We start from the raw sequence: 49,554 nt of genomic DNA on the forward strand, positions 1-49,554 counted from the left end.
TGATCAAGGGTGACCTCAGGTCAGCAGTCCGCGCTGTGGGGGGAACCTCAGATCGTGTCAGCGCTGCCGGGCAGCGGGACCGCGGCGCTGCTCTGCGTCGAGCGCGACCCGGAGGCATGTCACCGCTCGTTGATCGCCCAGCGGCTGACCGAACAACACCACGTCACGATCGAGCACCTGCGCCCGTTGTGACGCGTGAGTCCTCGGGGTAGCGGCAGCTGTGATCACTGACGCCCTGGTCAGCCGGCGAGACTTCTCCCCCCACGTTGCGTGAGAAGCAGTAGACGGCGCGGACGGCTGTCGGGCAGCGGCGGCGTAGCAATGCGTCGCCGCCGCCCCGGCAGCCTGCTGAGCAGGGCGGATACCTCACTGAGAACGACCTCAAGCCGATTCGGCTGAGACGGACCGCCAACCTAGCCGCCAGACGGATCAGGTTGTGTCTGGCCCTGGCTCCGCCGCAGACTGCGATCAGCCGCCGCCGGTCCGGCGACGGCAGCGTCACGATCGCGGCGTCTGGCACCACCAGGTTTCGGCGACGCTCGAGCTCTGGGACTTTTAAGTGGTCTGTCTTTTGGGATGCGGTCTTTGTTGGTGATGTCTGGCCGCTGGAAAGATTGAGAGTTTGATTATTGGTTATATTTGTGGACTGGTTGGACTGGCGCTTGTTCAGGTGGCACGGATGTTGGTTATGGTAGCGCTGTTCCCTTTCTCTACCTTCCTGGCGAGTGGCTGAAAGAGAGAGCGGCCCGGATGGATTAGGGGAATCAACTGTGCGTGGGGGCGTGTGGCCGGTACGGGAGGATCAGGTTCGCTTGGAGGCGGATCGACGTCCTGTCGGTCGCTTCTGCTCCTGCCTCTGGCGCTCGATGGCGGCGTGCAGGCGGTCGCGTGCCTCGGTGCGTGACACGGTCGGCAGGGGATTGGGCAGGCAGTCTGCGAGCGCGGGCGGTGCGTCGACCAGACCCTCGTCGTCGATCGTGACCTGATCGCCCGTCCAGCCGCCGAGAATGATCGCTGAGACCCCACCGGGGTGCCGAGTGAGGAGCTCCTCGATCCGGTCCGTCTCGTCCTCGCAGTCGGCCACCAGGAGGAGGCGCCGTGCGTGTGTGATGCCGGTGTTGTGGCGGATGGCCAGTTCTGTTTCGAGGTACGCCAGGGCGGCGTCGAGATTTCCGGGGATGAAGAGCCCGGCAGCGGACTCGTCGAGGAGTTCGTCCTCGTCGAGTCCGAACAGGGTCGTGGCATCCGCCCGTGGAATCACTGTGAGAGAGGTGTCGCCGTGCTCGTTGAGTGCTGCCAGTGCCAGTAGCCGCGCGGTGGCGATGGCGCCAGGGCCCGAGAGCCCCAACGCCGGACTCGCGAAAGGGTCGAGGGTGGAGCGGTACGTCAGGGGAGGGGCCTGTTCGTCGGGTGTGGTGCCCCCTGAGGGAAGTGGGGAGGTGCGCATCCCTACGGCTGCGGCGGCAAGACGGTGTCTGAATGGATAGCAGAAGGCCGCTGCGACCGGAAGAAGGAGACTCAACAGCAGAATCGGCTGTAGCGAGCGGGACCGCGGCTGATCCGCATCGGCTTGCTCGTGGCCAGGCGTAGGCGTAGGCGTAGGCGTAGGCGTGGGGGTCGTCTCGAGCGCCGGCGACGGGGCGGTGCTGGTGGGGTCCGAAGGTGCGACTGGTCGCATCTTTCGCTTACCTCGTGACGTGGACACCGGAGCCCGATTCTTTGGTTTCGGCGCTTGCTTCCTCTCCGGTCGACCAGCCCGCCAGGCGGAGCCTGGTCCGTGGCCGCGCGACTTCTTTCCGGACTTCTCATACATTGCCAGCCATGTCTCCCTACACATACGTGCGGTGTACCAGTCGGTGATGCTTGCTGGATGGCGGCAGATGATGGGTATGGACCGCCGCGGCTCCGGGTCGGCCAGCGGGGACGCGCCCGCTGGGGCGGCGGCGCCGAAGGAGATGGCGCCGGCCACCGCCGTACAACCCAGGACTCCGCACGCGCACCGGAGGAGGTCGCCGATCATGCTGGCGAGTCTGGGATCTGCCAGGAAACGGTTCATCTTCGCCCCGGGGATCGCGTTGGTCACCGTCAGAATGCCGATCGTAGTCAATTTGGCTACGTAGCGTTGAACATTGGTGACAGTTGATCTGTGCGATCACTCGCACCCGACTCCGTCGCCGTCCCGGTCGAGATGGGGTGCGTAGCCCGGGTCGTCCTGGTGTATGGGGGCTTTGCCTGCGGCGCGGGCGGCCGCGCAGTTCCGATAGTAGACGGGCTCCTGCGCGGGCGGCTTACAGACTTGTCGCTTGGTGGGACGTGGCTTTGGCTTGCGGGCCACCACTGGGCGCTTCGTCCTTCTAGAAGGACGAGTGATGGCCTTCGAGGGGAGGGGCGTTGTCCCGGCATCGGTCTCGCTCGGTGTTGCCTGCTTGGCTGCCGTGCTCGGAGAGGCCGAGTCGGAGGAGGACGTGGTCGCGGAGTCTCCGGTGTCCAGGATGGCGAAGCAGCCTCCGAGAATCAGGAGGCAGAGGACGAGGCCGCACCCGCAGCCCGCGAGATTTCGTCCGGCGTTCGACTTCGAGCCTCGCGGGGATGGAGAGCCTGATGCATACATGTGCGCCTCCCAACACGGTTTAGGGAGAAGACGCGCAAATTCGTGAAACGGGTTACGTTTGGTGATTCCGGGGTGCGGGTGGTGCTGGATTCCTGTGGAACGAGTAATGCTGGGAGAGATCTGCGGTCGGTGTCGCAGCAGGTCAGACGGTTCTGAATGAAACAGATCCACTCGGCGCAGGTGCTGAGGTGTGGCGGTTTAGTGATGCCAACTGAGTTGGATCTCGACGCCTTCGATCCTTTGGACGGGCAAGGCTGCCTGGGGATCACCCTGTGCAAGGTGACCAGGCACGATCGCGTGCTGCCCTACTGTGCGCCGTCTCTACCTCATGCGCGCACCCGCGGCCGTAGATCGTCGGTTTCGCCGCCCCGAAGCGGTTCGCGACCGCCTCCATGAACAGTTGCTCGTACCCGACCTCGGTCAGCAGGAACGGTGTCGCGTCGAGAATGGGCAGGTCACGAGTTTTGTCACACGGGCGCCCCATGGCCGGCGGCCTGTCCGGTTCGCCGGCTTGCGAGCCACTCGATGTGCTTGCCACGCCGACCGCCCACTTTCGCTACGTTGCGTAACGCAAATGATTCGGGTCGGCGGAAGGGCAAACCGGGCCCGCCTTCTGGATCAACCTCGATCGAGGAAGCCGGCTCTACGCGCCTACGGTCGAGGTGCGGGACTGTGGACATCTAGTGAGGGTGGCCGTGCAGGCTGACGGCGGCCTTCTCCTAGTTGATCATTTTCCGGCTGTACAACCCTGCGCCGTGAGTTGTGGGTGGTCTAGCGGACGATGGCCTGGCGGGCCGTGTGGGTGGAGGGCGGCGAGGGGCGGGCCTCTTCACGGTGTCTTGTTGAAGGATTCGGTGCTGGCGTCGTCCGTGCCGCGTGACCGGTCGCGCCTCACTCGGCGCGGGCGACGGTTGGGTTGGCCGCGTGGCGGTGCGTGCCGTTGGCTGCCGGTGAGGGGGCTGCTGTGGGCGTCGTCGGTGACATCGGCTGCCTGGGCGCCGGGGCGAGTGGGGAGCGTGCGTTCGGGGGATGTCAGGCGGCTCTGGGGAGTGGGATGTCGGCGGGGGAGCTCAGGATGTCGCGGATGCTCAGGGGGAGAGCGTCGCCCCAGAGCCAGTCGTTGACGGTTCCGTCGAAATCGTGGGGTGGGTGGACGGACAGTAGGCGTGCGGTGATGGGGGTCAGACGCGCTTCGAAAATGATCGGTGGTGAGAGGTGTTCGCGCCGGCTGGAGCCCCAGAATTCGTTGAAGTCGCCTTGGGTGAGGCGGCGAACGGCGCTGATCGTGCGTGTGCGGGAGACGGGGCCGGTGGCCAGCCAGGACCAGTGGTCGGTCAGGAGATGGCGCGCGGTGGTGCGCAGGACGTTGAGGGCGGCCAGGTCATGGGGGCAGGCGACGTCGGTGATCTGGAGTTCGGGCAGGCCGAATCGGCGGAGGCCGTGCGTGCGGAGGCGGACACAGGAGCAGCCGTTGACGCCTTCGGGGTCGCGGTCGGGGTCGGCGGCCGTACAGCGGCCGTTGGCGCGGAACGGGGGGAGGGCGTCGCCGAGCCAGTTGTCGGCCAGCACGAAGCTCGTCCGTTCGGCGGTGGGCTGCGGTAGGACATCGCCGATGATGAGGTCGGCGACGACGCCGTCGGTGGCGGCGGCGATGGCATAGGCGGCGGCGCGGGCGACCTGGACGCCCCGTGGCTGGTCGGTGATCGGAGCGGTCGAGGTGACAACGGCGAACTGCGTCGCGCTGCCGAAGGCCTGTTGGTCTCGCCGCTGGCCGGGATGGACCGCCTTGATCTGCGCTGGGTCCCAGCGGAGGTCGCCGAGGTCCTCGCGGCGGAGGTCCAGCGGGGGTGAGCCGAGCCGTCCGGTGATGTGAGGCTCGAAGGCGTGGGGGCCTCTCAGAAGCGCTGCGAGGTCGTGCGGGATGTGATCGGCGGCTACGGCGAACCTGGACGTCGTCGTCGAGGGGACGGGAAAGGTGACGGTCATTGCGTGTTCCTTCCGTGACGGGGCGCAACAAACAGCATGCGACCCCGCCATCGCGGAAGGAAGGCGAACGGCCTCCTGTGGATAACTCAGTCGGCACGCGGGTCCAGGATGATGCGGGTCCCGGGTTCGGCCGCGACCTGGAGGGTGCGCAGCCGCAGGAGCGTCGGGTGCTCTTCGAGGACGCGTGCGGCGTTGGCGAGCGTCCGCAGTGAAGCGGCCTCAGCGCGGGCGCGCTCAAGGTCCGCGCGGCCGCGCTCACGGGCGAGGATCGTGTCCTGGGTCGCGCGGCGGAGTTCACCGGGGAGCATGAGATCGCGGGCGCGGGTCTCAGTGACGGTGACACCGACCGTGGACGTGCGTTCGGAGACGGGCGCGGCAAGGTCGGAGAGGCGCGCGCGGTCGGCGAGCAGTTCGTCGAAGGTCGTGGCGGCCACCGCTTCCCTGATCGCCTCCTGGACGGCCCCGTGCAGGACGGCCTGCGCCGACTCCGCGCCGGTGGTGAACCGTACCGGGTCGGTGACCGACCAGGTGACCGCCACGCTGACGCGGAGGGAGAGCCCGTCCCTGGTGATGAGCTCCTGGCCGGAGACGATGAGCACGCGCGGCCGCATCTCGACCGGCACCAGAGCGGCGTGCTTGGCCCGGTAGCGGTGCCTTCCCGGCTCCAGGACGCGGTCGAGCCGGCCGTTGACGAACAGCAGGACGCGCTGCCACTCCATCACGGTCACTGTTGCCATGCCCTCACCTCCGGAGGGGCGGTCCTCGCCGGGGACGGGGAGCACGGCGGGGGCGTCCCCGGTCATCGCCGGGAGCCCGCAGGGCCGTGCGATCGTCTTGCCGGAGAGGGCCGCTGACGAGGAGTCGAACCTCGGGGCCGGAGCCACCAAAGTCGGATGCCGCCGATGTGCAGGACGCCGACCGGCGATGCCGGGGCGCTGCCGCGTGACTTCCGCGAGATCAACGGTAGGGCGGCTCGGTCTGTGGCCGCCAACGGTTTTCGGTCGTGCGGTGCCGTGGTGGTTGGAGGCCCGGGGTGGCGGAGTTGTTGGGGGAGCGTGTTGGCATGGCGTGATGCTCGCGGTAACCCTGTGGACAGTGCGGGTGGGGGAGTGGCAAGACTGAAGCCATGAAGATCAAAGGCGAGCGAGTCGTTCTGCGTGCGGTGACCGAGGAGGACGTCGAAGTCCTGCGGGAAATCGTCCGGGAGCCGGAGGTTGCGGCGTGGTGGGCGCCGCCTGAGGATTTCGACGGGATGCTTGCGATCGTCTTGGCAGACGGGTCCGTGGTGGGCGCGATCCAGTACGACGAGGAACTGGACGAGGACTACCGGCACGCGAGCATCGATGTCTTCCTCGGTGCACGTCACCAGGGTGGTGGGCTCGGGACGGACGCCGTACGGACGCTGGCACGGTGGCTGGTCCAAGAACGGGGGCATCATCGGATCACCGTCGACCCCGCGGCCGCCAACACCGCGGCGATCCGGTGCTACGGGAAGGTCGGATTCAAACCCGTCGGGACGATGCGCGAGTACGAGCGCGACCCGACCTCGGGTCGGTGGCGGGACGGCTTGCTCATGGATCTTCTTGCCCGGGAGTTGGTCGGTTGATCCACGGGGCGCCCAGCGCCAGGTGGGCCGCCGGTGCGGGCCGTCCGTGATCTCGCTTGGTGCCCTGCTGACGGCCCTTCTGGGGGGCCTGTCCAGGTCCGACACGCCGTTGACCATGGAAAAGACCAGCTTCGGCCGAATTCGCGGGGATTCGCGCGGCATCGACTGCGTAATCGGGGGGAATGTGTACGTTGGGTAGATCAATACAGCTGTGAGCTGCGGGGACGGTCCCGCCGCCCAGCTCGGAACAGGAGGTCCTCCGTGACCCGAACGCTGTCGAGGGGCACCCGCGTCACCGGTGCCGAACGTACTCGGCTCGCCGCGGAACTCGCCCCGCGCTATGCGGCCGGCGAGAGCATCCGCGATCTGGCCGCAGAGACGGGCCGCTCGTACGGATTCATCTACAACGTCCTGAAGGAAGCGGGAGTTCCGCTGCGCGGGCGGGGTGGCAACACCCGCCGCAAGAAGGACTGACCCGCTCCCCGAGAGAAAGAGAAGCAAGCGCATGACCGGACGTCCCCCTCGCCCCCCGGGGGGACCCCGTGCCCTACGAGCGGCGGAAGGCTTCGGTGACCTCGGAGCGTCCGTTCAGGCTGGCGAGGTCGGCGGCTGCACGTCCCGCGACCCAGCCCTCGTAGTTGGAGACCGAACCCGCCCGGCTCTTGGCCAGGTTCGGAAACATCTTGTCGACGGCCAGTTCGACGGCCTGGTCGCGCGCGGCCAGCACGGGAAGCAGATCCTTCCCTTCCGCGCCCGCGGCCGCCTGTTTCGTCGCCTCAGAGGCCACATCACGCAGCCGCTCCCCGATGCGGGCCGCGTAGGCGTTGAGGAACGCGTGACGGAACGAACGGGTTCGAGACCGTCCGTGTGCGTCCCGCTTGGGACCCGCGTGGACCATCGCGGCGGTCGCCTGTACGAGCAGTGAGGTAAACAGCATCTCCACTGCGGCCAGATCGGCGGGAAACCCCAGCACAGTCGAGAACCCCAGCTCCCTATGCCAGACCGCACGGCATCGGTTTGCGTCTGCCACGACGGTCAGGAGGACGGCCTTGGGTGTGTCGTACGGATTGTCCACCGCGATACGCCGTCCGGCGGGCCCGCCCAGGTCGCCGGTTTCCGCGGCAAGCAGAGCGTGGTCAATGCTGTGGCGCGCTATGAGTTCCTGAGCGCGCGCGCTCAGCGCCTCCGCCTCCTCCGGGAACTCCGTCGACTCCGCCTTGGCCAATAGTGCCCGAACCTTCGCCAGCATCCGCTGGTCGACCTCGCGGACGCGGTTGTGAGAAGGGGTCTCTCTACAAGGCGTCCCAGGTGGTGAGCCGATCTTCGCTAGCCGGGGCAGACCCTCCAGTAGGTGGACGAGTTCGACGCTGCAGGCGACGAGGTCCGCACGGTCCACGCCCTCGCGGTCACACCATTCGTATGGATGGTCGGCATCGTGCGCCCACCAGACCTCCGCGCCGAGGACGGCGAGCTGCTCGCGCCACTGGTCGCTGACCGTCGCGGCGGCATAGGTCCGCATTTCGGCGGCGATCGCGTCAATGGCGAGGCGGCCGTGCCTCGCCGTGTGGCGACGACCCGTGAACCGCACCACGTCGGCGGGTTGCCAGCCCCGTTCCCAGGCCAGGGTGACCGAACGCCTAAGGCGGGCGGCCAAGCAGCGGTCGGCGGTGCGTGCCCAGTCCGGTACGTCCGGGCGCCCGGACAGGACGGCCACGCAGTGGCGGAACGTGGGCTCATCGTTGAGTGAGAGTGCTCGCACGGCCTCGGCCGTCAGCGCTCCGGCCTCTTCTGTGAAGGAGGGCGTGGCGACCGTGGGGTCCGCCGCGTCTCCCGACCGTGGCCGCCACCACGCCTTCCGCACCCGAAACTCCCGTCGTCCCATGGCTCCGTAACCTGGCCAGGACGATCCTGCCACGCACAGGTCCGGCGCCGGGCGAGGACCGGCGCCGGGACTCGGGATTCACTTGATGGGCAGCTGTCCAGCTGTAGGCGGATGCGCCAGATATGTTCGGCTTTGCCTACCTAGATTGCTGCTCGGCAGTGTGCTTTCTGTGTCCGTTGGGATAGGGAGTGCTGGCCACGGCTGCGAGGAGAGGGAGAAACCCCCGACCAGGCCGGGCTGCCGGTCGACGGAGACCTCCTGCTGCGGTTCTAACCTGAGCCGGGCGAGTCTCTCCGCATCTCCTCGACGACCACGCTCTGGTAGGCGCGGGACGTGTCCGGGACGTAGCTGAGCCGTGCCAGGGCTTTGCCGTCGTGGTCCCGGATTTCGAAGTGGTAGCCCTCTCCTGCGTCGCCGACGTGTGCGACGGCCTGGTCGTGGCGGAGACGGCACATGGTGTCGACCTTCTCCAGTGCCACCTTGAGGCTGCCCGCGTCGCTGATGAGCCGCGCCGGCTCACTCGTCTCCCAGATCTCGAACATCGTCATGTCCTGTCGGCGGTTGGTCGGTCGGAAGGAACGGGCGGGGGCATTCCAGACGTCGGGGACAGCCTGCGCCGATTTGGTGGATCTTTCAATCAGCACAGGTATCGGATTGATCACTATTTGAAGTTAAGTGCGTCCGTAGCGTCATCTCACCGGCGACGAACACGGACACCCTCCCAGATCACGGACCGTCTGGCCAGGATCGATACTTGAATCTGAATATCGTTCGGATAGAAGGTGGGTGCCGCTCAGGCGCCGTCCTTGAGATTCTCGCGCGGATTCTAGGCGTCCGCGACGGTCACCACAGTGTCCTTGGCGTCCGGTTCGGTGAAGCGGGCCAGGGCCTCGCCTTCGGTGGTGAGGGCGTCGATGGCGGCCGCAGAGAGCGGGGTGAACGGGCGGAGGGTCAGCGTGGCCACCTTGCGCTTGTATGCCAGTTCCCAGATGCCGCGTGCGAAGCCGTCCCAGAGGAACACGGCCCGCACGCGAAGATTTCTTGTCGTCAGGGACGGCCGGTCCTCATCTGAGATGACTCGCCTGCGATCGGCGTGCGCGAGCACCAGGCTGTCGAACTCGGGCAGGAAACGCGCGGGGGCCGGGGCTTGTTCGTCGGGACGCGGGGCGTCGGGAAGGTCGAACAGTTCCCGGCCCTTGTCGTCGGCGAAGACACGGAGCCCCGGGCGCAGCCGTTCGAACACCTCGCCCAGCGCCGACAGGCCGGACCATGCCTGCGCATCGGCCACCGAGGCGGGGCCGAACGCCGCCAGATAGCGGAGCATCAACTCGTCCGGCGCGGGGACGGTGGCGGGCGAATTCCGCAGCCACGTGTCGGCCAGGGTGAACTCGGCCGTGCGGGGAAAGGCCCATCGGTCCTGTGTCGGAACCATGATCAGCGGCACGCACATCCGGACGGCGTAGCCGAGGGCGCGGTCGTTGACGTCCGGGAACTCCTCTTGCAGGAGCGCGCGAACATCATTGAAGGTGCGGGGTCGATCGCCCAGGAGTTCCCTGGCCGCCGGGACGACCTGCCCCAGATCGAGTCCCTTGGCGCGGTCGCCCAGCACGCGCATTGCGCCGTCGAGCATCGGCTGCATCGTCGTACGGAACGCGGTGTAGTCGGCGGCCGTCACGATGTGCAGCGTGGCGCGCATCATCGTCGCTCGGACGAGGGACCGGTCCTGCATCGCGGCGTGCAGGTCGGACACCTGGAAGCCCTCCACTCGCGTCCACAGGCCGAGAAAGGCAGGCTTCGGCTCCTGCGCCTGCATGCCGCAGAGCCGTGCCACCGCGTCCGTGACCGGAACGGGCTGCCGGTCGAGCAAGAGCTGCCGTGCCAGCGTGGCCCGGTTCAGCGCCCGGACGCTGAGGGTTTCCGCCATCGTGACCGCCCTCTCGCGGGCCCGGACGTCGCCGGGGCCTTCCAGGTAGATCGACACTACCCATGCCGACGACCTTCAGAGACAGGAGTAGAGCGCCTCGACGAGTGCCCGGTTGCGGGGGTTCTGCCAGCGCGGACTCATGTCGTTCATGACGTAGCCGAAGGCGGTGCGCGCGTCCGGATCGCAGAACCCGAGTGATCCGCCCGCGCCGAAATGTCCGAACGGACGGGGCCCCGGCCCGAGCGGGCGCTCGGGCTGGGTGAGCTGGAAACCGAGCCCGAACCGCGACGGACGCCCAAGGACCAGGTCATGACCCTGGACCTGCTCGGCCGATGCCACGGCGAGGGTGTCCGCACCGGTGACGCGGTAGCCCGCCAGGGTTCCGCCGGTGGCCGGCGCCGTGTAGACGCGTGCGACGCCGCGGGCCGTGCCGTGCCCGTTGGTGGACGGCAGCTCCGCCTCCCGCCACGCCCGCGTGTTGAGGACGCCGAGGCCCGAAAGGCCGCCGGGGTTGTAGTAGGCGTTGTAGGTCATGAGCGGCCGGCCATCCAGGTCCGCCGAGCGGTCGTCCTCGGGAGGGGCCTCGTCCCCGTCGAACTCGGCGACCCGGTGATGTTCGCTCGGTGGCAGGCCGATGTGGACGTCCGCTCCCAGCGGCCCGGCGATCTCCTCGCGGAGCAGCTCACCCACCGTGCGTCTGGTGGCGCGGCGTACGACCTCGCCGATGAGGTAACCGAACGTGTTGACGTGGTAGCCGTGCGCCTCACCAGGACACCACCAAGGCTCCTGTTCGGCCAGCGCCTTCGCCATCACCGACTGATCGAGCATCGCGCCCGGCGGCATACGGACACGCAGGGCCGGGACCCCCGCCTGGTGGGTGAGGAGGTGCCGGACGGTCACCTCGTCCTTGCCGGCCTTGCCGAACTCCGGCCAGTAGCGCGTGACGGGGGCGTCGACGTCGAGACGTCCACCGTCCATCAATCGGGCTACGAGGAGCGCGGTGAGGCCTTTGCCGACGGAGAAGAAGTTCACCAAGGTGTCGCGTGTCCACGGCCGGCCTGCGCCCGCCCGTCCGCCCCACAGGTCCACCACGATGCGCCCGTCGATCGTGACGCATACCGCGGCGCCGCGCTCACCGCGGGTGGCGAAGTTCTCGGCGAACGCCTCCCGCACCAGCGCGAATCGGGGGTCACAGGTTCCGTCGATCATCGCGCGCCATCCGTCCCGAATGTCGTTCTAATAAGACGGTAGTCGATCCCCGCCGCCGGCCGCCGCCGACACGCCCCGGGCGTGCCTCGACCGATGTCTTTCGGGCGCGAGGAAGACGCCTCAGCCGCCTCCTCCGAGGGGTTCGTGAAGGTTGTGCGCGCGCTCGAACTCCCCGCCGAGCCAGGGGTCCGCCTACGTGGTGGGAGAGGCACGCACCGTGCAGGCCGTCCGCGCTCACCTCGTGGGCGACCGGGGCTGGCCGCGCAGATCCGTGCTGGTCAAACCGTTCTGGACGCCCGGCAAGCGCGGGTTGGAGTGATCGGGAACGATCGTCGGCGATGGTCGTCCGGGACGATACTTCGTGAAAATGCACGTGCATCAGCTCTTGCACCTGCACGCTATCCCTAGCAGGATTACCCATCGGACCCCCGCACGTGAACTCCCCGGAGATCGCGATGACCGCACACTTGAGCGACAGTGACCGACAGGCGCTGCGGCTGGCCCAGGATCTCCGTGAGGAGATGCGGGCCGCACTTCCGCAGCAGGCCACCGCACCTTCGGTCTCCCCCTTCGTCGACCAGACCGGGACGCCCAGCGTCCTGCTCCGGATGGACGCCGACACCGCCCGCGCGCTCATGGCCGTCCTGGCCGAGCGGCGCGTGGACCGTGCCGCCGCGCCACCCGCCGAGCCGCGTCGCGCCGACGGCTCGCACGTGCCGCCGACGGCACAGCCGCCACCCACGCCGCAGGCCGCAGGGGCGGCAGGGCCGATCGCGGCCGCGGTCTCGCCGTTCGGTGAGCCAGCGTACGCGGAGCCCGCATATGCGGAGCCGCCGTACGCCGAGCCGCCGCCCGGCATGCCGATCTTCGCCGAGCCGCCCACGGGCGCGCCCGCGTTCGGCGGGACGGGCCCGACACCGCTGGTGCCGTCGGTCTACCCGACGCACTGACCGCGCCCGGGCGCCGCTACTCGTAGGGGTTGCGCGGCTTGGCGACCCGCCGCACCGCGCTGCCGAGCAGCTCGTGCACGCCCGTCGCGGACCTGCCCGGGGCCGGCGCCGCCCATGTCCCGTCGACCTGCACCCACGCGTCGGCGGGGGGTTGCGGCAGGCCGCGGACGATCACGGGGAACGGGATGGCGTCGCCCGCGCAGCAGGCCATCTTCAGGCGGGTCACCTGCCAGCCACCGTTCTTTCGGGGCGTCACGAAGCCGGTGAGGCGCACGGGAACGCCGGCCAAGGACGCGGGCGCGCCCGTCTGGGCCTCGTAGGACCGTCCGATGAACTCGCCCATGGTCATGGGGATAGGGGCGCCGCCGCGAGGCAGGGCCCCGAAACCCTGGGCGGGCGGGGCCGGCGGTGGCGCCGGACGGCCGGCGTCGCGCGACGCCGTGAACGAACCGAGCGCCGGGGGTGCGATCACGAAGATCGCGAGCACCGGCAGACAGAGCAACCACGCCACCCGGGGCCCGTGCGAATGATCGTGCCCGGTCGGGTGACCTGAATGATCATCCAGACCACCCCGTCTCTCCTGGGCAACGCCCTCGTGGACCATGCTGTTCCCGGTGTCGCGCCACTCGCGCCGCAGCCCGGCCATCCCCAGCAGGACGAGAGCGCCCCCGGCGGGGACCAGCAGGTAGCGAAAGCCCGGCTTGACGTAGTTGACGTACTCGCCGCTGGCCAAGGTGATCCACAGCACCGCGCCGCCGACCAGGACGAGCAACAGGTTCTGGGCGGACCGCGTCACAGCAGCACCCCTCCGACGATCATGCTGATCCCGACCGCGAGGACGAAGGTCAGCGGGATGAAGCGAATGGCGAAACGGCGTCCGAAGAAGCCGGTCTGCAACGCGATCAGCTTCAGGTCCACCATGGGGCCGACGACGAGGAACGCCAGCCGCGCGGTGGGGGAGAACTGGGTGAGGCTGGCCGCGACGAAGGCGTCCGCCTCCGAGCAGATCGACATCAGCACGGCCAGGACCGCCAGCACCAGCACCGACACCCAGGGGATGCCGGCGACACCGTCCACCCACGCCGAGGGCACCGTCACGTTGATCGTGGCCGCGGCGAGGCCGCCGACCACCAGGAAGCCGCCCGCGTGCATGATGTCGTGCCGCATGGCCTGCCGGAACGCGTCCCAGTGGGCCCCCTCCCCGCCATGCGGGCGCGGCGGGACGCGGATCCACTCGCCCTTGCCGAGCAGCGCCCATGTCCAGCCCGCCAGCACCGCGACCAGCAGGGACGCGGCGAACCGCCCGGCGACCATCTCCGGCGCACTGGGGAAGGCGACGGCGGTGGCGACCAGGACGACCGGGTTCACCGCGGGGGCGGCCAGCAGGAACGTCAGGGCGGCGGCGGGGGCCACGCCGCGGGCCATCAGCCCGCCGGCGACGGGCACCGACGCGCACTCGCAGCCGGGCAGCACCGCGCCCAGCGCGCCCGCGACGGGAACGGCCGCCACCGGACGGCCGGGCAGGGCCCGCCGCCAGAACGACGGTGGGACGAACGCGGTGATCGCGGCCGACAGCGCCACCCCGAACACCAGGAACGGCAGGGCCTGAACGCAGATCGCCACGAAGACCGTCGTCCAGGCGTCCAGCGCGCGGCCGTCGATCAGAGGCGCGGCCCAGGCGCGGCCGAGAACGAGCGCGGCGGCCAGCGCGGCGAAGGCCCACGCGGCCCTGGCACTGGGGGACGGAGCGCGTCCGCGGGCCCAGTCGGCGGGCGGGAGGAGATCATCGTCGGCCGTCCGGAGGCCGGCGGGCTCGGTCATGCGCGTCATCGTGCCATACCTAGGAGCCCGTCGTAACGCCCAATCCCCCGACGGGAAAGGCGATCCAGGGCAGTCCGGGTTAAACGATCTACCTTTCCCAAGGTAAAGAAATCGCCCGTTTGGCGAAATCCCGGCAATGCCGTATATAGTCGACGCCAGGTCAGGGTCATGAACCGTTGACCTGGCCAATCACATAACCGTCGCTTCCCGCCCGCCAGGCGGGATCCCTTGCCGAATCGCGGCCGAACCATGCACGGCCGCAACCGCATTGGGCTTTTGAGCCCCCGGTCGGCGTCCTAACCCGCTTCATCGAAGCCCGCGTCATCGCGCACGCCCAAAGACGGCCGTGCGCCATCGAGTGCGGGCGCGGCTCGCCATGCCCGCGAGCCGTCACGCAGGTACGCCCTGCGGCGGGATCTTTTCGCGGCGGTATCTCCCGAGTCCCGAGTCTCGGATCCGTTCCTCTGCCCGGATATGCCCCTGTGCTCCGGCGCGGACGCCCTTCGGCGCGGAACGGCAGCCCTGTACCCCGAACGAAGGAAACCTATGCAGCAGCGAGCGATCAATGTCGTCCTGACCGGTGTCACCGGTGCGGCCCTGGCCGGAATGCTGGTCGCCGGAGTGGCGGCCGCCAGCGACGACTCCGCTCCCAGCGAGCAGAAGCTCCTGTCTCAGCAGGCCATGGCCACGCAGGAGCACAAGACCCTCCACAAGGACGCGAAGAAGGATTCCGACGAGTCCGGCTCCAAGTCCAAGGACACCAAGCGTGCCAAGAAGGCATCCGGAGTGATCCTCTCCGGCAGGACCACCGCGTCCTACTTCTGGGACGACGGTTCCGGTGTGAACGGCGACACCGGCGCTCCCGCCGGCGGCAGGCCGATGCAGAAGGGCTTGTTCGCCAGCCCGAGCTGGCCTCTGCACACCAAGGTCCGGGTGTCCTACGACGGTCGCAGCATCACCGGTTTCGTCGGTGACCGCGGCCCCGGCCGCCCGTCCCACAATGGCGTCATGCTGGACCTCGACACCTACACCTTCCGGTATCTGCTGGACGGCGGGAAGCCCAAGAGCAAGTACAACGCCGGTGGTGGCGAAGGCCACATCAAGGGTGTCAAGTGGGAAGTCCTCAAGTGGGGCTCTGGCGCGGGCAAGCGCGGCGCCCCGAAGCCCCTCGGCTGATCGACCGAGTCGCCTCACTGCCATTCTGTGAGGCCGCTCACAATGCCTTCGGGCACTCCGGCAGGGCTGCCGGACGCAGGGAAATGGGGATGCCCCGGCGATCATGAGATCACCGGGGCATCCCCATTTCATGATCCATTCAAGGGACCATTCGCACAACCTCCGCGCCGTCCCCGCACGTGTTCACAGGCGCGGCAGCAGGGGGAAGGGGCCCGTCGCCGGCTCACGCGCCAGCTCCCGCGACAGCCCCATCGCCGCCGTCCGCACGGCGGGGGCGAGCCGGTCCAGGTCGAGGCGGCAGACGTTACCGGTGATGGAGATCGCGGCGATCACGCGGCGGCGGTGGTCGAGAACGGGCGCGGCCACGGCCGACACTCCGGCCTCCGACTCCTCGCGGTTGACGGCGTAACCACGGCTGGCGGTACGGGCCAGCTCCCGCTGGAGCAGGCCCGGCATGACGATCGTGTGCGGCGTGTAGTGGACGAGCCCGGCGTCCAGCACACGCTCCAGCCGCTGGGGCGGTCCGAGCGCGAGGAACAGCTTCCCGGTGGCGGTGCAGTAGGCCGGCAGCCGCCCGCCCACCCGGGACACGATAGGCATGGACCGGCGCCCGGTCACCTTCTCCAGGAACAGGGTGTCATTCCCGTCCAGGACGGCCAGATGGATGTTCTCGTGGGTGGCCTCGTACAGATCCTCCAGGTAGGGGAGGGCCGCCTCGCGGAGCCCGCGCGGCCGTGGCGCGCGCTGCCCGAGGACGAACAAGCGCATGCTCAGCCGGTAGCCGGACGAAGTCCGTTCCACGCCGCCCCACCGGACCAGCTCGCCGAGCAACCGGTGGGCGGTCGGCTTGGGGAGCCCGGTTCGCGTCGCCAGCTCGGTGAGGTTGAGCTCGGTATCGGCGGAGCCGAAGGCGTCAAGGAGGCTGAGACCGCGTGCCAGCACCGACCTCGGCGGCTCCTCGTCCGGGGTCTGTGTGTCCATCCCCCGATGGTTCCCGTGATCGGGTCTGCCCGCAAGTGCGGGGAACCGGGCGGCGGCCCTGCTCATCGGCTGTGCCCGGTGATCGGTGCCTCGATGAGCAGCGGGCCGGTGAGGTCCTTCACCGAGGCCACCGCGTCCCGCAACTCGGCGGCCGACCCGGCCCGCAGCGCATCCATGCCGAACACGCGGGCGGCGCTCTGCCAGTCCAGCGCCGGGGGCGAGAGGTCCATGCCGACGTAGCGGCCGTGCTCCGCCGAGGCGCCCTTGCCCTCGTCGAGGGTGTTCTTGAGGGTGCGGTACTCCCCGTTGTTCATGACGACGAACGCGACCGGGACCTGGTAGCGGGACGCGCTCCACAGGCCTTGGAGGCCGAACATCGCGCACCCGTCGCCGAGCACCGCGACCACCGGGCGGCTGGGGTCCGCCAGGCGGGTGCCGATCGCCGCGCCGATGCCCCAGCCGAGGCCGCCGCCGACGGCGTGCACGTAGGAACCCGGCCTGTCCTGCCGCAGGACGGCCCGCAACGCCAGCCCCGCGGTGATCGCCTCCTCCACGACGACCGCGTCCTCGGGGAGCCCGTCGGCGACGGCGTGCGCCGCGGCGCGCGGGTCCATCGGGGCGGGACCGTAGGCGGCACGAGCCGCGGCCTCCGCCTCGGCCTTGGTCCGGGCCGTGATCGCGCCGATCCGCTCGATGCGCTCGCGTGCGGACGGCACTCGCCCGTCCAACTCGTCGGCGAGGGCCAGGAGTGTTCCCCTCAGATCGCCTGTGAGCCCGTGCCGGACCGCGAAGTTACGGCCGATCTCCGCCGGGTCCTCGTCCACCTGGACGATGTCCAGCCCGTCGGGGACGGCCGACCCCGGCGTGTAGTGGTGCGGCATGAACGCGTGGCAGCCGACGATGAGCGCGACGTCGTGCGCCGCCAGCTTCTCGCGGATCACGGCGTTGCGGGGCAGGAGCATGCCCGCGTACAGGGGATGCCCGCCGGGGAAGTCGACGCCGTCGTTCATCGGCTGGTGGTAGACGGTCGCGCCGAGACGCTCGGCCACCGCGACCAGCGGCTGTACCGCGCCCGTCCGGCCCACCGCGTCGCCCGCGATCACCACGGGCCGCTCCGCGGACGCCAGCAACGCCGCGGCGTCCGCGGCGCCGGCCACGGCCGCGCCGGGGCCCGACACCGGGGAGCGCGCGGGTACCGTCACGTCCGTGTCCTCCTCCAGGAGGTCCATCGGGACCGACACCAGCACCGGCCCGGCCGGGGGCCGCGTGGCGAGCGCGAACGCGCGCCGCAGGACGATCGGGAGGTCGTGGGCGTGCTGGACCTCGATGGCCGACTTGGTCGCCGCCGACGCCAGCCCGACGAGGTCTCCCGACAGCATCGGGTCCTGGATGAGGTGGCGGCGGTCCTGCTGGCCCGCAACGATCACCAGCGGAGTGCGTGAGCGCAGCGCGTTCAGCATCCCGATCAACCCGTTGGCGACACCCGCCGCCACGTGCAGGCTGACGAAGGCCGGGCGGCGCGACGCGCGCGCGTACCCGTCGGCCATGGCGACGACGGACCCTTCCTGGAGCCCGAGGACGTACTCCAGGTCCGGCGCCTCCACCAGCGCGTCCATCAGCGGGAGCTCGGTCGTGCCGGGGTTGCCGAAGATCCGGGTCACGCCCTCGTCCCGGATGATCTCCAGCAGCGCCTCGATCGGCCTCATGTTCTCGTCTTCCTGCCCTTCAGTGCTTGGCGGATCCGCCGTCGACGTTGATCGTCTGGCCGGTGAGGAAGCCGCTGCCCTCGTCGCACACGTACAGCAACGTGGACACGAGGTCGGCCGGCTCCTCGACGTGGGGGACGACCTGGAGGTCGCGGACCCGTTCGAACCCGCCGTCCGCGCCGGTGGTGCGCGCGGCGGTCTCGGTCCGGGTCAGGCCGGGCGAGATCGCGTTCACGGTGATCCCGTAACCGCCGACCGCGCTCGCCAGCGCGCGGGTGAACCCGACCAGCCCCGCCTTGGACGTGGTGTAGGCGACGAGGTCGGGCGGCCCGAGGAACACCACCGCCGAGGCGATGTTCACCACCCTTCCCCAGCCCGCGGCCTTCATGTGGGGGAGAGCGGCCCGCGCGACGAGGAACGGGCCGTCCAGGTTCACCCGCATGATCCGGCGCCAGTCCTCCAGCGTCGTCTTCTCGAAGGGCATCGGCGGGTAGATCCCGGCATTGTTGACCACGATGTGCAGCCCCCCGAAGCGGCCGGCGGCCTCCTCTACGGCGGCCTCCACCTCGTCCGGGTCGGTCACGTCGGCGCGCAGCGGGTGGAACCGGCCACCGCCGATCCGCTCTGCTGTATCCGACATGTCGGCCAGGTCGAGCCCCGCGACCCAGTGCCCGCGCGCGGCCAGGGCGATCGCGAACTCGCGCCCCAGCCCTCCCGCGGCACCGGTGACGAGGGCGACCCTCTGCGCTCCGTTCCCCGACGGCGTCTCGCTCATGGAGGTCAGAGTGGGGCCGGGCACGCCATAGCGACAAGGCACCGTTTTCACTCACTGGAACGGGTCCCTTGTCGGGACATGGCGTGCGTCACATGCTCGCCGCATGTCCGCTCCCCAGTCGTCCGCCGCACCGGGCACAGCGCACGACAAGGAGGGGTCCTCCGTGTCGCGCCGGGTGCGGTGCCGCGAGGTCACCGTGAGGCTCGGGGAGTCCGCTTGCGAGGCCATCCCCTCGGCCGCCGCCCCGCCCCGCCCCGGCGGGGCGGCGGCCTCCCGCACCGGGTCATGCTGTGTCGCCTTCATCCGGGCCATGCCATCGTGTGCCGGCCTACCGGCGCGGCCGCATCGTCGACACCCGTGCGGGCGAGCGCATCACCGAGCCGAAGCATAGCCTGGCCATGAACGCCGGCTTCGCCGCCGGCTGAAGCGCGCCGTCCCGCTGGTTGGACGCGTCCGGCGGGACGGCGCGGCCCCTCGGTAGCCCGTCAGCGGCCCGTCAGCAGATCGACGACCGGGGCGAACAGCTCCATGTGCGTGTCCGAGACGAGGTAGTAGCTGAAGCCGTACCGCTCGCGGCGCGCGGTCATCTGCTCGGCCATGTGCTCGGGCGGGCCGACGAACTGGGACGGCATGTCCAGGACGAGCTCCGCCGAGGACGTGCCCCAGCCGCGCAGCACCGCCGTCCGCGCCGCCGCGGCCCGGGGGTCGGGGCCGAACACCGGCGACACCAGCATGCTCAGCTCGACGTCGCGCCCGGCGGCGGCCTCACGGACCCAGCCGACCTTGCGGGCGATGGTGTCGGGTAGCCGTTCGGAGATCTCCTCGGAGATCGTCCCCTCGGGGAGCGCGCGGGGCAGGATGCCGACGGTGTCGGCGAGCCGCCCGCCGATGCCGAGCATGCGCCTGCTGCCGGCGCCGACGAGGAGCGGGAGGCGCCGCCCAGGGCGGGGGAACACCGTCAGGCCGTCGATCCGGTAGTGCTCTCCGGCGAAGGTGGTCTTCACACCGGCCAGCAGGCTCCCCAGGACGCGGAGAGACTCCTCCAGCCGCCCTACCCTCGTCCCTGGCGCATCGAACGACATCCCGGCCAGCTCGTACTCCTCGCGCAGCCAGCCCGCGCCGAGACCCAGCTCGAACCGGCCCCCCGACACGTGATCGAGGGTCGCGGCCTCCTTGGCGAGCATCACCGGGTGCCGGAAGTCGTTGGACAGGACCATCGTGCCCAGCCGCAGCGTGCTCGTCGCGCCCGCCGCCGCCGTCAGCGCGATCAGCGGCGCGAGCTGGTCGCCGAAGGGCTCGGTCACATAGTGGTCCCGCAGCGTCAGCGTCGCGTACCCGAGGTGCTCGGCACGCCGCGCGGTCGTGACCAGCTCGTCCACCGAGCGGATCGATTCGCCCACGACGCCGAAGCGGAAGGAGCGCCTGTGTTCGTCCATGGGACGAGCCTGCCGCCTGGGTGCACCTTCCCGCTGGCAGGAATCCGACGCCGGGTTCGGGGCCGCGAACCGAAACGCGGAGAGAGGCTGGCCTCCGCCGGGGACAGATCGCAAACTTGCCGGGGGCTCAGTCGCCCTGGCCGTTCGTTCCCCGGCCCTGGAGGTCACACGTGAGTGAATCGTCCCCTGCCCGCACGCCCTCGGTGAGGAAGATCGCGGCCGGTGCGCTGCTGGTCGTCCCGTTCGCCGTCTACCTGGCCGTGCCGAGCTATGCCAAGGAGGGCCCGCGTCTCGCGGGCTTCCCCTTCTTCTACTGGTGGCAGCTCCTGTGGGTGGTGCTGACCGCTTTCTGCATCGGTGGCGCCCACCTGCTCACCCGCAAGCGGGGTGACACCAAGTGAAGGACGTCAATGGCGTCGAGCTCACCATCTTCGTCTTCTTCTTCGCCGTCGTGACCGTGGTCGGCTTCGCGGCGGCCCGCTGGCGGCGCGGCCAGACGCTGATGCACCTGGACGAATGGGGTCTCGGCGGGCGGAGCTTCGGCACGTTCGTCACCTGGTTCCTGCTGGGCGGTGACCTCTACAGCGCCTACACCTTCATCGCCGTTCCGTCCGCCGTGTTCGCGGGCGGCGCGATGGGCTTCTGGGCCGTGCCGTACGGGGCCATCGCCTATCCGATCGTCTTCTTGATCGGCCCGCGCCTGTGGTCGGTGGCGCACCGGCACAGGTACGTGACCGCCGCCGACTTCGTCCGCGGGCGCTACGGGTCGAAGTCGCTCGGGCTCGCCGTGGCGCTCACCGGGATCTTGGCGATGATGCCCTACATCGCGCTGCAGCTCGTCGGCATTCAGGCGGTCCTCACCGTCATGGGCGTGGCCGGCTCGGGCTGGACCAAGGACCTACCGCTGTTCATCGCGTTCGGGCTGCTGGCCGCCTACACCTACACCTCGGGGCTGCGGGCACCCGCGCTCATCTCGTTCGTCAAGGACGCGATGATCTACCTGGTGATCATCGTCGCGATCGTCTACATCCCGACGAGACTCGGCGGATGGGACAGCATCTTCGACGAGGCCGGAACGGCGCTGGCCAAACCGAATCCGGCGACCGGCAAGCCCGCCGGCTCGCTGTTCACCACCGACATGACGCACTGGGCGTACGGGACGCTGGCGCTCGGTTCGTCGCTGGCCCTGTTCATCTATCCGCACAGCGTGACCGGCGCGCTCGCCGCCGGACGCCGCGACGTGATCAGGCGGAACGCCGCCCTGCTGCCCGCCTACTCCCTGCTGCTCGGACTTCTCGCGCTCCTCGGTTACATGGCCCTGGCCCACCCCGGCACCGCGACCGCGGTGCAGCGGGCGGGCAACCCGCAACTCGCGGTGCCCGAGCTGTTCGACCAGATCTTCCCCAGCTGGTTCGCCGGGATCGCGTTCGCCGCGATCGGCGTCGGCGCGCTGGTGCCCGCGGCGATCATGTCGATCGCCGCGTCCAACCTGTTCACCCGCAACGTCTACGGCGCGTTCCTTCGCCCGGCGGCGGGGCCCGAGGAGGAGACGCGGGTGTCGCAACTGGCGTCGTTGCTGGTCAAGGTGGGGGCGCTGGTGTTCGTCCTCGGTTTCGACAAGTCGCTGGCGATCAACCTGCAGTTGCTCGGCGGGATCTGGGTCGTGCAGACGTTCCCGTCCATCGGCGTCGGCCTGTACACGCGGTGGCTGCACCGGTGGGGGCTGCTGGCGGGCTGGGCGGTCGGGATGGCCTACGGGACGATCACCGCCTACACCACGTCCTCGCCCACACAAGAGCATTTCGGCTCGCCCCTCGCCGACATCCCGTTCGTCGGCCACACCGGCTATATCGCGCTGACCGCGTTCGTGTTGAACATGCTCGTCGCCGTGGCGGTCACCGCGGTGCTCCGGGCGTTCGACGTCCCCGCCGGGGCGGACGAGACGAGCGAGGACGATTACACCGCCGACGCGGACGGCGCGCTCACCACTCCGGAGGACCCCGGCCGTCCGCTCACTGGCCGTACGGTCTGACGCCCGGACGTTGTCGACCGGCGGACCGGGGCGAGCGGCTCGGTCGCCGTCCGTGCGGCGTAAGGGCGTCACCGTCTACCCCGGTTCCACCGGTCACCTTCAAGGCTGCGCTCCGGCGCCCGGATCCGCAAGGCCCCAGGCGCCGGGTGCGGGCCGGGACGCCGAGCCACGGGTCAGGGGGCGGCGCCGACCCGCTGTGAGAGCAACCGCCCCGGCCATTCCCCGACCGTGAACTCCAGAACAGGCTCGAAGCCGTTGCGGCGGTAGTACTCGACCAGCCGCCCGTCCCCGCCGCCGTAGCAGTCGACGCGGACCAGGTCGACGCCCCGCCCGCGCGCCTCGTCCCGCGCCTTGCCGATCAGCGCGCCACCTACCCCGTACCCGGTGAACGCGCGATCGGTGACCAGCAGCGTGATGTACAACTCCGGCTCGTCGATGGCGTCGACGTAGTACGGCGGCTCCGGCGACACGGCCATGATCCCTGCGGATCGACCGCCGACCTCCGCCACCCAGATCTCGTCGGACCGGGTGATGCCGGTGATCCGCTCCACCCGCTGTGGGCTGGACGACCAGGGCTCGGTGCCCCACTGGCCCGCGCGCCCGTTCGCCACGAGCCAGGCCACCGCACCGTCCAGCATCGCCAAGATCATCGGCACGTCCTCCGTGCAGCCCCTGCGGATCTCCATCGCACCTCCTCGTGCACTTCGATCTTCGCAGAGTCGCCCGCGCCCGGGCCCGCGTTCACCGGCCTCACGAGGCGGTGAGGTCCCGGGCGCGGCGCAGGAGGTCGAGGGTGATGCCGTGGAGGAGGTCACCGGTCTCCTTCGGCGCCCTCCCGGCGCACGCGCGGGCGTGGGTGCCCTCCAAGACGATGCCGAGCTTGAAGCACGCCAGTACCGCGTACCAGGTGATGGACGAGAGATCGCGACCGGCCACGGCGTCCGCCCGTCCGGCGTAGGCGGCGATGAGCTCGTCCGGAATGGGCAGACCGCCGGCGGCGCCCAGGGGGCCGGCGAGGGCGGCGCCGGCGCCGTCGTCGTCGGGCCAGGTGGCCAGCAGCCAGCCTAGGTCGAGCAGCGGGTCGCCGATCGTGCACATTTCCCAGTCGACGATCGCGGCGACCTCCGGGCCGCCGAAGGAGTACATCAGGTTCGCCAGGTGATAGTCACCGTGCATGATGCCGGGGCGCCACATCGCGGGACGGTGCGCGTCCAGCCAGGCGGCGACCTCGTCCAGGCCGGGGATCTCGGGTCCCGCGTACCCGTCAAGCGCGCCGTAGGACTCGAGCTCCGCTGTCCAGCGGTCTACCTGCCGCTCCAGGAATCCCTCCGGCCGCCCGAAATCGGCGAGGCCCACGGCCTCGTGGTCCACCGCCGCGAGGGCTGACAGAGCACGTGCGGCGTTCAGGCCCATCTCGCGGCGGATGGAAGAGTCGCCCAGGTGCAGGTCTGGCAGGGTGACCGACCCGTTGAAGCCGTTGACCGGTGTCATCAGGTAGAAGACCGCACCACCCATCACGTCTTCGTCCGGACACGCGGCGATCAGGCGCGGCGCCGGGACGTCGGTGCCGTCCAGGGCCGCCAGCACGCGGGCCTCGCGGCGCAGGACGTCGTTCGTCCTGGCGCGCAGGTGCCGGGGGCCGCGCCGGAGCACGTAGTCGCGGCCGCCCCTGCGGAAGCGGATCAGGGTGTTCTGCGTTCCGCCGGTCAGCGGCGCGACGTCCTCGAACGGACCGCCGGGAAGGCCCTGCGTGTCCATCCAATCGGCCAGCACGGCGAAATCCACGAGCGCGGTGTCGATCTGCTCAGGCTGCACGGCGGGTTCCTTCCACGGAGAAACACCGGAGAGTAGTGGTGCGTGCTGCCCTTACCTACCCAGGAAAGAAGGCCCGCGAGCAGACCACTGTCCATCGGCACGAGTCTTCGCGCGCGGCCGTGCCTCGCGCGCCGGGACGAGGTCACATTCGTCCAAGACGATGGTGTTCCGGGAACGGCAGCCTGGGCATGTCAACCAGGATGACCAGGGAGGACGACATGACCAGCGAGATCCGCCGGACCTTCTACCCGCTGATCAATTGCGCCGATCCCGCCACGGCCATGGAGTGGCTGGAAAAGGCGTTCGGCTTCACCCCGTACGGTGTGCACAAGGACGACTCGGGGAAGATCGTGCACGCCGAGATGCTCTACGACACCGGGATCTTCATGTTCGGCATCGGCGCGCCCGGCACGTCGGCGATCTACGTCGCCGTCGATGACCCCGATGCTCATCACGACCGGGCCAAGGCGGCGGGGGCCGAGATCTTCCGGGAGCTCACCGACCAGGACTACGGCTCCCGTGACTACGCCGCCCACGACCAGGACGGCAACGAGTGGTACTTCGGCACCTACCGCCCCTGAACCGGCGATATTGAGGGGCTTCCAGCCGGTTGCCGGTGCTACGGTGCCGGAGCCGGCCGCGGGACTTCGGTGCGACTTCCGGAACCCGCCTTTTCAGCGATGATTCGCCGCTCGTGCCCTCATTCCCCGGCCGGCCCCCCGACCCCTTCCGGCCGACCACGGGAAGCCCATGAGCGAGACGTTCGCCGACCTGATCGCGTGCGAGGACGCGCTGATGTTCGTCAACGCGGCGATCACCTCCACCGGGCAGCGGGAGTTCCGGCACGACGAAGGCGAGCAGCGGCTCTCCCTCGACTTCCTTCACCGGTACATGCTGGCGAACTACCGGGAACTGTACGCGGCGTCGCTCGCGCTGCGGATCAACGACCACAACGCCGCGCTGATCGTCCGGAACCTGCTGGCGCACGCGAGCGACGTCGGGGTGGAGCGCCGCCGGCACGAGGGGCGGCTGATCGCCCGGCGGCTCGAACTGCTGCCGCAGCAGCGCGTGTACCGGCTGTTCCGCGATCTGCGCGGGCTCGGCGTCAACAACCGGCGCACCCGCGCCATCCTCCGCGACTGGCTGGCCGGGCGCCGTGACCCGGCGTTCGACGCGGTCAAGTACCGCAGCGCCCTCAAGTCGGCGGTGCGGCACGCTCACCTTCCGCTGGACGGCGAGCTGGGCCCGTTCCTGTTCGCACCGCGCGGCGTGAAGTCGTTCCGGACGCCGATCTTCGAGCAGTGGCGCCGCGCGCACTACGAGCAGGCCGCCCTGTACGAACTGCCCTACACGGTCGCGGAGGGGTTCGCGGCGAAGCACGAGATCCCCCGGAAGGTCTTCCTGGAGCGCATCGAGCCGCGGATGACGCGCCTGGAGCGCCTGCGCCTCCAGGAGAGCGCCCGAAAGGCCAACGTGGACGGCGTCGCCACGGACCTGGGTGCGATGCCCCTGACGCGGCTCGCCTCGTACGTGCTGTCCCTACCGCTGGAGGACCGGGCCGCGCGCCGCGCCGAGCTGACCGCCGCCCTGCGCGCCGCCGCGCGGCGAGTGGCGGGCGCGGCCCGCGGTTCGTGGGGGAAGGTCACCGCCGTCCTGGACGACAGCTACTCCGCCACCGGGTCCGGGCAGAAGCGGCGCCGGCCCCTCGCGGTCGCGCTCGCCTCGTCCTACCTGCTGGAGGCCCTCGCCGCCACGTACACGCCGCTGTGGACGTCCGGGCGCACCGACGAGCTGCTGCTCTATCCCTACGGCCCGACGCCGCTCGGCGAGCGGATCCTGGACGCGCTCGACACCGCACCGGAGCGCCTGGTCATCATCTCCGACGGCTGGGACAACGCCCCGCCCGGCCTCGCGGCGGACGTCCTGCGGATCTGGCGGACACGGCTCGACCCCGCGCACCGGGTGATGATCGCGCACCTCAACCCGGTGTACGACGCCGACGACTTCGACGTACGGCGGCTGGCGCCGACCGTGCCGACCGCCGGGATCCGCGACGCCGAGGACCTCTTCACGCTGATCGAGCTGGCCCGGTTCGCCGAGGGGCGGCTGGGGCTGGAGGCGCTGCGGGCTCACCTGGACGACCGGACGGCCCGCTTCCTGGAGGTGACGACGTGATGTTCCGCCCCGACGGGCTGAGGACCGGGCCCTCGCAGGTATGGGCCTCGATCCGCCTCGTCCCGCTCCTGCGCGACGAGCCCGTCCCTGACCTACGGCTGCACCGCAGGCTCTACGAGCAGCCGATCTCCGTGGTCGAAGTAGGGGACGGCACCGTCTACACCGCCTATGTGCCGCACGCCTTCGTCGCGACGTGGAGCGACGCCGATGAGCTTCCGGCGGCCTCGTACGGGACCCGCCTGCTGGAGAAGGACACCAGGTCCGCGCCGCCGAGGATGGCCGTCCGGACGACGCGGCGCATGGCGCGCAAGGCGGGCAGGGACAGACTCCGCTTCCTGCCGCTGCACCTTGCGGTGGAGGGCTATCTCGCGCTGCATTTCGGAGGCCCGGAGATCGCCTGGGAGGAGTGGTCGCGGCGGGCGGTCGCACAGGGCCTGTCCCCGCGGTGCGAGGAGACCTACCTCGGTCTGGAGGTGCGCGGTCTGGAAGACGCGCTGCGGATCTTCGAGATCCATCCCGGGCAGTGCGGCGTGCTGGTCTATGTCGCCGACGCCCTGGCCAGCGTGTTCGTGACGCCGCACCCGGACGATTACCGGACGCTGCACCCGACCCTGGTCGAGGACCTCTTCGGAGAGCTGATCTACATGTACGGGACGCTGGGGGTGCCCGCGGGCGACGTGTCGGCGGGCATCGACGGTACCGGGATCGGTTCCCTCGCGGACCTGCGCGCCGCCACCGCACGGGCTCGGGACGAATGGGCCGACTTCCACGACGAGTTCATGGCCGGAGGACTTCGCGATCCCGACGGGTCCCGCCAGGTCGTCCAATACCTGAACGGGTTCGAGCTCGAACGCTTCCTGCCGTCGTTCGGGCTGCGCCGGGAGAACCACATCGGCGAGGCCATCGTCGACCCGGCCGGCCGCCTCGCCTACATGAAGACCTTCCGGCTGTCCGATGGCCAGGTCAAGCGCGGCTACCTGCTGAAGCAACTCGCCCAGCACGGCTGGCGGCTGGCGGACGCGGCCGCGTCCCTCGGCATCAGCGAGGGCAACCTGGCGCTGCGTCTCGAACGCTCGGGATTCGCCTATCTGCTGCGTCAGGACGTCCTGGACCACTACCAGGCGCAGGCCCGGCGCGCAGGGGTCACCTGAGGCCGGAGAAGAGGTCGTCCTCCTTGGCGGGCACCTCGACACGGGTCCGCTGCCGGACAAACGACTCGGTAGAAAAAGCCATGAATTGGACCTCCTCCGGAAGTCGCAGCAGGAAAATGTTCTCTCCCTGGCTCGCATGCGCCCGAAGGGCCTTCACCTTGGCCTCGACGTACGAGGACACGTCCACGCGGCTGGTGATCAGCTCGTCGGGGGTGCCGAAGTCCTCGGGCGGGTCGAAGTCGATCTCGATGCCGGCCTCGGTGATGTACTCGGACATCTGCTTGATGCCGGAGCGGGGCATTGCCGTGTAGTACAGCTTGTCTGGAATGTCGGTACTGTCGGCGGCGGCCACGGCGATGCGGTGGGCCTGGACGTGGTCAGGGTGCCCATAGCCGCCGTCTTCGTCGTAGGTGACGACGACCTGCGGCCGGTACCGCTCCATGAGCGCGGCCAGCTTCCCGGCGGACTCCTCCAGCGGGACGTTCGCGAACGCCTCCGGCGCCTCGTTCGCGTCCCAGCCGACCATGCCGGAATCCTGGTAGCCCAGCAGCTCCACCACGTCGATGCCGAGGTGGGCGGCCGACTCGTGCAACTCGGCGATGCGCCGCCGCGCCACCACCGCCGCGTCATGGCCGGGCTCTCCGGGCTTCACGCCCCCGGCGTCGTCGCCCTGCTCACCGTTGGTACAGGTCACCAGGACGGTGCGGACGCCCTCGGCGGCGCAGCGCGCGAGCAGCCCGCCCGTGCCGAGAACCTCGTCGTCGGGGTGGGCGTGGACCGCCATCAGGGTGAGTTCGTGCTCCATTGCTCCGGGACTCCTCGGGGCGCTCGTCCGGCCGTCCACTCTACGTGCTCGCGGCCGAAGCCGATCAAGGTCGGAGATGCCGATCGGTTCCGGAGAGCCGGTCAGGTCTGGGACGAGGACTCGGTCGCCGACAGGTCCGCCGGTGTGAGCGGGTGCGCCGGCTCGTCGAAGGGGAACAGCGACGTCGCGGTCAGGCCGTCCACGAGCAGGAGCTCACCCGGGGCGAGGAGCCGCCACCCGGGATCGTCGTCCATGCGCTCGCTGGCCACGACGCAGGCGGGCGTCGGCTCCCGGTGTGCCCTGACCTTCAGCCGGCCGGGCTCACGGCCAGAGGCCAGATGCCGGTCGGTGTCCGGCCGGCAGAAGGTGAGGGCCGGCTCGGAAGCGAGCGCCCACAGTTCGTGGGTCGCCGGATAGCGCAGCGCCCACAGCCTTCCTGACTCGGCCAGCACGACGTTGAGGGCGAACAGCGGCAGCTCGGCGGCGATGCGCCGGACGGCCGAGACGAGCCCCTCGGTGGTGTCGCCCCGCCTGCTAATCTCCGCGGTGACATATGCGCAGACGAGCTCGGAGTCGGTCTGCCCCTCGACCGGTGCGCGGTCCACGTCGGTGAGCCACGAGCCGAGTGTGTCCAGGCCCCGTACCACGCCGTTGTGGGCGAAGAGCCGGTCGTCCATGACGAACGGGTGGGAGTTGTGGACGTCGGGCGCGCCCGTCGAGGCGTACCGGACGTGGGAGACGAACGTGTGCGACGCGATGTGCCGGGCCTCGGAGTTGAAGTCGGCGTCCTGGAACGCGGCGATGGGCGCACGGTCACGGACCGGCTCCTCGCCCAGCGAGAACCAGCCGAGGCCCGTGCCGTCCGGCATCCGGCGGCTCTGGTCGCGGAGGCTGTCCGGGGCGTCCAGCAGCCAGAACGTGGCGTGCATGCGCGGGCCGCCGGTGGTCATCCCGAAGAGTCGACACATACCTGCACGATGCCCCCTGGTGGCCTGGTCACCCCCCGAGATCGGCCCTGGTCTTCCACGGTGGCCCGCCGATGGCGTACGGTCCGGATATGGGGTCGCCGCTGGTTCTCCTTGACGTGGACGGGGTTCTCAATCCCTTCGAAAGACCTCATCGCGGGTATCGCAGGCACCGTTGCTCGCCGAACGGGATCACGTTCAACCTGTGGCTCGACCCCGCGCACGGGCCGTCCCTGCTGGAACTGGCCGAGTCCACCGGTGCGGAACTGGCCTGGGCGAGCTACTGGTGCCACAACGCCAACGAGTGGATCGCCCCGAGGATCGGCCTGCCGGAACTGCCGTTCGTCCCGATTCCGCAGTTTCCCGGCATCGAGGCGGGGCGCTCGCTCGGCTCCTGGAAGGCCCGGCACGTGGCGGCCTGGGCGGAGGGCCGCCCGTTCGTGTGGTTCGAGGACGAGCCGGACGCCACCGACTGCATCGCCGGTGAGCCCGAGGTGGCCGACCACCTGCTGGTGAAGATCGACCCGCTGATCGGTCTCACCGGCCGTCACCTCGAACTCGCCGCGAGCTGGCTGAACGCCCGAACCCGCTGACCGCCACGCACCGGACCGGGAGATCAGCAGGTGCCGAGCAGCCCGTTCAGGGCCGTCTTCTCCGCCGAGTCGACCGTCAGGCCGTACCGGTACTTCACGTCGATCCACGACCGTGCGTACACGCAGCGGAACGAGGACAGCGGTGGCGTCCACTCGGCCGGGTCCTTGTCGCCCTTGGCCTGGTTGACGTTGTCGGTGACCGCCCACAGTTGCGAACTGCTCAGGTCGTTGGCGAACGCCTGGCGGCGCGAGGTCGTCCAGGACGAGGCGCCCGAGCGCCATGCCTCGGCGAGCGGGACCATGTGGTCGATGTCGATGTCGGACGCCTGCGTCCAGGTGGCGCCGTCGTAGGGGCTGTGCCACGTCCCGGAGACCGCGGCGCAGGCCGCGTCCGTCTGCACGTTGGTGCCGTCCCGCTTGAGGACGACTTCACGGGTGTTGCACGTTCCGGACTGGGTGATCCAGTGCGGGAACTTGTCGCGGCTGTAGCCGGTGGACGAGCCCTCGGCCGCGACGGTCAGGGCGGCGAGGTGCTGTGCGGCCTCGCTCGCGCCGGGGGGTGGTGGCGGAGCGGCGGTGGCGGCCGGGCCGAGCAGGGCCGCGACCGTGGTGGCCGCGGCGGCGGTGAACGCGGTGACGGCGATCCCCGTGCGTTTCACGGGAGCTCCTTCTCGCTAGGAAGTATGAACCGCCGTAAGTCTCGAATAGTTGGATAAACCGAAAATGTCTATTTGGTTAGCAAGGGTCACGATCAGGTCACGACGTTCCTCGGGGGGAGGTGTCATTCGTCCAAGACGTCCGGGAACCGGCCGCCTAGCGTCGCCGGGGAGAGAAGGGAGCGGACGATGGCGAGATCACCGCTGATGGACATGGCCTTCGGGTACATGCCGGCGCAGATGGTGCATATGGCCGCCGAACTGCGGCTCGCCGACGCCCTCGCGGGCGAGCCGCGGACGAGCGGGGAACTGGCGAAGGAAACCGGCGCCCACGCGCCGTCCCTCTACCGCCTGCTGCGGGCGCTCACGTGCATGGGCGTCGTGGAGCAGCGAGAACGGGACCTGTTCGCCCTGACCGACGAGGGGTCACGGCTGTGCTCGGACGCGCCGGACTCGATCCGCTCGCTGGTGCTGCTGTTCTGCGGCCCGGACGTCTGGCGGACGTGGGGCGACATGGCCGAGACCCTCCGGACCGGCGAGTACGCCTGGCGCCGGGTGACCGGGAAGACGCCGTTCGAGTTCTTCGCCGACAACGAGGAACTGTCGGTCACGTTCAACGAGGCGATGGCCGAGCACACCCGCTCCGTCGCGCCGGTCCTGATCGAGGCACACGATTTCACCCGTTATGAGATGTTGGCGGACCTCGGCGGCGGCGACGGTACGCTCCTCGCCGCGATCCTCCGGGCCGCCCCGAAGCTGCGCGGCATCCTCTACGACCTGCCCACCGGGCTGGAGGCCGCCGCCGGCTCGCTGGCCGACGTCGCCGAACGCTGCGAAGTCGTCACGGGAGACTTCTTCGAGTCCGTGCCGGAAGGCGTCGACGCCTACGTCCTCAAGAGCGTGATCCACGACTGGGACGACGAGAAGGCCGCCGCGATCTTGCGGACGGTCCGCGCGGGGATGCGTCCGGACTCGCGGGTGCTCCTGGTGGAACAGGTCGTCCCGGAGATGGTGGGACCGGACACCATGGGCGTCCTGATGAACGACCTCAACATGCTCGTCGCGACCGGCGGGCGCGAGCGGACCGCGGGGGAGTACCGCGACCTCCTCGCCACGGCCGACCTCACGATGGTCGCCGACACCGGCCCGGTGCCGCCGTCGAACTACCACATCATCGAGGCGACGCCGGCGGGTTAGTCTCTGCCGGGCACCGAAAGGCACGTTCCAGGGGTACCGGTTCTACTGGCGGGTCCAGTCCGGCTGGACGAAGTCGGCGACCCTGGTGTCCGGTCGCCCGAGGAGGACGACCTCGCGGAACTGCCACAGCATCGCGCCGGTGGGAGCGTGCACAGACCAGTCCGGCCCGAGCCGCATCTGGAGCAGACTCCCGCCAGCGGCCTGCGGAACCCACCGCGGCGTGTCGTCGTCGGCGAGCGTCCGCAGGCTCACATGGTGGATCGAGTGGACCTCGTCCGGGCTCGGAAGAAGGATCCCGGGATCGTCCAGCACGACCACGATCGGCGTGATGGCGAAGCCGGACGTGGCGGGAAAGTCGTCGAGCCTGCCGAGGACGTCGGCGGGCCCGGCGGCCAGCCCGATCTCCTCCCGCAGCTCCCGCAGCGCCGCAGCCTCCGGGTCCTCGCCCGGCTCAAGGCGCCCGCCGGGCAGGCCCCACTGTCCTGCGTTCCGTCCCCGGTAGGCGCGCCTGATGAGGATCACCGACGGGACGCCGCCGTGCTCGACCGCGCACAGGACGACACCGGCGCGGCGTAGCCCGCGCGCGTCGGGGACGGTCAGATGCTCGAACGCCGCGAGCCGCCCGGTCGCGGCGTCACGGAACGCCGCCAGGCTGTCGAGGGGACCGGTGCCGCGCAGAACGTCCGTCATGCGTCGATACTGCCAGGACCGGCCTCGCGGGCGTACCGTGCCGGGGAAGAGCCGACCGCGGCGGTGAACTCGCGGGTGAAGTGGGCCTGGTCGGCATATCCCAGTTCGGCCGCCAGCGCGGACCAGTCGAGACCCACCCCGGTGACGGCCCGCTCGGCCGCCTCCAGCAGCCGGAACCGGCGGATCACCCACTTGGGGCCGACGCCCACATACTCGTGGAACAGCCGCTGCAGGCTCCGCGCGGTCAGGCCCACGTCCGCGGCGAGATCGTCCACCCTGACCAGGCCCGGCGACGCCGCGATCCGCTCGACGACCTCGGCGGCCCGCGCGGCCGACGGGTCCGGCTCGGGGGCCAGCCCGATGATGAACGCCTCCAGCAGCGCCAGCGCCTCCCCCGGGTCGGAGGTCGCGAACAGCTTCCCGGCCAGGGCGCCCCCCGCCGCGCCGAACACCTCGTCCACACCGAGGAACCGGCCGGTGATCTGGGAGACCGGTGCGTTCAGGAACGGCCGGAACCCACCGGGACGGAATCCCACACCGACCACCCGGCCCTCGTCCGCGATCTCCTCGACGAAGTCGTCGCGAACCACGCCCGCGATCCGCCCTCGCGTCCGGCCCTCGGTCAGGTAGCTCGTGAACGTCACATGGACGGTGGGCCGGGTGAGGACCCGCTGCCGGTGCGGGGGACGGCCGCGCAGCTCCCAGTGCAGCACCCAGAAGAACTCGACGAAGGGAGCCAGTTCCGGGGGCGGCGCCGTGCGCTCGACCCGGAAACGCTCCAGTCCCGTCCGCGGGCGCAGGATTCCCCGCGTCCCCGCGGGTAGGGATCGGCCCATAACCCCAGGCTAACGGGGGGAGTGTCGCGTTTGTTCAAGACCGTGCGCCGCCGGCCCTCCTAGCGTGGAGATCATGATCGAACGAATGAGCGAGGTGCAGGTCGTGGACATCCGGCGCCAGATGCTCCCCGCCGCGGAGGCCGCGGTGCGGATCGTCCAGGAGATCCCGGAGGCCCGGCTGGACGATCCGACCCCGTGCCCAGACTGGGACGTGCGAGACGTCGTCAACCACCTGATCCTCTGGAACGCCCGCGGCGGGACGGCCGCGCGCAAGCTGCCCACGACAGGGCCCGGCGAAGACCACGACTTCACCGCCGAGGCGCATTGGGCCGACCGGTTCGCCGAGCAGGCGCGCGAGACCGCCCGGGCGTGGACGGACCCTGCGGCCTGGGAGGGCAGCACCAGCCTCACCGGCAACAAGGCGGGGATGCCCGCTGAGTTCATCGCCGGGATCGTCTTCGGCGAATGCGTCGTCCACGGCTGGGACCTCGCCGTCGCCACCGGACGCGAGCCCGGCTTCACACCGGAGGTTGTCCAGGCAGCCTGGGAGCAACTCGTCACCACGGCGGAGGTGAGCCGCAAGTACGGGGCCTTTGGCGCCGAGGTACCCGTCCCGCAGGACGCGCCGCTACTCGATCGCGTCCTCGGACTGTCGGGCCGCGACCCGTACTGGACGCCGTAGACCCGTTCGCTGCGACGCGCCGTAATGGGGGCGCGAGCCGGTGCCAGGGCGCTCTACCCTTGAGGACATGTCTTCGACCTCTTCGATCCGCGTACGTTTCGCCCCGTCACCGACCGGCATGTTCCATGTCGGCGGCGCCCGCTCGGCGCTGTTCAACTGGGTGATGGCCGCGCAGTCGGGCGGGACGCTCGTGCTGCGGATCGAGGATACCGACGCCAGCCGCAACAGCCCCGAGTGGACCGAGGGGATCATCCGCGCTCTGGCCTGGCTCGGCATGGACGGCGAGCAGTACGAAGGCCCCTATTTCCAGTCCGCCAACGCCGACCGGCACGCCGCGGCCGTCCAGACGCTGAAAGAGCAGGGGCGCGCCTACTACTGCGACTGCAGCCGCGAGGCCGTGACCGCCCGCACCGGCGACCAGCACAAGGGCTACGACGGGTTCTGCCGCGACCGCGGACTCGACCCCGGCCCCGGGCGCGCCCTTCGCTTCCGCACGCCCGACGAGGGGCAGACCACCGTCGTAGACCTGCTGCGCGGCAAGCCCGTCTTCGACAACAGCGTCCTGGAGGACTTCGTCGTCGCCCGAGCCGATGGCTCGGTGACGTTCCTGCTGGCCAACGCCGTCGACGATATGAGCCAAGGCATCACCCACGTCGTGCGCGGCGAGGAGCACCTGTCCAACGCGCCCAAGCAGCAGCTGCTGTGGGAGGCGCTCGGCGGCGAGCCGCCGGTGTGGGCGCACGTTCCGGTCATCGTGAACGAGAAGCGCCAGAAGCTGTCCAAGCGTCGTGACAAGGTCGCCCTGGAGGACTACCGCGCCGAGGGCTACCTCGCCGAGGCCATGCGCAACTACCTCATGCTGCTCGGCTGGGCGCCGTCCGGCGACCGCGAGATCGTCCCGTGGGACGTCATGGTCAACGAGTTCCGGATCGAGGACGTCAACACCTCGCCCGCCTTCTTCGACGTCAAGAAGCTCCGCGCGATCAACGGCGAGTACATCCGTGCGCTGCCCGCCGAGAAGTTCGTCGCCGAGTGCCTGCCGTTCCTCCAGCAGGCCCCCTTCGACGTGGACGTCGCGGTGTTCGCCGAGCTGGCGCCGCTGGCACAGACCCGGGTGGCGCTGCTGTCGGAGATCGTGCAAATGATCGACTTCGCCTTCCTGGACGAGCCGCCGTCCGATGAGCAGTCGTGGAACAAGGCCATGAAGGGGCCCGCCGCCGAGATCCTCGCCGAGGCCGAGGAGTCCTACCGGGACGCGCCCTGGAACGCCGAGGAGCTCAAGAACCGGCTGGAGCGGATCGGTACCGCCCACGGCCTCAAGCTCGGCAAGACGCAGGCACCCGTCCGCGTCGCCGTCACCGGCCGTACCGTGGGCCTGCCGCTGTTCGAGTCCCTTGAGATCCTCGGCCGCGACCGGACCCTCGCCCGCATCGCCGCCGCCCGCGCGGTGGTGAACGCAACCCAGGCCCAGGAGGGCTCGCCCTCCTGACCGCGCTTGGGCACGCGTCGTCGCTTCGCGATCTTCCCGGTGGGCTCGCCGCCGGCGTTCTCCCCACCGGTCGGGTCGGGCGCTCGCATGACCGTTGAGGTCAGCGTAGTGAGCTGGTCCGGGGTCGGCCTCTGGGCGCCTCTCAGCGGAATGTGATCGCTCCGGGGTAGTGGCCGGACGCGCAGACGAAGCGCATCCGGCTCTTTTCGGGCACGCCCAGGTCGATCCGGGTCTCGCCGTCAACGGGCAGGATCACATCCTTATCGCGCGCGGGGATGGTGAAGGCCCGCGTATGCCCGCGCGTGCCCTGCGTCTTCAGGACGAGCACGGTGGGTACGCCGGCTCGCGCGGTGACCAGCGCCGGACGGTACCCCTGGTCGAGTGCCCACACGGTCACGATCTGGGTGCCGGACGCGTCCGTCCGGACGAAGCGGGCCGAATCCGCGGCAGCAGCCGTCTCATCGCCCCCGGCGGGCAGCCAGCCCCCCAGCCGCAGCCCCGACAGCAGTGTCCAACCCGCGGCCACGAGCAGCCCCGCGGCCAACAGGACGGTGATGCGGCCCCGCAAGGCCGCGAGCGAACGGCCGACCGTGACACCGATGATCCCGAACAGCGGCGCGGTCCCCAGCACGAACCCGCTCATCACCACGGCGCCTCCGAGTGCGGACCGCGACGTCACCGCCAGCAATTCAGCCGACAGCGTCAGCCCGCACGGAACAAGGATCGTGGCCGCCCCCAGGAGAGCGGCCCGCTGCCACCATCTCTCCGAGCCACCACTTCCATCCCGCCCAAGAGCATCTTCGGTGCGCTCCTGGCGGATGACATTCACCGCGCCTCCTGAGACGGCCGTCGTCCGCCTGACGGCTCGTCCACCAAGCTCGTCCACCACACGCGGCTCGGGGCGCTCGTCAGCGGTATCGCTGGGGCGGGCATCAGGGACAGGGGTCGCGTGGCAAGGATCGTGCCCGTGGCGGCCACGCCTGAGAAGACGGCTTGCAGGAGGGAAGCCCAGGAGGTCGAGCGCGAATAGGGCGAGGGTCAGGGCGGTCACCGTCAACAGGGCGCCTCGCGCCCGCGGGCCCGGCTGGACGGCGCCGCCCGCCAGACCGAGGAGGGTTCCGAGTGCCGCATGGGAGGCGAGCTTGGCCCCGAGGAACGTCGCGACCGGGCGGAGGTCGGCGCGGGTGTCCGGCCGTCCGTCCCCGCGGCCTCCGGTCACCGCGCCGGTGAGCAGGCCGAGCTGAACGGCGGCACAGGTCGTCCCTCCGGCGAGAAACCCCGTCCCGGCACCGGTGAGGAAGAGCGCGGTGATGTCCATGACTGCACCCCCGCAGCGAGAACCTCCCCGTATCCGCCCGGCGCGAAGCGTAGCCCGACCGGCAGCCCCCGGTATCCGTCAGGTGGAGGTGTCCTCGCCTTCCTGCACACATGTGCGGAGTTCGGCGAGGAGGCGGTCCAGCTCGTCGAACTCGCCGCGCAGGGCGGGCGGCACGTGCTTGCCGACGATCTGCGCCTGCTTCTCCACGGCCGTCAGACGTTCCAGCGCCCGTCCCGCGGTGCCGGCGGTCCCCGGCTCCCCGGCCGGACGTGAGTGAAGCAGCGCCGCCTGTTCACGCAGGAGCGCCGCCTGCTCGCGGAGCAGCGTCGTCTGGTCCCGGAGCTGCTTGTTCTTGTTGTGCAGCTCCACGAACACCGACACTTTCGCGCGCAGCACCCACGGGTCGAACGGCTTGGAGATGAAGTCGACCGCTCCCGCGGCGTACCCGCGGAACGCGTAGTCGGGGTCGCTGTTCACCGCGGTGAGGAAGATGATCGGCAGGTCGCGGGTCTTCTTGCGGCGTTTGATGTCGCGGGCCGTCTCGAACCCGTCCATGCCCGGCATGACGACGTCCAGCAGGATGACGGCGTACTCGTCGGTGAGCAGCGCCTTGAGCGCGTCCTCACCCGACCGGGCCCGGACCAGATCCTGATCGAGGGAGCTGAGGATGGCCTCCAGCGCGATGAGGTTCTCCTCGCGGTCGTCCACGAGAAGGATCTTCGCCTTGTCGTCCACGCGTCGTCTCTCTCCGTTTTCCGGTCAGGCCCGCCACCGTCCGGGCAGACGAGCACCCACGGTGACCCTACTGCGCCTGCGCCTCAGCGGACGATGGAGGGTTGCAGCCAATTCCGCATGACGTCGAGGAGATGGTCGACGTCCACGGGCTTGGGGACGTAGTCCGACGCGCCCGAGTCGAGGCTCTTCTCCCGGTCGCCCTTCATCACCTTCGCGGTGATCACGATGATGGGCAGCTCGGCGAACTGCGGCATCTCCCGGATCGCCGCCGTGGTGGCGTAGCCGTCCAGTCCCGGCATCATCACGTCCATCAGCACGATCGCCACATCCGGGTTGCGGTGCAGCACCTCGATACCGGCCTGACCGTCCTCGGCGTACAGCACCTCCATCCCGTACCCCTCCAGGACGCTGGTCAGCGCGAACACGTTGCGGACGTCGTCGTCGACGATCAGCACCTTGCGGCCCGACAGGACCGTGTCGAGGAAGTCGGCGGGCGGCCCCTCCATCAGGCCGTTCAGCGCGGGCTCGCTCTCGCCGGGACGGTCGCCGGGCGGCTGCTGCTCCACCGGCAGCCCGTTCTCGTGCCCGGTCACGGCGGCCCGGGCGGTCCGGTTCCCGCGGACCGGCCCGGCCCCCGCGACCAGCGCGGGCACCACGTTCGACGCGGCGCCCGCCTCGTCCGGCAGCGACGAACGGCGCCGCTCGTCCGGCTCGCTGTAGTGGGCGGGCAGGTACAGCGTGAACACGCTCCCGCGGTTCGGTTCGCTTTCGGCGTGGATCTCCCCGCCCAGCAGCCGCGCGATGTTGCGGCTGATCGACAGTCCGAGGCCGGTGCCGCCGTAGCGGCGGCTTGTGGTCCCGTCACCCTGCTGGAACGGCTCGAAGATCTCTTGCAGTTTGTCGGCGCTGACGCCGATCCCGGTGTCGATCACCCGGAAGGCGATCACGTCGGGGGTGTTCCACAGGGCGGGCAGCGTGAAGTCGATGTCCCCGGCCCGCTCGACCAGCAGCCGGACCTGGCCCTCGGCGGTGAACTTCACCGCGTTGGACAACAGGTTGCGCAACACCTGCTGCAACCGCTGCTCGTCGGTGTGCAGCGTCGGCGGGACGTCCGGCGCGACTTCCACCCCGAACTGCAGGCCCTTGTCCACCGACAGCGGCCGGAACGTGGCCTCCACGTAGTCGACGAGCGCCGACACCGACAGCCGCTGCGGATGCACCTCCATCTTCCCGGCCTCGACCTTCGCCAGGTCCAGGATGTCGTTGATCAGCTCCAGCAGGTCGGTGCCGGAGTCGTAGATCGTCCGGGCGAACTCGACCTGCTTGTCGGTGAGGTTCCCGCCCGGGTTCTCCGACAACAGCTTGGCCAGGACGAGCAGGCTGTTCAGCGGCGTGCGCAGCTCGTGCGACATGTTCGCCAGGAACTCCGACTTGTACCGCGAGGAGATCGCCAGCTGCTCGGCGCGCTCCTCCAGGGTCCGCCTGGCCTGCTCGATCTGGAAGTTCTGGATCTCGATCGCGCGGTTCTGCTGGGCCAGCAGCGCCGCCTTCTCCTCCAGTTCGGTGTTGGAATGCCGTAGCTCGCCCTGCTGGCGCTGCAACTCGTCCGAGCGCTCCTGCAGCTCCTGCGCGAGCCGCTGGGACTCGCCGAGCAGCGCCTCCGTACGGGTGTTGGCGCTGATCGCGTTGAGCGTGACCCCGATCGTCTCGATCAGCTGGCTGAAGAACGCCAGGTGGACGTCGGTGAACCGGCCGAACGAGGCCAGCTCGATCGCGCCGAGCACCGCGTCCTCGAACACGATCGGCAGCACGATGATGTTGACCGGCGACGCCTCGCCCAGCCCCGAGCCGATCTTGACGTAGTCGGCGGGGGCGTCGCCGATCAGCAGGGTCCGGCGCTCCTGCGCCGCCTGCCCGACCAGGCCCTCGCCGAGCGCGAACCGGATGGCGCCCGACCGGCTCCGCCGCGTCCCGTACCCGGCGATCAGCACCAGTTCGGTCTCCTCGCCGCTGTTCTCGGCGAGGTAGAACGCGCCGTACTGGGCGCTCGCGGTCGGCGTCAGCTCCCGCATGATCAGCTCCGCGACCTGCATCAAATCCCGGTGCCCCTGCATCAGGCCGCCGATCCGCGCCAGGTTCGTCTTGAGCCAGTCCTGCTCCTCGTTGGCGCGGGTCGTCTCGCGCAGCGTCGCGACCATCAGGTTGACGTTGTCGGACAGCTCCGCGACCTCGCCGCGCGCCTCCACGGTGATCGTCCGCGTCAGGTCGCCGGTGGCGACCGCGCTGGCCACCTCGCCGATCGCCCGGACCTGGGTGGTCAGATTCCCGGCCAGCTCGTTGACGCTCTCGGTCAGCCGCTTCCAGGTACCCGACACGCCCTCGACCTCGGCCTGCCCGCCGAGCCGTCCCTCACTGCCGACCTCCCGGGCCACGCGGGTGACCTCCGAGGCGAACGACGACAGCGTGTCGACCATCGTGTTCAGCGTGGTCTTCAGCTCCAGGATCTCGCCCTGCGCGTCCACGTCGATGCGGCGGGTCAGGTCGCCGTGCGCGACCGCCGTCGCGACCTGGGCGATGTTGCGGACCTGGTAGGTCAGGTTCGACGCCATGCCGTTGACGTTGTCGGTCAGGTCCTTCCACATACCGCCCGCGCCGGGGACGATCGCCTGCCCGCCGAGCCGTCCCTCCGTGCCGACCTCCCGGGCGACGCGGCTGACCTCGTCGGCGAACGCCGACAGCGTGTCGACCATCGTGTTGAGGGTGTCCTTGAGCTGCAGGATCTCGCCCTGCGCGTCGACCTCGATCTTGCGGGTCAGGTCGCCCTGCGCCACCGCCGTCGTCACCGTGGCGATGCCGCGGACCTGCATGGTCAGGTTGTTGGCCATCGAGTTGACGTTGTCGGTGAGGTCCTTCCAGACCCCGCTCACCCGCGGCATGCGGGCCTGCCCGCCGAGCCGTCCCTCGGTGCCGACCTCCCGGGCGACGCGGGTGACCTCCGAGGCGAACGACGACAGCGTGTCCACCATCGCGTTCACGGTGTCCTTGAGCTCCAGGATCTCGCCCTGCGCGTCCACCGTGATCTTCTTGCCCAGGTCGCCGTCGGCCACGGCCGTGGTGACCTGGGCGATGTTGCGAACCTGGTAGGTCAGGTTCGACGCCATGCCGTTGACGTTGTTGGTCAGGTCCCGCCACACGCCGCTGACGCCGGGGACGTGCGCCTGGCCGCCGAGGCGCCCCTCCGTCCCGACCTCGCGCGCGACGCGGGTGACCTCGTCGGCGAACGCGGAGAGCGTGTCGACCATCTGGTTCACGGTCAGCTTCAGCTGCAGGATCTCGCCCTGCGCGTCCACCGTGATCTTCTTGCCCAGGTCGCCCTCGGCGACGGCCGTGGTGACCTGGGCGATGTTGCGGACCTGGTAGGTCAGGTTGTTGGCCATCGCGTTGACGTTGTCGGTGAGGTTCTTCCACACGCCGCTGACGCCCCGCACGTTGGCCTGGCCGCCCAGCTGGCCCTCGGTGCCGACCTCCCGGGCGACGCGGGTGACCTCGTCGGCGAACGCCGACAGCTGGTCGACCATGGTGTTCACGGTGAGCTTCAGCTCTTGCAGCTCGCCGGTCGCCTCCACCGTGACCTTGCGGGTCAGGTCGCCCTTCGCCACCGCCGTGGTGACCTCGGCGATGTCGCGGACCTGGGCGGTCAGCCGGTTCGCCATCACGTTCACCGACGCCGTCACGTCCCGCCAGCGGCCCGTCATCCCGCGCGCCGGGGCCTGACCGCCGAGCCGCCCTTCGGTGCCGACCTCACGGGCGAACTGGGTGACCTCCCAGGTGAACTGGTCGAGGAGCTCCACCATCCCGTTCACCGACCGGGCCATGCGCAGCAGTTCCCCGCGCATCGGCCTACCGCGGACGCGCAGCTCGACCCGCTGGCTCAGGTCGCCCTTGGCGACGGCCTCCACCACCTGGTACATCCCGGTCGCCAGGTCGGTCAGCTTGCCGATGATCGCGTTGGTGTCCTCGACGGCCAGCGCCCACGAACCCTTCAGCGTCCCGGTCGCCAGCCGTCCCTGCAGCTGACCCTCCCGGCCGATCTCCCGCCGGACGCGGCTCAGCCCCGAGGTCAGCTCATGGCCGTTCTGCCGGATCTCCTCGACGATCGCCGCGGCCTCTGCCACGGCACCCTCGCCCGATACGTCCAGACCCTGGCCGGCCTTCCCATCGCGCACGGCGGCGAGCGCCCTGAGCAGCGGTTCGAGGTCGGCGTCGCTGTAACGCGGCGTGGTGTCGCGAGACCCGCCGGGGCGGGCACGTGACGCGGTACGCGGCATGCTCTTCATCCTCCTGGCCCGCGATCATTGGGTACCCGGATACCACGGACTCCTTCTCTGGGCCTACGACCTGTGGGCCTTCGACGGGCCGCATCTGTACTCTACGTCCCTGTGCAGCGTGGAGCCCGTGCCGGCTGTGGCCGGGTAAAGGCGCGGCAACGCCCGGCCGTTCGTGCTCGTAGTCTTCGTGTTACGGTCTGTCGTGTCGTGACGGAGGGCGCCTCTACGAGGTCACGCGCGTGGCGCAGCCCGGATCACGGCTCTCCTGGCCGGGCGGTCGACCAGTCTGTCACGATAGCCAGGCTCGGGTAGAGACGCTTCGAACGAGGGACGACATTGGATCGGCAGACGGCGTCGGCCACCTTCCCGTCCGCCGCCGCGGCGGTGGCGGACGCGCGCCGGTTCGTCCGGAAGGTGCTCGCCGACTGGGGCCTGGAGGAGGCCGCGGACGACGCGGTGCTGGCCACCAGCGAACTCGCGACCAACGCCATCGCCTACGCCGGCACGTCCTTCGAGGTGTCCTGCCGGCTGGAGGATGGGGAGATCAAGGTCGAGGTCCGCGACCGGCACCCTACCCGCGGCATCGAGATGCCGGGCGTCACCGCCTCCAGCGGACGCGGGCTGCCGTCGATCGCCCGCCTCGCCTCGTCCTGGGGCGTCTCCTACGACCGCCGCACCAAGGGCGTGTGGTTCACCCTTCCCCGGCCCGGCGCGAGCAACGGCTCCGGCCCCTCCCGCGCACTCGCGGGTGAAGCCGCGGCCGACGCCGCGTCCGCCCGCGAGGGGAGCCCCGGCCGTGAGAGCGGGGGCCTGGTCGCCGGGCCGAACGACGAGCGCGAGGCCCGGCTGAGCGGCGACGGGGTCGGCGAGGTGCCCGCCGCGGGCGACCGGCTGCTGCGTTCCCCCGCCGCCGTCGAGGCCATGGAGGACGGTGTCGCCACCGTCCGCGAGGTCCTCGGCGCCGAGGGCGCGGCCATCCTGCTGACCGAGCGTGACGGACGGCTCATCATGGGCGCCTCCGCCGGCACCGCCGCCGAGATGCCGCTCGGTGAGCTGTCGGTGCCGGCACTCGGCCCGGACGCCCGCGCCGGCTCACCCTGGGTGGCGGCCGACGCCTCCGACCCCACCGCCGCCGCCCTGCGGGCCCGGTCCCTGGCCGCCGCGCCACTGGAGTCACAGGGCCGCCTCACCGGGCTGGTCGTGGCCGTCTCGTCGATCTCCGGCCGGTTCGAGGAGGCCGACGGCGTCCGGCTCGGACGGCTCGCCGACGAGATGTCGCTCTCCCTGGAGAAGGCCAGAGTGGGCGAGCTGGAACGGTCCTGGCGCGGCTGGCTCAGCTTCGTCGCCGAGGCCAGCGACCTGCTCGCCGGAACCCTCGACCAGGAGCGGACGATGGCGCTCGTCGCCCAGCTGGTCGTCCCCCGCCTGGCGACCTGGTGCGCCGTCTACACCGCAGCCGACGCCGAGCCCGCCAAGCTGGCGTACGTGTGGCACGCCGACGAGACCCGCGCCGACGGTCTCCGCGACCTGCTCGACCACGCCGGCGCCGCCCCGCCGATGGACGTCTCCGCCCCGTGGAACGGCCTCGCCACCGCGCCCGACGACGTCCGCGCCGCCGCCGGCGACACCGCCGCCGACCAGGTCTACGCCTTCCCCCTGATCGCCCGCGGTCGCCGTATCGGCACGATCGTCATCGGCCGGCCGTCCGGGGACCGCTTCCCCCGCAGCGCGATCGAGCTGGCCGAGGAGCTCAGCTGTCGCGCGGCCCTCGCCGTCGACAACGCGCGCCTGTTCTCCGCCCAGACCGCCATGAGCAGCGCCTTGCAGCGCAGCCTTCTGCCACCTGGCATCCCCGACATCCCCGGCCTGGAGGTCGCGGTGGTGTACGAGCCCGCGGGGGAGGGCAGCGAGGTCGGCGGCGACTTCTACGACGTCTTCGAGAGCGGACTGCGGCCCGGAAGCCCGGCGCCCGCCTCGCGCTGGCGCTTCGCCATCGGCGACGTGTGCGGCACCGGCCCCGAGGCCGCCGCCGTCACCGGCCTCGCCCGGCACGCCCTGCGGATCCTCGCCGCCGAGGACCTGTCGGTGCCCGCCGTCCTCACCCGCCTCAACCGGCTGATCCTCGGCGAGGGCGAGCGCGGCCGGCTACTGACCCTGCTGCACGGCGAGATCGCGTACCGTCGCCGTCGCGACGGCGTGACGATCAGGCTGACCAGTGCGGGGCACCCGCCCCCGCTCGTGCTCGACCCCGAGGGAGGTGTTCGTGAGGTGGCGTCGCCCCAACCGTTGCTCGGGGTGTTCGACGGCGTGGACTTCCACACCGACACAGTCGAGTTGCGGCGCGGAGAGGTGTTGCTCTGCGTGACCGACGGTGTCACCGAGCGTCGTTCCGGCGCCCGGCTGCTCGGCGACGGCCACGGCCTGGAACGCCTTCTGGCCGGCTGCACGGGACTGAGCGCGGGGGCGGTGGCCGCCCGCATCCAGCGAGCGGTGCGCGACTTCGGTTCGGAGCCCTCGAACGACGACGTTGCCCTCATCGTTCTGCGGGCGTCATGATGGAGACCAACAATCGGTAAGGTGGGGTGGCGTGGGGCTTGCCTTGCACACGACACGACAGGACGGCCGCGCGACGATCGCCGCGCGCGGCTCTATCGACCTGCATTCCTCCGACGAGCTGCGGTCCCGGTTGACCGAACTCGTCGACGCGGGGGAGCGGGAGGTCGTCGTCGACCTCACGGCGGTCGATTTCTGCGACTCCTCGGGTCTGAACGTCCTCGTCCGCGCGTACAAGCACGCGCGCGCGCAGAACGCCACGCTCACCGTCACCGGCGCCTACGGGCGGGTGGAGAACGTTTTGCGGACCACGGGCCTTGACCGTTTCCTCATCGGAGGGACTGCGGAAGGGGCCTCGGCCGATGGACGGTGAGCCGATGGACGACAGGAGCCGCGACGCCCGGATTGGGATGGCCCGGATTGGGGTGGACACGATGAAGAACGGCGAGCGGGCGGAGTGACCGACCCGATGACCGAGACCACCCTGCGCGCGGCGCCCCAGACGGAGGCGGTCGAGTACGCCCGACGCCTCGCCGCTCGCACCATGCGCACCTGGGCCCTGATGGAACGCGAGGAGCTCGTCACCGCGATCGTGGCCGAACTGGTCGCCAACGCCGTCCGGCACGCGGGCACGGCACTGGAGCTGCGCCTGCTGCGCGGCACCGGCCGAGTCCGTGTCGAGGTCCGCGACCGCGCCGCACAACTGCCCCGGCTCACCGTTCCGGGCCCCCTGGACGAGTCGCACCGCGGCCTGTTCATCGTCGACCGCTTCGCGACCTCCTGGGGAGCCGATCCGGTGACGGGCGGCAAGGTCGTCTGGGCCGAAGTCAGCATCTGACCACCACGCTCCGCAATCGGCGGGCCTTGAACGAAACGGGTCCCGCACACCGGCCGGTGTGCGGGACCCGCGACACGCGAACGCCCAACGCTCGGCGGGGCAGTGAGCCCCCAGAGGCGGTCAGGACGACTTGCGATACAGCTCCGCCACCATGAACGCCAGGTCCAGCGACTGGCCGCGGTTGAGCCGGGGGTCGCAGGCCGTCTCGTAGCGCTGGTGGAGATCGTCCTCGACCAGGCCGTGCCCTCCGCCCACGCACTCGGTGACGTCGTCGCCGGTGAACTCGATGTGGATACCCCCCGGATGCGTCCCGAGGGCCCGGTGCACCTCGAAGAATCCGGCCAGCTCGTCCAGGACGTCGTCCAGCCGCCGGGTCTTGTGCCCGCTCGGCGCCTCGAAGGTGTTGCCGTGCATCGGATCACAGATCCACGCCACCGGCGCGCCGCTGCGGTGCACCTTCTCGACCAGCGCGGGCAGGACGTCCCGCACCTTGCCCGCGCCCATGCGCGTGATGAACGTCAACCGCCCCGGCTCGCCCTCCGGGTTGAGCCTGTCGATCAGTGCCAGCGCGTCGTCCGCGGACGTCCCCGGCCCCAGCTTCACCCCGATCGGGTTACGGATGCGCCGCAGGAACTCCACGTGCGCCCCGTCCAACTGCCGGGTGCGCTCGCCGATCCACAGGAAATGCGCCGAAACGTCGTAGGGCAGGCCGCTGAGGTGGTCGATACGGGTCAGGGCCCGCTCGTACTCCAGCAGCAACGCCTCGTGACTGGAATAGAACTCCACCTGGTGGAACTCGTCCGGGTTCACCCCGCACGCCTTCATGAACGTCAGCGCCCGGTCGATCTCACCCGCGACCCGCTCGTAGCGACGGCCCGCAGGGCTCTGCGCCACGAAGTCCTGGTTCCAGGCATGGACCTGGCGCAGGTCGGCATAACCGCCCTTGGTGAACGCCCGGCACAGGTTCAGCGTCACAGCCGAACAGTGATAAGCCTTCAGCAACCGGTGAGGGTCGTTGCGGCGGGACTCGGCGTCGAACTCGAAGCCGTTCACCGCGTCGCCCCGGTAGGCGGGCAACTCCACGCCGCCGCGCACCTCGACGGGCTTGGAGCGCGGCTTGGCGAACTGCCCCGCCATCCGGCCGATCTTCACCACCGGCACGCTGGCCGCGTAGGTGAGCACGACCGCCATCTGGAGCAGGGTCTTGAGCTTGTTCTTCACCGCGTCGGCGTTCGACCCGTCGAACGTCTCGGCGCAGTCGCCGCCCTGCAGGACGAATGCCTCACCGCGCGCGACGTCCGCGAGCTGGGACTTGAGCTGGTCGCACTCGCCGGCGAAGACGAGTGGCGGCTGCTTGGCCAGTTCGGCGGCGACCGCCCGGACCTCGTCCGGGTCGTCCCACTCGGGCTGCTGAAGTGCGGGGAGGCCGCGCCAGGCGTCGAGGTCCCCGGAGACGCTGGAAATACTCACACGAAAAGGCTATGACACCGCGCGGGCGCCAGCACCCGGCGGCGGTTGAGACGCGACCGGGCGGCCCGTATCGGGCCGCCCGGTATCGGGGAGTCTCACACTTCGTCCGTCAGGCGGCGCGGCTCCCGGCACCGGCCCGGACGGGCTCGCCCTCGGCCGGCGCGCCCGCCAGCGCCCGGCGCCCGCTCAGATCGGTCTCATTCGCCAGCTGCCGGAGGCGCCGCAGCGAACGGTCGGTGATCTGCCGGACGCGGTTGTGGCTCAGGCCGTACCGGGCCCCGATCTGCGCGTAGGACAGCGGCTGCCCGCTGTCCATCCCGAACCGGGCGCGCAAGATCGCCGACTCGCGCTCCGGTAGCCGCTCCAGCAGCCGCCCGAGGCCCTCGATGTCGTCCAGCGCGAGGATCTCCGCCTCCGGTGTCACGGCATCGGGATCCTCCAGCAGATCGCCCATGGGCGTCTCGCCGGCGTCGTCGACGGTCGCGTCCAGGCTCGCCGGATCACGGCGCCAGCGCAGCAGTTCGTCCACATGCTCGGCATCGGAGCCCAGCGAGCCCGCGAGCTCCTCGCGGGTCGGTTCACGGCCCAGTTCCCGGCTCAGCTGCCGCTCCGCGCGGCGCAGCCGGGAAAGCTCCTCCTCGACGTGGACGGGCAGCCGGATCGTCCGGGCGGTGTGGCTCAGCCCGCGGCCGATCGCCTGCCTGATCCACCAAGTCGCGTACGTGGAGAACTTGAAGCCACGGCGGTAGTCGAACTTCTCCACCGCGCGCATCAGCCCCAGGTTCCCCTCCTGTATGAGGTCGATGAGGGGCAACGAGTCGGTCGGGTACTTGCGGGCGATCGAGACCACGAGGCGCAGATTGGCCTCGACGAAACGCTGCTTGGCGCGCAGCCCCGCCGAGGTCAACGCCTCCAGCTCCTCGCGGGTCGCGCCCCCGGGCACGGTCCCTTCCTCGAGCAGCTGTTCGGCGTACAGGCCCCCTTCGATCGCCTTGGCCAGATCGACCTCCTCCTGCGCGTCGAGCAGGGGCGTACGGCCGATCCGGTCGAGGTACGCTCCGACAAGGTCCTTGTCGGGAACGTCGACCCTGTCGCCCTTGGTACGGGTTGCAGCCATCCTGACCCTTCTCCGGTGCGATCTCCCTAGAGGGACAACGCTAATTACCGCTCTGTGATTCCCGGGTGGGGAATACTGCGAGGCTGTTAGCCGCTCTACCGTCCTGATACCCCGACAGAGGAGAAACCGACATGGCGACCGTCACACTCACCGCGGAGAACTTCGATGAGGTGGCGCAGGGCGACGGGATCGTGCTGGTCGACTTCTGGGCGGACTGGTGCGGGCCCTGCAAGCGCTTCGCGCCCGTGTTCGAGAAGTCGGCGGGCAAACACGAGGACATCGTCTTCGGCAAGGTCGACACCGAGGCGGAACCGGCCCTGTCAGAGCGGTTCGGCATCCGCTCGATCCCGACGCTCATGGCCATCCGCGACGGCGTGATCGTCTTCGCCGAGCCGGGCGCGCTGCCCGAGCCGGTCCTGGAGAACGTGATCGAGCAGGTCCGCGGACTCGACATGGAGGACGTCCGCCGCCGAGCGGAGTCCTGAAACCTGGCCGGTTCCGGCCGATTCACGTGTCGCCGATTCACTTCGTACGCACACTATCGCTCCGTGTAGTGGGTTGCGGGCGCGGGACGTCCAGCCGACTCCTGAGCGGCACGATGGCAAAGATGCGGCCCACGGCGCCCGCTCCGCGGGGTCGATGGACGATGATGGACGGATGCTCGCCGATGTCGTCGAATACCTGGTGTGCCCCGTGTGCGGAGCGGACCTCGCAATGGCGGACCGCGGACTGCTCTGTCCGGGCGGGCACACCTTCGACATCGCGCGGCAAGGGTATGCGAACCTCCTACCGGGCAACGCACGCCCCGGAACGGCCGATACACCGGAGATGGTCCGCGCCCGCGACGCGTTCCTCAGCGCCGGCCACTTCAACGCCCCCGCCGAACGCATGGCCAAGGATGTCGCTCGCACCCTGGACGGCGCCTCCCTCGTTCTGGACGCCGGTGCCGGAACCGGGCACTACCTGAGCCGCGTCCTGGACACGTCACCCAGCACGGTCGGGCTCGCCCTCGACATCTCCAAGCACGCCGCCCGCCGGGCCGCCCGCGCACACCCACGTGCCGGAGCCGTGGTCGCCGACCTTTGGCGCCCGCTCCCGGTGCGCGATGGTGCGGCCGGCACCGTCCTGAACGTCTTCGCGCCGCGCAACGCCGCCGAGTTCCACCGCGTCCTTCACGACGAAGGGCTCCTGTTCACGGTCACACCTTCCCCCCGTCACCTCGGCCCCCTGGTGGATTCGCTCGGGCTGATCTCGGTGGACGAGCGCAAGACCGAACGTACCGACGCCGCGCTTGCCGGATATTTCAAGCTGGACTCGCGCCAGAACATCGAGACCGAGGTCGTCCTGAACCACGGAGAGGTCGCCACCCTCGTGGCCATGGGACCCAGCGCGCACCACGTGCCGGCCGAACACCTCTGGCCGAGACTGGAACGGCTCCCGGACCCGCTATCCGTGCCGTTGTCCTTCGTCCTGTCGCTCTATCGGCGACTGGAGTGACGCCGACCGGGCGCGTGCGCGGAGCCAGCTGGAACACATCTGCGGCCCTTCACTCGGCTGCCTCCCGTAGCTGACTCCAGGCGCACCGACGACGTGCAATTCGCGTGTACTGCCTGAACCTCCAGGTCAGCTTGTCGGAGCTTGGTCGCAGGACATCGCGGGCCCGGATGAGAGCCACTGCTGGTTTGACGGTCCAGGCGGACGACCCTAATGTTCTCCTCACCCCCAGGGGATGCAGAACGCCGGAAGGCGGTCGGCCCCAGTGGGAGCCGGCCCAGAGAAAACTGTTCGAGCCTCGCTCGGGCTGATGTATCATGGTCTGGCTAGCCCGGAACGGGATGCAGGACGCCGCAAGGTGGCCGGCCCGGTGGGCACTCTCACGCGATGCAAACACGACAGATCTCAGAGTCTGTGGGTTCTGGGCGCGTGGGACTGGGAACGTCTCCGAACGTCGAAAACGATCTTCCTGGATCTACTTGACACGGGCGGCGAACCTGGTAAGTTAGTAGGGTTGCCCCGGAGCGGGGCTCGCGGAAGCGGGTTCGGCGC

At 70.1% G+C, this 49,554-nt stretch carries 46 protein-coding genes; 20 read left to right on the forward strand and 26 right to left on the reverse strand.

Annotated elements, in window-relative coordinates:
* Nucleotides 1-54 precede the first annotated feature (54 nt).
* A complete protein-coding gene (locus tag AMA02S_RS38600) occupies nucleotides 55-192 on the forward strand; it encodes a DUF488 family protein (RefSeq protein ID WP_218005273.1) in 138 nt (45 codons plus the stop codon).
* Nucleotides 193-802: 610 nt separating this feature from the next.
* On the opposite strand, the gene AMA02S_RS38605 is transcribed toward AMA02S_RS38600, so the two are convergent.
* From AMA02S_RS38605 to AMA02S_RS38620, 4 genes are all read right to left on the reverse strand, one after another.
* Complete coding sequence (locus tag AMA02S_RS38605; protein ID WP_157431132.1) at nucleotides 803-1,348, reverse strand: hypothetical protein; 546 nt, start codon at nucleotides 1,346-1,348, stop codon at nucleotides 803-805.
* Between the two features lie 804 nt (nucleotides 1,349-2,152).
* Nucleotides 2,153-2,611: an excalibur calcium-binding domain-containing protein gene (locus AMA02S_RS41050; protein WP_084266044.1), complete on the reverse strand. Its 459-nt coding sequence runs from the start codon at nucleotides 2,609-2,611 to the stop codon at nucleotides 2,153-2,155.
* A gap of 1,032 nt (nucleotides 2,612-3,643) precedes the next feature.
* Nucleotides 3,644-4,597 carry a hypothetical protein gene (locus AMA02S_RS38615; protein ID WP_067469729.1) on the reverse strand — a complete coding sequence of 318 codons (954 nt, stop codon included), beginning with the start codon at nucleotides 4,595-4,597 and terminating at the stop codon, nucleotides 3,644-3,646.
* Between the two features lie 86 nt (nucleotides 4,598-4,683).
* Entirely contained in the window at nucleotides 4,684-5,334 is a 651-nt protein-coding gene (locus AMA02S_RS38620) for a slipin family protein (RefSeq protein WP_067469827.1), read from the reverse strand.
* 389 nt (nucleotides 5,335-5,723) lie between these two features.
* Here AMA02S_RS38620 and aac(6') point away from each other — a divergent pair, with 389 nt between their 5' ends.
* Together aac(6') and AMA02S_RS38630 are read left to right on the forward strand one after the other, a co-directional pair.
* Nucleotides 5,724-6,203 carry an aminoglycoside 6'-N-acetyltransferase gene (gene aac(6'), locus AMA02S_RS38625; protein WP_067469732.1) on the forward strand — a complete coding sequence of 160 codons (480 nt, stop codon included), beginning with the start codon at nucleotides 5,724-5,726 and terminating at the stop codon, nucleotides 6,201-6,203.
* Nucleotides 6,204-6,464: 261 nt separating this feature from the next.
* Nucleotides 6,465-6,677 (forward strand): helix-turn-helix domain-containing protein, encoded by a 213-nt coding sequence (locus AMA02S_RS38630; RefSeq protein WP_067469735.1) that lies wholly within the window; start codon nucleotides 6,465-6,467, stop codon nucleotides 6,675-6,677.
* Nucleotides 6,678-6,750: 73 nt separating this feature from the next.
* Here the strand turns inward: AMA02S_RS38630 and AMA02S_RS38635 are convergent, their stop codons facing one another.
* From AMA02S_RS38635 to AMA02S_RS38650, 4 genes are all read right to left on the reverse strand, one after another.
* The gene (locus AMA02S_RS38635; protein WP_084266046.1) at nucleotides 6,751-8,085 is read right to left on the reverse strand and encodes a DUF2786 domain-containing protein; all 1,335 of its coding nucleotides are present in this window, start codon (nucleotides 8,083-8,085) and stop codon (nucleotides 6,751-6,753) included.
* Between the two features lie 269 nt (nucleotides 8,086-8,354).
* Nucleotides 8,355-8,627, reverse strand: a complete 273-nt coding sequence (locus tag AMA02S_RS38640; RefSeq protein ID WP_067469741.1) for a hypothetical protein — start codon at nucleotides 8,625-8,627, stop codon at nucleotides 8,355-8,357.
* A gap of 284 nt (nucleotides 8,628-8,911) precedes the next feature.
* Nucleotides 8,912-10,066, reverse strand: coding sequence for a winged helix DNA-binding domain-containing protein (locus tag AMA02S_RS38645; protein ID WP_245668027.1), 1,155 nt, complete (start codon nucleotides 10,064-10,066; stop codon nucleotides 8,912-8,914).
* 18 nt (nucleotides 10,067-10,084) lie between these two features.
* The gene (locus AMA02S_RS38650) at nucleotides 10,085-11,218 is read right to left on the reverse strand and encodes a serine hydrolase domain-containing protein (RefSeq protein WP_067469744.1); all 1,134 of its coding nucleotides are present in this window, start codon (nucleotides 11,216-11,218) and stop codon (nucleotides 10,085-10,087) included.
* 199 nt (nucleotides 11,219-11,417) lie between these two features.
* Between AMA02S_RS38650 and AMA02S_RS44535 the strand changes: the two genes are divergently transcribed.
* Together AMA02S_RS44535 and AMA02S_RS38655 are read left to right on the forward strand one after the other, a co-directional pair.
* Nucleotides 11,418-11,537: an SIP domain-containing protein gene (locus tag AMA02S_RS44535; protein WP_245668028.1), complete on the forward strand. Its 120-nt coding sequence runs from the start codon at nucleotides 11,418-11,420 to the stop codon at nucleotides 11,535-11,537.
* Between the two features lie 136 nt (nucleotides 11,538-11,673).
* Nucleotides 11,674-12,168, forward strand: a complete 495-nt coding sequence (locus AMA02S_RS38655) for a hypothetical protein (RefSeq protein ID WP_157431133.1) — start codon at nucleotides 11,674-11,676, stop codon at nucleotides 12,166-12,168.
* A gap of 16 nt (nucleotides 12,169-12,184) precedes the next feature.
* Here AMA02S_RS38655 and AMA02S_RS38660 read toward each other — a convergent pair whose 3' ends face one another.
* On the reverse strand, nucleotides 12,185-12,964 hold the full coding sequence (locus AMA02S_RS38660; RefSeq protein WP_067469750.1) for a TIGR03943 family putative permease subunit: 780 nt from the start codon (nucleotides 12,962-12,964) through the stop codon (nucleotides 12,185-12,187).
* Nucleotides 12,961-13,989 carry a permease gene (locus AMA02S_RS38665; RefSeq protein WP_439951627.1) on the reverse strand — a complete coding sequence of 343 codons (1,029 nt, stop codon included), beginning with the start codon at nucleotides 13,987-13,989 and terminating at the stop codon, nucleotides 12,961-12,963. Before AMA02S_RS38665 ends, AMA02S_RS38660 begins: the two co-directional genes overlap by 4 nt.
* Nucleotides 13,990-14,535: 546 nt before the next feature.
* Between AMA02S_RS38665 and AMA02S_RS38670 the strand changes: the two genes are divergently transcribed.
* Nucleotides 14,536-15,165, forward strand: coding sequence for an RlpA-like double-psi beta-barrel domain-containing protein (locus AMA02S_RS38670; RefSeq protein ID WP_067469756.1), 630 nt, complete (start codon nucleotides 14,536-14,538; stop codon nucleotides 15,163-15,165).
* Between the two features lie 183 nt (nucleotides 15,166-15,348).
* On the opposite strand, the gene AMA02S_RS38675 is transcribed toward AMA02S_RS38670, so the two are convergent.
* From AMA02S_RS38675 to AMA02S_RS38695, 4 genes are all read right to left on the reverse strand, one after another.
* Complete coding sequence (locus AMA02S_RS38675) at nucleotides 15,349-16,146, reverse strand: IclR family transcriptional regulator (protein WP_067469759.1); 798 nt, start codon at nucleotides 16,144-16,146, stop codon at nucleotides 15,349-15,351.
* Nucleotides 16,147-16,208: 62 nt separating this feature from the next.
* The gene (locus tag AMA02S_RS38680) at nucleotides 16,209-17,852 is read right to left on the reverse strand and encodes a thiamine pyrophosphate-binding protein (protein WP_067469761.1); all 1,644 of its coding nucleotides are present in this window, start codon (nucleotides 17,850-17,852) and stop codon (nucleotides 16,209-16,211) included.
* A gap of 19 nt (nucleotides 17,853-17,871) precedes the next feature.
* Nucleotides 17,872-18,627, reverse strand: coding sequence for an SDR family NAD(P)-dependent oxidoreductase (locus AMA02S_RS38685; RefSeq protein ID WP_067469833.1), 756 nt, complete (start codon nucleotides 18,625-18,627; stop codon nucleotides 17,872-17,874).
* 485 nt (nucleotides 18,628-19,112) lie between these two features.
* On the reverse strand, nucleotides 19,113-20,063 hold the full coding sequence (locus tag AMA02S_RS38695; RefSeq protein ID WP_067469767.1) for a TIGR03621 family F420-dependent LLM class oxidoreductase: 951 nt from the start codon (nucleotides 20,061-20,063) through the stop codon (nucleotides 19,113-19,115).
* Between the two features lie 170 nt (nucleotides 20,064-20,233).
* Here AMA02S_RS38695 and AMA02S_RS38700 point away from each other — a divergent pair, with 170 nt between their 5' ends.
* Both AMA02S_RS38700 and mctP read left to right on the forward strand, forming a co-directional pair.
* Nucleotides 20,234-20,464 carry a DUF3311 domain-containing protein gene (locus AMA02S_RS38700; RefSeq protein WP_067469770.1) on the forward strand — a complete coding sequence of 77 codons (231 nt, stop codon included), beginning with the start codon at nucleotides 20,234-20,236 and terminating at the stop codon, nucleotides 20,462-20,464.
* Nucleotides 20,461-22,095, forward strand: coding sequence for a monocarboxylate uptake permease MctP (gene mctP / locus AMA02S_RS38705; RefSeq protein WP_067469773.1), 1,635 nt, complete (start codon nucleotides 20,461-20,463; stop codon nucleotides 22,093-22,095). The genes AMA02S_RS38700 and mctP overlap by 4 nt, the downstream gene beginning before the upstream one ends.
* 173 nt (nucleotides 22,096-22,268) lie before the next feature.
* On the opposite strand, the gene AMA02S_RS38710 is transcribed toward mctP, so the two are convergent.
* On the reverse strand, nucleotides 22,269-22,781 hold the full coding sequence (locus AMA02S_RS38710) for a GNAT family N-acetyltransferase (RefSeq protein WP_067469775.1): 513 nt from the start codon (nucleotides 22,779-22,781) through the stop codon (nucleotides 22,269-22,271).
* Nucleotides 22,782-22,845: 64 nt separating this feature from the next.
* Nucleotides 22,846-23,910 carry a phosphotransferase family protein gene (locus AMA02S_RS38715; RefSeq protein WP_369688432.1) on the reverse strand — a complete coding sequence of 355 codons (1,065 nt, stop codon included), beginning with the start codon at nucleotides 23,908-23,910 and terminating at the stop codon, nucleotides 22,846-22,848.
* Between the two features lie 218 nt (nucleotides 23,911-24,128).
* Here AMA02S_RS38715 and AMA02S_RS38720 point away from each other — a divergent pair, with 218 nt between their 5' ends.
* From AMA02S_RS38720 to AMA02S_RS38730, 3 genes are all read left to right on the forward strand, one after another.
* Nucleotides 24,129-24,491, forward strand: coding sequence for a VOC family protein (locus AMA02S_RS38720; RefSeq protein WP_067469839.1), 363 nt, complete (start codon nucleotides 24,129-24,131; stop codon nucleotides 24,489-24,491).
* Nucleotides 24,492-24,660: 169 nt separating this feature from the next.
* The gene (locus AMA02S_RS38725) at nucleotides 24,661-26,085 is read left to right on the forward strand and encodes a hypothetical protein (protein WP_067469778.1); all 1,425 of its coding nucleotides are present in this window, start codon (nucleotides 24,661-24,663) and stop codon (nucleotides 26,083-26,085) included.
* Nucleotides 26,085-27,236, forward strand: a complete 1,152-nt coding sequence (locus AMA02S_RS38730; protein WP_067469841.1) for an ARPP-2 domain-containing protein — start codon at nucleotides 26,085-26,087, stop codon at nucleotides 27,234-27,236. Before AMA02S_RS38725 ends, AMA02S_RS38730 begins: the two co-directional genes overlap by 1 nt.
* On the opposite strand, the gene AMA02S_RS38735 is transcribed toward AMA02S_RS38730, so the two are convergent.
* The gene (locus AMA02S_RS38735) at nucleotides 27,229-28,041 is read right to left on the reverse strand and encodes a PIG-L family deacetylase (RefSeq protein WP_067469780.1); all 813 of its coding nucleotides are present in this window, start codon (nucleotides 28,039-28,041) and stop codon (nucleotides 27,229-27,231) included. The two genes, AMA02S_RS38730 and AMA02S_RS38735, sit on opposite strands and share 8 nt — an antisense overlap.
* 101 nt (nucleotides 28,042-28,142) lie before the next feature.
* A complete protein-coding gene (locus AMA02S_RS38740; RefSeq protein ID WP_067469783.1) occupies nucleotides 28,143-29,009 on the reverse strand; it encodes a class II glutamine amidotransferase in 867 nt (288 codons plus the stop codon).
* An 89-nt stretch (nucleotides 29,010-29,098) separates the two neighbouring features.
* Here AMA02S_RS38740 and AMA02S_RS38745 point away from each other — a divergent pair, with 89 nt between their 5' ends.
* Nucleotides 29,099-29,599: an HAD domain-containing protein gene (locus AMA02S_RS38745; RefSeq protein ID WP_067469786.1), complete on the forward strand. Its 501-nt coding sequence runs from the start codon at nucleotides 29,099-29,101 to the stop codon at nucleotides 29,597-29,599.
* Nucleotides 29,600-29,622: 23 nt separating this feature from the next.
* On the opposite strand, the gene AMA02S_RS38750 is transcribed toward AMA02S_RS38745, so the two are convergent.
* Nucleotides 29,623-30,258 carry a GmrSD restriction endonuclease domain-containing protein gene (locus AMA02S_RS38750; protein ID WP_084266048.1) on the reverse strand — a complete coding sequence of 212 codons (636 nt, stop codon included), beginning with the start codon at nucleotides 30,256-30,258 and terminating at the stop codon, nucleotides 29,623-29,625.
* Nucleotides 30,259-30,444: 186 nt separating this feature from the next.
* Here AMA02S_RS38750 and AMA02S_RS38755 point away from each other — a divergent pair, with 186 nt between their 5' ends.
* A complete protein-coding gene (locus AMA02S_RS38755; RefSeq protein ID WP_067469789.1) occupies nucleotides 30,445-31,452 on the forward strand; it encodes a methyltransferase in 1,008 nt (335 codons plus the stop codon).
* A 42-nt stretch (nucleotides 31,453-31,494) separates the two neighbouring features.
* Here the strand turns inward: AMA02S_RS38755 and AMA02S_RS38760 are convergent, their stop codons facing one another.
* Together AMA02S_RS38760 and AMA02S_RS38765 are read right to left on the reverse strand one after the other, a co-directional pair.
* Nucleotides 31,495-32,142, reverse strand: a complete 648-nt coding sequence (locus AMA02S_RS38760; RefSeq protein WP_067469790.1) for an NUDIX hydrolase — start codon at nucleotides 32,140-32,142, stop codon at nucleotides 31,495-31,497.
* Complete coding sequence (locus AMA02S_RS38765) at nucleotides 32,139-32,978, reverse strand: helix-turn-helix domain-containing protein (protein ID WP_067469794.1); 840 nt, start codon at nucleotides 32,976-32,978, stop codon at nucleotides 32,139-32,141. The genes AMA02S_RS38760 and AMA02S_RS38765 overlap by 4 nt, the downstream gene beginning before the upstream one ends.
* A 73-nt stretch (nucleotides 32,979-33,051) precedes the next feature.
* Between AMA02S_RS38765 and AMA02S_RS38770 the strand changes: the two genes are divergently transcribed.
* Together AMA02S_RS38770 and gltX are read left to right on the forward strand one after the other, a co-directional pair.
* Nucleotides 33,052-33,660 (forward strand): TIGR03086 family metal-binding protein, encoded by a 609-nt coding sequence (locus AMA02S_RS38770; protein WP_245668030.1) that lies wholly within the window; start codon nucleotides 33,052-33,054, stop codon nucleotides 33,658-33,660.
* A gap of 67 nt (nucleotides 33,661-33,727) precedes the next feature.
* Nucleotides 33,728-35,149 (forward strand): glutamate--tRNA ligase, encoded by a 1,422-nt coding sequence (gene gltX / locus AMA02S_RS38775; protein ID WP_084266049.1) that lies wholly within the window; start codon nucleotides 33,728-33,730, stop codon nucleotides 35,147-35,149.
* 142 nt (nucleotides 35,150-35,291) lie between these two features.
* Here gltX and AMA02S_RS38780 read toward each other — a convergent pair whose 3' ends face one another.
* The 3 genes from AMA02S_RS38780 to AMA02S_RS38790 form a co-directional block, all read right to left on the reverse strand.
* The gene (locus tag AMA02S_RS38780) at nucleotides 35,292-36,467 is read right to left on the reverse strand and encodes a sulfite exporter TauE/SafE family protein (RefSeq protein WP_067469801.1); all 1,176 of its coding nucleotides are present in this window, start codon (nucleotides 36,465-36,467) and stop codon (nucleotides 35,292-35,294) included.
* A gap of 78 nt (nucleotides 36,468-36,545) precedes the next feature.
* Complete coding sequence (locus AMA02S_RS38785; RefSeq protein ID WP_067469806.1) at nucleotides 36,546-37,202, reverse strand: response regulator; 657 nt, start codon at nucleotides 37,200-37,202, stop codon at nucleotides 36,546-36,548.
* Nucleotides 37,203-37,285: 83 nt separating this feature from the next.
* Nucleotides 37,286-41,530, reverse strand: a complete 4,245-nt coding sequence (locus tag AMA02S_RS38790; protein WP_067469808.1) for a hybrid sensor histidine kinase/response regulator — start codon at nucleotides 41,528-41,530, stop codon at nucleotides 37,286-37,288.
* Nucleotides 41,531-41,866: 336 nt separating this feature from the next.
* Between AMA02S_RS38790 and AMA02S_RS38795 the strand changes: the two genes are divergently transcribed.
* The 3 genes from AMA02S_RS38795 to AMA02S_RS38805 all read left to right on the forward strand — a co-directional run bounded on the left by AMA02S_RS38795 (nucleotide 41,867) and on the right by AMA02S_RS38805 (nucleotide 44,921).
* Nucleotides 41,867-44,086 (forward strand): SpoIIE family protein phosphatase, encoded by a 2,220-nt coding sequence (locus AMA02S_RS38795; protein WP_067469810.1) that lies wholly within the window; start codon nucleotides 41,867-41,869, stop codon nucleotides 44,084-44,086.
* A gap of 31 nt (nucleotides 44,087-44,117) precedes the next feature.
* Complete coding sequence (locus AMA02S_RS38800) at nucleotides 44,118-44,456, forward strand: STAS domain-containing protein (protein WP_067469812.1); 339 nt, start codon at nucleotides 44,118-44,120, stop codon at nucleotides 44,454-44,456.
* Between the two features lie 96 nt (nucleotides 44,457-44,552).
* Nucleotides 44,553-44,921: an ATP-binding protein gene (locus tag AMA02S_RS38805; protein ID WP_067469847.1), complete on the forward strand. Its 369-nt coding sequence runs from the start codon at nucleotides 44,553-44,555 to the stop codon at nucleotides 44,919-44,921.
* Nucleotides 44,922-45,041: 120 nt separating this feature from the next.
* On the opposite strand, the gene AMA02S_RS38810 is transcribed toward AMA02S_RS38805, so the two are convergent.
* Nucleotides 45,042-46,385: a class II 3-deoxy-7-phosphoheptulonate synthase gene (locus tag AMA02S_RS38810; RefSeq protein WP_439951628.1), complete on the reverse strand. Its 1,344-nt coding sequence runs from the start codon at nucleotides 46,383-46,385 to the stop codon at nucleotides 45,042-45,044.
* 115 nt (nucleotides 46,386-46,500) lie between these two features.
* The gene (locus tag AMA02S_RS38815) at nucleotides 46,501-47,508 is read right to left on the reverse strand and encodes a sigma-70 family RNA polymerase sigma factor (protein ID WP_067469818.1); all 1,008 of its coding nucleotides are present in this window, start codon (nucleotides 47,506-47,508) and stop codon (nucleotides 46,501-46,503) included.
* A gap of 131 nt (nucleotides 47,509-47,639) precedes the next feature.
* Between AMA02S_RS38815 and trxA the strand changes: the two genes are divergently transcribed.
* The gene (gene trxA, locus AMA02S_RS38820) at nucleotides 47,640-47,993 is read left to right on the forward strand and encodes a thioredoxin (protein ID WP_067469821.1); all 354 of its coding nucleotides are present in this window, start codon (nucleotides 47,640-47,642) and stop codon (nucleotides 47,991-47,993) included.
* Nucleotides 47,994-48,147: 154 nt separating this feature from the next.
* Nucleotides 48,148-49,005, forward strand: a complete 858-nt coding sequence (locus AMA02S_RS38825) for a putative RNA methyltransferase (RefSeq protein ID WP_245668031.1) — start codon at nucleotides 48,148-48,150, stop codon at nucleotides 49,003-49,005.
* Nucleotides 49,006-49,554: the final 549 nt, after the last annotated feature.

Origin of the sequence: Actinomadura macra NBRC 14102 (assembly GCF_001552215.1) — a bacterium.
Lineage (GTDB): Bacteria > Actinomycetota > Actinomycetes > Streptosporangiales > Streptosporangiaceae > Spirillospora > Spirillospora macra.

Coding starts and splice junctions, on each gene's coding strand:
- AMA02S_RS41050 (WP_084266044.1), bottom strand. CDS start 2,611: ATGTATGCATCAGGCTCTCCATCCCCGCGAGGCTCGAAGTCGAACGCC.
- AMA02S_RS38615 (WP_067469729.1), bottom strand. CDS start 4,597: ATGACCGTCACCTTTCCCGTCCCCTCGACGACGACGTCCAGGTTCGCC.
- AMA02S_RS38620 (WP_067469827.1), bottom strand. CDS start 5,334: ATGGCAACAGTGACCGTGATGGAGTGGCAGCGCGTCCTGCTGTTCGTC.
- AMA02S_RS38635 (WP_084266046.1), bottom strand. CDS start 8,085: ATGGGACGACGGGAGTTTCGGGTGCGGAAGGCGTGGTGGCGGCCACGG.
- AMA02S_RS38640 (WP_067469741.1), bottom strand. CDS start 8,627: ATGTTCGAGATCTGGGAGACGAGTGAGCCGGCGCGGCTCATCAGCGAC.
- AMA02S_RS38650 (WP_067469744.1), bottom strand. CDS start 11,218: ATGATCGACGGAACCTGTGACCCCCGATTCGCGCTGGTGCGGGAGGCG.
- AMA02S_RS38655 (WP_157431133.1), top strand. CDS start 11,674: ATGACCGCACACTTGAGCGACAGTGACCGACAGGCGCTGCGGCTGGCC.
- AMA02S_RS38665 (WP_439951627.1), bottom strand. CDS start 13,989: ATGACCGAGCCCGCCGGCCTCCGGACGGCCGACGATGATCTCCTCCCG.
- AMA02S_RS38670 (WP_067469756.1), top strand. CDS start 14,536: ATGCAGCAGCGAGCGATCAATGTCGTCCTGACCGGTGTCACCGGTGCG.
- AMA02S_RS38675 (WP_067469759.1), bottom strand. CDS start 16,146: ATGGACACACAGACCCCGGACGAGGAGCCGCCGAGGTCGGTGCTGGCA.
- AMA02S_RS38680 (WP_067469761.1), bottom strand. CDS start 17,852: ATGAGGCCGATCGAGGCGCTGCTGGAGATCATCCGGGACGAGGGCGTG.
- AMA02S_RS38685 (WP_067469833.1), bottom strand. CDS start 18,627: ATGAGCGAGACGCCGTCGGGGAACGGAGCGCAGAGGGTCGCCCTCGTC.
- AMA02S_RS38695 (WP_067469767.1), bottom strand. CDS start 20,063: ATGGACGAACACAGGCGCTCCTTCCGCTTCGGCGTCGTGGGCGAATCG.
- AMA02S_RS38710 (WP_067469775.1), bottom strand. CDS start 22,781: ATGGAGATCCGCAGGGGCTGCACGGAGGACGTGCCGATGATCTTGGCG.
- AMA02S_RS38720 (WP_067469839.1), top strand. CDS start 24,129: ATGACCAGCGAGATCCGCCGGACCTTCTACCCGCTGATCAATTGCGCC.
- AMA02S_RS38725 (WP_067469778.1), top strand. CDS start 24,661: ATGAGCGAGACGTTCGCCGACCTGATCGCGTGCGAGGACGCGCTGATG.
- AMA02S_RS38730 (WP_067469841.1), top strand. CDS start 26,085: ATGTTCCGCCCCGACGGGCTGAGGACCGGGCCCTCGCAGGTATGGGCC.
- AMA02S_RS38735 (WP_067469780.1), bottom strand. CDS start 28,041: ATGGAGCACGAACTCACCCTGATGGCGGTCCACGCCCACCCCGACGAC.
- AMA02S_RS38740 (WP_067469783.1), bottom strand. CDS start 29,009: ATGTGTCGACTCTTCGGGATGACCACCGGCGGCCCGCGCATGCACGCC.
- AMA02S_RS38745 (WP_067469786.1), top strand. CDS start 29,099: ATGGGGTCGCCGCTGGTTCTCCTTGACGTGGACGGGGTTCTCAATCCC.
- AMA02S_RS38755 (WP_067469789.1), top strand. CDS start 30,445: ATGGCGAGATCACCGCTGATGGACATGGCCTTCGGGTACATGCCGGCG.
- AMA02S_RS38760 (WP_067469790.1), bottom strand. CDS start 32,142: ATGACGGACGTTCTGCGCGGCACCGGTCCCCTCGACAGCCTGGCGGCG.
- AMA02S_RS38765 (WP_067469794.1), bottom strand. CDS start 32,978: ATGGGCCGATCCCTACCCGCGGGGACGCGGGGAATCCTGCGCCCGCGG.
- AMA02S_RS38770 (WP_245668030.1), top strand. CDS start 33,052: ATGATCGAACGAATGAGCGAGGTGCAGGTCGTGGACATCCGGCGCCAG.
- gltX (WP_084266049.1), top strand. CDS start 33,728: ATGTCTTCGACCTCTTCGATCCGCGTACGTTTCGCCCCGTCACCGACC.
- AMA02S_RS38780 (WP_067469801.1), bottom strand. CDS start 36,467: ATGGACATCACCGCGCTCTTCCTCACCGGTGCCGGGACGGGGTTTCTC.
- AMA02S_RS38790 (WP_067469808.1), bottom strand. CDS start 41,530: ATGCCGCGTACCGCGTCACGTGCCCGCCCCGGCGGGTCTCGCGACACC.
- AMA02S_RS38805 (WP_067469847.1), top strand. CDS start 44,553: ATGACCGAGACCACCCTGCGCGCGGCGCCCCAGACGGAGGCGGTCGAG.
- AMA02S_RS38815 (WP_067469818.1), bottom strand. CDS start 47,508: ATGGCTGCAACCCGTACCAAGGGCGACAGGGTCGACGTTCCCGACAAG.
- trxA (WP_067469821.1), top strand. CDS start 47,640: ATGGCGACCGTCACACTCACCGCGGAGAACTTCGATGAGGTGGCGCAG.
- AMA02S_RS38825 (WP_245668031.1), top strand. CDS start 48,148: ATGGACGATGATGGACGGATGCTCGCCGATGTCGTCGAATACCTGGTG.